Below are 41,899 nucleotides of genomic sequence, written 5' to 3' on the forward strand. Positions count from 1 at the left end.
GATGCGTGGACTTGTCCGATACATCCAGCCCGACATAGACTTCAACCATGGCCCATCCTCCTTCGTGAAGCGCTGCGATCACCTCGCTCCAACTTCGTATTCCAAGGCTTGGATGGACCTACCTCAATTACCCGATGTCACCGAAACTTGGAAACTGGGACGGTGGCTAAGGCGCCTGGCGGAGCGCGTGCACGGCCGCGCGCAACAGGGTGACGGTCTCGACCGTGGCGGCGATGTCCTGGGGTCTGCGCCACGCGCTCTGGATGGCCACGACCACCTGCGCACCGGGGTTGACGTAGATGAACTGGCCGAAGATCCCGATCGCCGCGAAGACCCCGGCGTGGATGCCCGGGGCGGGCGGCGTCGCCCACCAGTGATAGCCGTACCCGCCGGGGTCGCCCGGCGCCAGGCGGCCGAAGGCGGTCGCCTCGCAATCCGGCCGGCCCGCGAGATCGCGCCAGCCGCGCGGCAACACGCGGGTCCCGTCGCGAGCTTCGCCGTCCTCCAGCATCAACAGCCCGAAGCGGCCCATGTCGCGCAGGCGGGCGCTGACGCCAAACCCGCCCAGCTCCAGGCCGTCCTCCGACTCGAGTTGCCAGTGCCCGTCGGCCTCCATCCCGCCGGGGCCCCAGACCCGCGCGGCCAGATAGTCGGCCAATGGACGGCCGGTCGCGGCGGCGACCACCGCGCCCAGCACGCAGCTGTCGCCGGTCGAATAGTTGAACACGGCCCCCTGGGGATGGACGCGCGGCAGTGCGCAGAGCAGGTCCAGGACGGCCCCTGGCCGTCGACGGGCCATGGCCCGGCCCAGGCGATGGAGTTCGGAGCGCGCGTCGGCGTCATAGTCGTCGCGCCACGCCACGCCCGAGCCCATCCGCAGGAGATTGCGGATCGTCACCCCCTCGTAGGCCGAGCCTCGCAGTCGCGGCAGATAGCGGTCGCAGGGATCGTCGAGGCTCCCGATCGCGCCGTCGTGGAGCGCGGCGCCGGCCAGCGTCCCGGTGATGGACTTCGCGGTCGAGAAGCTCGTCCAAAGGCGCTCCGGGCCGCTGCCCATGCCGTAGCGCTCGAGCGCGATGTCACCGCCCTTCAGGATCAGCAGCCCGGCGGTGCGACGCCGCGCCATGTACTCGCCGACACTGAGGTGGAGGTCGCCCAGCCGATAGGTCAGCTCCGCAAGCGACCGCGCGTGGGGCGGAAGGGCGCGCACGGCGTCACCACGCGGGATCGCGCGCACCGGCCAGACCTGGTCCTGGTTGCGGAAGGTGGCCGCCTGGTTCCCAGGCGTCGTGTCCATGACGTTCGGAGCCGCGCGCTCGGTTGCCGTGATTCTGGTCAACACAATCTCCCTGTCGAGACCGCACGGAATCACCTCGGGCGGGGAGGCTCGCAAGGCAACTTAAGTTGCCTTGCCACGCTCGGATCGGCTTGGCATGGTCGAGCTCGCGATCGACCGTCATGGGTCGTTTCGCAAGGACGGCGCTGGCGCGCCGCCGCCGGCCGATCCTTGATCAAGCGCCAGAGCCCGACAGGGGCTGGGCCGCTTTCCACGTCCGCAGGATGAAGCGCCCATCGATCGCCAAACGCATCACGACGCCAGGGGACGCACCGACTCCGGAACCGTCCGAAAGCTGATCGCGATGCGGTTGTAGGTGTTGATGAGCCCGATCGCGATGGTCAGGTCCGCGAGCGCCTTCTCGCCAAACACCGCAACCGCGGCTTCATAGTCCGCATCGGGCACATGGGTCTTGGCCACCCGGGTCACGACTTCCGCCCAGGCCAGCGCGGCGCGTTCGCGGTCGCAGAAATAGGCGCCCGCCTCCCGCCAGGCCGAGAGCAGCGCGATCTGCTCGATCGAAACGCATTCCTTCAAGAGATCATGGGTGTGGGCGTCGATACAGTAGGCGCAGCCGTTGATCTGAGAGACGCGCAGATAGACGAGATCCACGAGCGTCTTTTCCAGCCCGCACCCGGCGACGTACGCATGCACGCCGCCCAGCGCCTTCATGCCGCCGGCCGCGAGCGTCTCGTAGGCAGCTCTCTGGCGCATGGTCAGTGCGCACCGGCGGGGGTTGCCGATGGCGGCGCCGCGCCCTGGCGATGGGCGAACGAGAGTGGATAGGCGGCCTGGCGAACGCCGAGCATCGGGTCCGCCGGGGCAATGCCGACCGGCACGCTGAGCGGCCGGAACATCGTGGCCTTTTCGGTCGCGATCGGATCGGGCGCGAGATGGTCGACGCGGACGGTCCCCAGCTTCACCAGCCGCCGGCTTTCGGGCCAGGCGATCGAGGGATTGTCGATGACGTCGCCGGGCTCGGCGACCTGAGCGTACCAGTCGAAGACGATGGGCCCCCTCGCCAGGCGCTGAGGCAGCTCGTCCTGCAGGTAGTTCGGGCCCTTGCCCGGCAGCTCGGCCGCCGGGACGAAGGCTTCGCCAGCCTGCGGTGTGAAGCGATACCGGACGAACGCCTTTCGCCCGTTGGCGGCTGTGTATTCGAAGGCGTTGACCCCGAAATAGCTGAGGGTCGCGTAGCTGGCCGGCGGGGGCTTCTGGGTGGTCAGGAAGGTCTTGGCGATCGGATGTCCGCCCAGGAAGCTGTCGAGCGCCGTCGGCTTGGCGACGCCCGCGCCGCTGGCGCCGATCGCCAAGAGCAGCTGGCGGAATTCCTCCGTGGTGGCCGTCGGAAAACCATTGAAGCTGTGGGTGACGACATCGGCGTTCGAGCCATTAGGAAGCGTGAATTTCAGCGCGAAGCCCCGCGGATTGGCCTCGCCGATGTTGTCAGGAATGTTGGGAATGCCGGTGAAGTCCGAGAACCGCACCAGCACCGGCAGCGACTTGCCGGCGAAGAGGCTGGCCTTGGTCAACTTGGCGGCGTCCGGGCTGGGCGCGAACGTCCCGACCGCCATGATGCCCTTGGCGTGGACGGCGCGGGCGTGGTTGTCGCCAAAAGCGCTGTAGAGCGCATCGACCATCTTTTGCGAGGCCGGCTGACTGATGGCGGCCGGAGGGGTGGGTGGCGCGGCGAGCGTAGGCATGGCGTGACGTTCCTTTGCGGGTTCGGCGGTCTTCAGCGGATCGCCGGTGTTGGAGATGAAGACGACGAGCAGGCGCGCGCGCGCGGAGCGGCTGAGATTTTGGGTGACCAGGTGGTCGGCGCCGGGGGGCTCGAACCAGCTTTGACCGGCGCGATAGGTCTGTGGAGGCTGCCCGCTGAGCTGGCTGCGGACGGTTCCCTGCAGCACATAGGCGTAGACGAATGCCTGGCCGTGCCTGTGGGGATCGGCCCGGGAGCCGGGCGCGAAGTCGACCTCGACGGCCGTGAAGGTCTTGCCCTCGATGTTTGGCAGCGTCTGCTGAAACAGCGGCTTGAGCGCTTCGGCGCAGGCGGGTCCGCCCACCAGCGGGGCGAGGACGGCGGCAATCAGCCACGTGCGCGTATTGCTCAGGCTCCGCGCCTCAGCGGGTCCTCGGTTTACCGCGCGGGCCGTGACCGGTTGTGATTGCGGCATCGCGACGTCCCTCCTGTCCTTTGCGGGGGATCACGCTCAGCTCGACGCCTGCGTGGTCCGTGAGGGCAAAGATCACGGCCAGCCGCTGTCGCGTCTTTTCTCAAACTGCTAAGTTTCGCCGGGCTGCCGAGCTTCGTCGCATCTGCGGACCGATTTTATCCTGTCTTGCCCAATACTCCTGATCAGGCGTGCGACCCTTGCGGCCGGTTATGTCGGCGTCCATGATTGCGGCCGCAACGCGGCGGCCCGAGGGGGCTCTCATGGATGGCCACGGCTTAGAGAAGTTCAGGGACGCGGCGCTTCTCGCAACGTCGGCCAACCGGGCCTGGTCGCTGCTGTCGGCCGAGCTTCGGAATCACCAGGAGGGCGAGATCGGGGCGTTTACGCCGCACAACGCCGAGATCACCCAGACGATCCGAGACACAAACTCCGCCTACTCGGTGCGAGGGTCGGGCGGCGTGCGCCAAGAGGTCGTCGCAACGCCTGGAACGATCTGGCTGTGCCCGGCCGGCATCTGCGAGGAGGCCACCCGGCTCTCCGGCGATATGCCCGAAGTTCTGCACGTGTATCTGCCGCCGCACAGCTTCCTGGGACTTATCGACGAAGGTCACCCGGATTTTCGCGCCCAGGATCTGCGCTATCAGTGCCAGGTGACGAACCCGGCCGTCTTGAGACTGACCAGCAACATTGTCCGCGAGCTGAACGAGGAGACCTCCTCCGGCGGTCTGAAGATGGATGCGCTGGCGGTCGAACTGATCGGAACCCTGGCGAAGGACCATGCGGAAACCGCCCCCTCGGGCGCCCCGGTGGCCTTGGCGAAGGGCGTCCTCGATCGCCGGCGCCTCGATCGAGTTCTGGACTATATCGATGCCAATCTCGACGGCGACATCAGCATAAGCGACCTCGCGGGCGCTGCCTGCTTCAGCGTCTTCCACTTCGTCAGGGCGTTTCATCTCGCCATGGGACGTCCACCCCACGCCTACCTCAGCGAGCGACGGCTCGACCGGGCGAAGCAGCTGCTGGCCTATTCGGGGACGTCGCTGGTCGACATTTCCCTGACCTGCCGTTTTTCCGGCCAGGCCAATTTCACCAAGGCCTTTACCAGGGCTGTGGGCCTGAGCCCCGGGCGCTACCGGAACGCAACGCGCAACCGAGCCTAGCGGCAGAGCTGTCGCCAAGTCGCGCCAGAAGATCGCGGCGAACCGCCGTTCTTGGTTTTTTGGACGCCTACCTTCGCGTCAGGCGCGGGCGGCTCGCGCGGCCGTGACCAGTCCGTAGGTCAGCAGCACGGCGTTGCCGAAGATCACCACGGCGGCGAAGGGGCCGGCGGTGGTGGGCTTCAGGCCGGTGAGCGCGCTGAAGTTGAGGATATAGACCACATCGCAGAACAGGCCGGGCAGGCCCATGATCGTGGCGACCGCCAGGGCCTGGGCGGCCGGCGCCTTGCGCCAGCTCATGGTGGTGCGCAGCAGCAGGCAGACGCTGATGGCGATGCCGACCCCGCTGGCCAGCAGGATCGGCAGGCCGCTCTCAAACAGCAGCGCCCCGCCGAAGCGGAAGGTGATGACGCCGGACACCCAGATGCCGAAGCCCATCAGCGCCAGGATGGTGGTTTCCTTGGTCGTCACAGCCATTCCCCGTTGCCCTGGCCCGACCCTGACAGACATCGCCGCCGGCCGAAACAGCCAGCCTGGGACCTGGGCCCCGGATGGGCGGCTGCGACAATCCGCCCAGGCCCGGTTATCGCGCGATTAACCACGGCCTCCGAAGCGTGGAGGCCCTCGTCGCCGATCGGAGCCGCGCCTTGAATTACCCCTTCCGAGCCGGCCCGGTGTTCGCGCGGAACCAGTGGTACATCGCGGCCTGGGCGGACGAGATCGGCGAGCGGCCGCTGGGGCGGACCATCCTGGGCGAGGACATCGTCGTCTACCGCACCAAGGCCGGCGAGGCCGTCGCATTGGCGGGGATGTGCCCGCACCGCTGGATGCCGCTGGCCGGGGCGCCGGTGATCGACGACACCATCGTCTGCCCCTATCACGGGGCGCGGTTCGACCGCATCGGACGCTGCGCCCGCGCGCCCCTGGACCAGCGGGCCCCGCCCAGCTTCGCGCTGAAGGCCTATCCGCTGGTCGAGCGCGGGCCGGGCCTGTGGATCTGGATGGGCGACGCCGCCGCACCTGGCGCGGCTGCCGGACCTGGCGTCGGTGGGGCTGGAGGGGCCCGGCTGGCGGGTCGACGTGGCGCCGCCGCGCCGCCTGGCCGCCCGCGCCCAGCTGCTGATCGAGAACCTGTTCGACCAGTCGCACATCGAGTTCGTTCACCCCTCGACCCTGGGCAACGCCGCCGCCCGGCCCGACCCGATCGCCACCGAGATGGTCGAGACCGAGACCCGCTTCAGCGTCTGGCGCACGGTGCCGCCGATGGCCGCCGACGACAGCTCCCGCGCGGTGTTCGACGGCCTGGGCGACTATCTGATGGCCCGCATCCGGGTGGAGCTGCTGGGCGTGTCGCTGGTCAATTCGGTGGGCTCGCAGACCTTCAACGCCACCGCCGACGGCCAGATGCTGGACCTGCTGGGCGAGATGAACTTCCTGCACGGGGTGACGCCGGAGACCGCGACCAGCACCCACTACTTCACCGCCGCGGCCCGCAACTTCGCCCGCGACGCCGACGGCATCTCGGCTGCCCTGATGGCCCGCAACGACGGGGTTGTGGACCAGGATATCGCCGTGCTCGAAGCCGTCGAGCGCCACCTGGACGCTCTGGGCGACGTGCGCGCCGAGGTGACCTTCGCCTCCGACGCCGGGGCGATGCAGGTGCGCCGGCGGATGGAACGGATCCTCACCCAGGACGGGCTGGTCCGGGCGGCCTAAGCGCTTCACGCCCGGAGGCTTGCCATCCGCCGCCCGGCGGCCTTGTCTGATCGCCTCGACGGGAGGGCGGACGATGAACGCAGTGTTGGGCCATGGGTCGGCGGAGTCGGGCGGCCTGTCGGCGGCGGGGCTGGCGCGGGTGGATGCGGCGCTGGGCGAGCTGATCGGGGCCGGGGCGTTGGCCGGGGCGGTGACCCTGGTGGCCCGGCGCGGCCAGGTGGTGCATCGCTCGGCGCAGGGGCTGAAGGACCTGGCGAGCGGCGAAGCCCTGGCCCACGACACCATATTCCGGATCTATTCGATGACCAAGCCGGTCACCGCCGTGGCGATGATGATCCTGCACGACCAGGGCCTGTGGTCGCCGGACGACCCGGTGGCGAAATACCTGCCCGAGTTCGCCGACGTGAAGCTGTTGGGCGGCGGCGCCCCGGCCCATCCGCCGACCCTGCGTGAGGTGATGACCCACACGGCGGGGCTGGGCTACGGCTTCGATCCCAGCGAAGCGGTGGACGCGGCCTATATTGCCGCCGGCGTCTGGCAGGCCGACAACCTGGGCGAGATGATGCGCCGGCTGGCGTCGGCGCCGCTGGCCTACGAGCCCGGGCGCAAGTGGCGCTATTCCATCGGCATGGACGTGCAGGGGGCGATCGTCGAGACCCTGTCCGGCCAGAGCCTGCCGGACTTCATGCGCGAGCGGATGTTCCAGCCGCTGGGGATGGTCGACACCGACTTCTATGTGCCGGCCGACAAGTTGCCGCGGCTGGCGACCCTCTACCGGAAGAGCAAGACCCGCGGCCTGGTGGTGGTGGAGCGGCCGCTGTTCGGCCCCGACGCCGGGCGCATCCCGAAGATCGCCTCGGGCGGCGGCGGGCTGTTCTCCACGGCCGACGACTACGCCCGCTTCGCGCAGATGCTGCTGAACAAGGGCGAGCTGGACGGAGTGCGGATCCTGACGCCGCAGGCCGTGGCGCTGATGACCGCCAACCACCTGTCGCCGCAGATCATGGCCGGCGGCTACGGGGTCGGCCACCAGGCGATCCGGCCGGGCTTCGGCTATGGCTTCAACGGCGCGGTGTTCACCGATCCCGTCCTGGCGGGATCGAAGGTGGGGCGCGGGACCTATCAGTGGGACGGCGCGGCCGGCACCTGGTTCTGGATCGACCCGGAGAACGAGCTGCTGTTCGTGGGCCTGATCCAGCGCATGGACGAGACCGCGCCCCCCGCCCAGCGGATCACCCAGCAGCTGATCGCCGAGGCGCTGGGGCAGGGGTGATCGGCATTTTAGAGGGGGCGAGCGCCCTACTTCGACAGGCGCCGCGCGTTGGCGCGGACACGCTTGCGGTAGTGGGCGATGGCGCGGTTGGGGGCCAGGTGGCCGGAGCCGCTGAGCGCGCTGGTCCAGAACTGGGTCTGGACCTCGGCGGCGGCCTTCAGCTTCTCGGCGACCATCAGCTCGGCCTCGGCGGCGGCCGCGGTCCCGCCGGCGGCCATCTTCAGGGTTCGCAGGGCGATCACCCCGCTGGCCTCCGCGCTCAGCCGGATCATGTCGTGGGTCAGGCGGAGCCAGGGGTTGGAATATCTCATGACGACCTAACGCCCCGCGGGCCGAAGCGATGCCGCCAATCGGCGTGGCGGCGCGCGCCTACCAGCCGCCATGGATCTGGGTCCAGGCGAGGGGCACGAAATAGGCGGCCAGCAGCAGGCCGAAGGCGACGATGATGGCCCGGCCGATCAGCTTGGAACGGCGGATCTCGGCGGCGTCGGCCTCAGGGCGGGGCAGGGGATCGGACATGGGGGTTGTTTAGCAGAGGTCGGTTGGAAGGGACATCGACGGCCTCAGCGCTTCTTGCCGAGTTCCGTGGCGATGTCCTTGGTGAGGCGGCCGACCTTGCGGTGGGCGGCGGTGAGCTGGTCCCGGGTCACGCCCCAGCGCTTCATCCAGTACTCCATCGCCTTGCGCTCGGTGAGGTCGAGACGCTCCTTGTCGATGAAGCCGCGCTTGTCCTTCAGACCCGCCATGCGTCCCTCCTGGTTCGCGCGCAGGCTAGAGCGCGTCAGGCGAAAGTGGATACCGGTTTCGCCGCCCGACGCGCTCTAACTCAAACAGTTAGAGCGTTTTTAGCTGGTTCAAGTGCGTCCACTTGAACCAGATAAGCTCTAGCCGGGAGGGCGTGCGTTGCACGGGCGCGCCGCCCCTCTCCGCGGGCCCGACGGAGAGGCGGCGCGGTGGCAAGGCTAGCCTAGCGCGGCCATTACGGCCTTGTGCTTGCCGGCGTCGAGGTAGGGGGCCAGCCCGCGAATCACACTGGTGGCGGCGAGGGCGGCCTTGGCGGCGGAAATATCCGGCGCCGGGTCGCCGTCGTGGATCGCGTGGTAGAGCGCGATGATCCACGCCAGGTCGTTCTTGTGGATCGCGACGAGGGGCTTGTGGGCGGCGAGTGACATAGGGGCATCCGTGGGTGACGGCGTGGCGGTTCCACGCTGTCCAGTTGTACGGATGCAACCGCGGCTCATATGCCGCGCTCACCAACCCGTGATCTTCGGGGCCGGGTCGGGCGTCAGGTCGGCGGCGTGACCGTGACCGCCTCGGCGTACATCGGCGAGGAGCGGAAGATCGAGACCTCCTCGGGCGTCATCTCGGCCGGAACGTCGGCGAACAGCGGGGTGGAGAGGTAGCGCTCCCCGGTATCGGGCAGCATGCAGACGATCGTGGAGCCTGGGGCGGCGGTCTCGGCCACCTTCAGCGCACCGGCCAGAGTGGCGCCGGCGGTGATGCCGACGAAGATCCCCTCCTGCTGCGCCAGCGCCCGGCTGAGCCGCAGGGCGTCGGGGCCGGTAACGGGGATCACCTGATCGTAGAGATGGGCCTCGACGGCGTCGCCGGTGAGCTTGGGGATGAAGTCAGGCGTCCAGCCCTGCATCGGGTGGGGCGCCCAGGCCGGGTGCCCGGCGGCCGGGCCGCCGTCCGCCAGACGCTGCTGTGGCTGGCCGGAGCCGAGCAGCTGGGCGTCGATGGGCTCGCAGACCACGATCTTGGTCTCCGGACGCTCCTCGCGCAGGACGCGCGCGACGCCCTTCAGGGTGCCGCCGGTGCCGTAGCCGGTCACCCAGTAGTCGAACCGCTCGCCCTTCAGGTCGGCCAGCAACTCGCGCGCAGTGGTGCGCGAGTGCATGTCGGGGTTGGCCTCGTTCTCGAACTGGCGGGTCAGGAACCAGCCGTTGGCCTTGGCCAGGTCGATGGCCTTGTTGACCATGCCCGTGCCGCGCAGGGCGGCGGGGGTCAGGACCACCTTGGCGCCCAGGAACCGCATCAGCCGACGTCGCTCAATGGAGAAGCTCTCGGCCATCACCACCACCAGGGGATAGCCCTTCTGCGCGCAGACCATGGCCAGGCCGATGCCGGTGTTGCCGCTGGTGGCCTCGATCACAGTCTGGCCGGGCTTGAGCGCGCCGCTCTGCTCGGCCGCCTCGATGACGCCCAGCGCCAGGCGGTCCTTGACCGAGCCCAGCGGGTTGAACGCCTCGATCTTGGCGTAGAGGGTGACGTGGTCGGGGGCGAGCTTGTTGATGCGGACCAGCGGGGTATTGCCAATGGTCTGCAGGATGTTGTCGAACTTGGCCATGGGGGCGGGGCCTCGGCGAATGAGCGGGGCCGCATAGCGCCCAGCCCGGCGAGGCCTGTCAATCCGCGGCGCGGAACTGGAGGCCAAGATGACCGAACCGGACCGGGGACCTATGGCGACGGCCTCCCGACCGGATCGTTCGCGCGCTCAGCGGGTTATTGGCGCAAGGTCCCGCTTGTCTCGCGCGCGGTTTGGATTTGGCGAGAGGGCGGCGGCGTGAGATAGAGCGCGCGCTCACCGGGGTTCCGCCCCGGCGGGCGTGAAACCACAATCGAAAGACAGTCTGCATGGCGAAGGAAGATCTTGTTGAGTTCGAGGGGCAGATCACGGAGCTCCTGCCCGAAGGCCGGTTCCGCGTGCGCCTGGAGAACGACCACGAGATCCTGGCCTACACCGCCGGCAAGATGAAGAAGAACCGCATCCGCTCCATGGTGGGCGACAAGGTGACGGTCGAGATGACCCCCTACGACATGGACCGCGGCCGGATCACCTTCCGCCACCGCGACGCCGCGCCCCGGGTGGGCGGCGGCCAACGGCCGGTGTACCGCAAGCGTTAGGAATCCGATCTCTGCATCGTTTCTGCGCCGGATGCGTGCGGAAATGCAGACCGGTCCGGCGAACTCGCTGATCATTGGGTAACCGAAGCGGTGCTACTTAGGGGTTGTCCAGACGGACGGCCCCGCTCCCCACGGGGTTCCCCAGAGCAGCCCCTCGGTGTGACATGACCTTCGCCACCCTCGCTCGCCGGTTCGAACGGATCGCCCCCACGATCCTGACCATGGCGATGCTGGTCCTGGTGGTCGGTTTCGCCGCGGCGGGCTTGAGCGCTTAGTCGGTCTCCCCCGTCCGACTTTCCCGCATCCTTAAAAGGGCCCCTCCCCAGGGCCCTTTTTTGGTGTCCGAACAGCGACCTCCTCGGCGGGAGAGATTCGTAACGCGTTCTCGGCTAGGATTCGCGGGTCGGGAGTAAGTCTGCGATGTCGGAACCATTCAGCGCCAAGCTGGCGCTGACTCTGAAAGCCTTGTCGTTGAGCCGGGGGCGGCTGGCGGCGGACCTGGAAGTGGACAAGTCGGTGGTGGGGCGTTGGGTGACCGGCGCCGCGGCGCCGTCGGGTCACAACCTGTCGCGCCTGACCGGGCTGATCGCGGCGCGGATCGAGGGCTTCACCGCGCTCGACTGGGATCGCGGCCTGGCCGATTTCGCCGAGCGGCTGGGGGCCGACCCCGGATCGGTGCCGGGGCTGTCGGCGGCCGGCGTCATGGTGCAGGGCCTGCCGCTGCCGCTGCTGGACCAGATGCGGGCGACCACGGCGTTGCGCGGCCCCTCCTACGAAGGCTTCTTTCGCTCGACGCGGCCCTATCAGCAACAGCCGGGACGGTTCCTCCACGACCATGGGATGCTGCGGCTGGACGCCCAGGGGCTGCTGGCGCTGCGCATGGGCACGGGCGGCCAGGCGGTGGAGGGCTGGATGCTGCCGCTGCAGAACCAGCTGTTCTGCGTGGCCACCGACCTGACCAGTGGGGCGCTGATCTTCGGCATTTTCAACGGCGTACCGGCCGCCAAGGCCCAGGTGGTGGACGGCCTGATCCTGGGCGCGGCCCTGGATCCGGGGCGCACGCCGACCGCCTCGGTGATGGTGTTCGAGCGGATCGGCGAACTAAGCGGCGATGTCGCGGCCGACGACGCCCGCTTCGCCGCGCTGGCGGCCAGCAATCCCGTGGCGCCCGAGGGCTCGGTGCCCGAAGCGCTGGCGGCGCACCTGGTCCCCGAGACCGGGCCGTCGCAGCTGGCGCTGGGCGGCGACTGGCTGCTACGCATGCCGCTGGCGCGGTCGCTGGCCCGCGGACCGGCCTATGGCGAGGACGGCTGAGCGGGGGGCAACTCGCCTCTCAGGGGAAAACCTGCATCGCGGCGCACGTTGGCGCACGCCGTCGCACCTTCCCGCTCCCGGGCGAACAGCGTCTTCTGAGGCTGCAATCCAGGCCACACACGCGGTCTGGGGGTCGCCGCTGGATCCGCCTTACCCGACCGGATCATTGCGACGACGGCCGCCTGCTTGTGCGAGCAGGCGCCTCCCCCGAGGGGCGGGATCCTCCCATTGCGCAGACGGGAGGATCCTGTCGCTCCGGTGAACGCGGGCCACGGCCTGGGTTCAGGGCGACAGGACTAGGTTGGCTTCAAGGTCGCCGCAGAGGCCCCGGTTTCCGGGGTCGCGGTCGAGCCAAGGAGTTGCGCCATGACCAGCACAGTCACCAAGATCGCCATCGCGGTGGCCACGGCGGGCGCGATCGCCCTGCCGGCCAGCGGCGCCCTGGCCGCCAGCCAGACCCAGAACGCCTTGCTGGGCGCCCTGCTGGGCGGGGTGGCTGGCGCGGCCGTCTCCCACGGCCGGACCGAGGGCGTGGCCATCGGCGCGGTGGCCGGCGCAGCCCTGGGCGCGGTGGCGACCTCGCATCACGACCGCGATTATCGCAGCCGCTACGGCTATCGCGACGAACGGCCCTACCACCAGGATGCGCGCTACGGCGGCTACGATCAGCGCCGCTACTATCGCGACAATGCCTGGAGCCAGGACCGCTACGGGTCTGAGACGAGTTACCGCTACGACGGCCGTGGCTACGATGGCCGCGGCTACGACGATCGTCGCTAGTTGAACACCTCTCCTCTCCCCCGGCGGAGCCGAGAGGGAGAGGGTAGGGAGAGGGTCGGCTGGGCTTCGAAGGCTCTCCCGTTGGTGATGCAAGGGCCCGCGGCGGCGGCGTGACGGAGTCATGGCTGGACCCACGGCGGATCACGGTCTCACGCGCCGGCCCTCTCCCTACCCTCTCCCTCTCGCTTCGCGGGGGAGAGGAGGGGGCTCATGCACAAACGCATAGTGGGTCTGTGAAATTGCTGATCTGTGCAGTGTTCAGATGATGCTATCTAAACGGTGTCCAGACGGACAGCCCCGCTCCCCCGGGGTTCCCTCATAAAGACCTCAAGGTGTGTGTCATGACCTTCACCAGCTTCGAACGCGCGATCGACCGGATCGCCCCGACCTTCCTGCTGTTCCTCGGCCTGATCGCCGCCGTCGGCTCGTTCGGCCTGGGCGCCTGATACCCCCGGACCCGCGCCCAGCTTCGGATGAGGGCCCCTTGCGGGCCCTTTTTCGTGTCCGGGCTATTTCTTCTTCTTCGGCGGGGCCCAGCCCGCGCCGGCTGCCAGGGGCGCGTTGCGCATCACCACCTCGATGTCCTGGATCTGGCCGGCGTCGATCTTGAACAGCTCGCCGATCAGGATGCTGCGCGGCTCCCGCACCAGCTTGCGGACCTGGCCGTCCACCTTGACCTCATAGGGGCCGCCGGGAATGTCGAACACCACCAGCGCCCACACCAGGCCGCGCGCCTCGTCAGCCAGCGGGAAGCGCCGGTCGCGGACGCGCTGGATATAGCCGAAGCCGGAGAGACCCTTGCAGCCGTCCTGCGGGCCGCCGGGCCGGTTGGTGGTCCTGGCGCCGTTCTCATAGCGGTTGCAGCCCGGCGCGGCGGCCACGGCCGCGCCGTCCGCCGCCTGGATCCCGTCGAAATAGGCGTTGGCCGCGGCGATCATCGTCTCGCGCGGCGTGCGGCGGGGGGGCGGCAGTTCCTGGTCCCACTCGGGTTTCCCGGCCATGGTCTGGGGCGCGAAGATCGAGGCCTCGGTTCGGCGGGTGACCACCGTCTCGACCTCGTCCACCCGGTCGCCCTTCAGCTTCAGCCGCAGGGAAAACACCTCGGGCCCGCCGGCCGCCTCGGCCGCGCCATTGACCCCGGCGGCCCCGGCGGCGGGCTCGGCGAAGTCGTGGCGGTAGAGGATCTTGCCGATGGCGTGCAGCTGGCTGTCGGCCAGGCGGATGTCGCGGCCGTTCTCGGTGATCCGCACGCCACGCGGCAGCACCTTGCCCGGGTCTCCGGACCGCAGGGCGGCCAGCACCGCGTCGGTGACCCCCGCCACGCAGGCGCGGTCGCAGTCCCTGGCCGCGGCGGGCGCGCCGGTCAGGACGCCAAGCGTCAGGAGCAGGGCGGCGGGAAGGATCGATCGCATCGCGTCCTCGTCATGGATCGCCGCGAGGTTAGCAGACCCGGCGGCCCACGCGAGCCGACGTGCGGCGCCGCGCCGCACCCGCGGGCGGCGTCTGGGCCTAGGTCGGCGACGTAACTGAGCATGGCGGCAAGGGCGTTGGGTACGTCCAAGCCGGTTGGGATAGAGCGAATTGGGGCTCACGGACCGCAGGGCGGCGAGAGCGCGGCCATGGCGAGCGGCCGGCGCCGAACGGGCGCCGGCAAAGCCATGCCCGACGGCTCCGAGCCTGTCGTTGGACTGCGCCCGGCGCCACCTCAGGTGGGGCCCCGGCGCGCGGATATCGCGCGTCAGGCTCCTGGCCCTCGCCTGGCGAGGGTCTTGCATTGCAACGTGGAAATGCGGGCGCCAAGGTCAGGCTGACACAGGGGCTCGCAGCTTTTTCGGCGCGTGGACGCCGGCCATGCGAGGAGCGACGACGATGCGGGCGCAGCTTGAAAAGCTCGCCATTTCCAGGGGTTCCGGCGATCGCTGGCCCGTGGGCGCCGCGGACCGGCTACGGGCGCGCGGCGAGGCTGGTCAAGCGAGGCAAAGCGTCGCGTGTCGCGCTGGCTTAACGACTTCTGGACCAAAATGCGGCACCTTGAGCATGGGCCAAGGTTCCGCGGAATCGACGCCCGGTTGTGACCATAGAGCAGACACGCCGTTGACCTTTCAGACGATCAGTTGGGCCGATCCAGACTGCCATGCGGCGCAACGCCCATGAGCATGAACTCGATCAAGGACGCCCGGCGGGGGCGGCTGCACCGCGCCCTGGCCTGGGTGTGGCCCGCCGCGGACGAGCGTGAGCGCACCGGGCTGCGGGCGACCGTGGCCGCCTGGCTGTGGCCGGCGGCGCGCGGCGTCGACGAGTCCGGCCTGGGCTTCCTGTGGCTAAGCGCGCTGATCGCCTGGATGTGGCCCAGCGCGGTCCACGACGTGAAGTTCGGCAAGCGCCACTGGGGTCCGATCGGCGCGCTGCTGGCCTGGATCTGGCCCAGCGTGGTCGACCTGGGCCTGGCGCGCTGGTGGCGCGCGAGCTGGCTGTGGAGCTGGATGTGGCCCGGCCGCGTTATGGGACCGGACGGCGAGATCTGCGCCCTGGCGCCCTGGCATGCGGCGGTGCGCCCCGAGGTTTGTCCAGGCGAGCCCTGGCATCGCAAGGCCAGCCGCCACGGCGGCGCGGTCTTCATGATGTTCGCGGCTGCCGCCATGGCGTCGCCGACCCTCATGGAAGGCGTTGGCGACCTCTCGGGCGGGCGCCTGAACCTGTTCCAGGGCGGCACGCCGTCTCCCGACAGCCCGGCGCCGGGCGGCGACCACGGCGGCAGGCCCGGTACGGGCGGCGGCGGCGGCGGCGGCGATCCTGGCGCGGGTGGCGGCAGTGACGACGGCGGCGGCGGCGGTGCGGGCGGCGGTGGCGGTCCGACGGGCAATCCCACCGACCAGGGCCCCGATTCAAGCACGCCTGCGGGCGCCGGCGGCGACTCCGGCCCGACCGCGACCGCCGGAGGCGACCCGGCCACGCCCCCGACCGGCGGCGACCCGGCCGGCGGCACGACCTTCCTCGATCCTGGCCCCGGCGGCGGTGAGGATCTCGCCCCGCCCTCCGGCCTGTTCCCCGGCGGCGGCACGGGCGGCGGTGGCGGCGGTGGCGGCGGCGCCGGTCCGACGACCCCAACCACGCCGACGACCCCAACCACGCCGACGACTCCGACCGGCGGCCCGACTCCGGTCCCGCCCATCGGCGGCACGGACCCCTTCACGCCCCCGGCTCCGCCGAGTCCGCCGGTCAACCCGCCCTTCCCGACCGGCCCGGCCGGCGGCGGGGGTACGACTCCGGTGGATGTGTTCGACGGCGGTGGCGGTGGCGGCGGCGGTGGCGGCGCAGGCGGCACGGGCGGCGGTGGTTCGGGCGGCGGCGGAGGCGGCCCCGGGTCCGGCGCTGTGCCCGAGCCCGGCGCCTGGGGCCTGATGATCCTCGGCTTCGGCGTGGTGGGCTATACGCTACGCCGCCGCCGCGGCCTTCCGGCCACCCTCTAGAACGACGCGCTCAGTACCGCTCGTCGCGGTAGCGGGGCGGCGGATAATAGGGCGGCGGCGCCCAGCGCGGATCATCATCCTGATCCTGCGGCGGGTAGACGCGCCGGCGCTCCGCCTCGTCATAGGCCCGCTGACGCGCTTCGCGATAGGCGCGGTCCTGCGCCGCCTGGGCCTCGGCCTGGATGGCCGCGTCGGCCCGGCGCTGGCGTTCTGCGGCCTCCTCGGCGTCGGCGCGGCGCTGGCGCTCGGCGACGTCCTCGACCTGGCGGCGCTGGGCCTCGGCGGCGGCGACCTGGGCCTGGACGGCGGCCAGCTGGGCGTCGTTGAGGGCCTTGGCGCGGGCCTCCGTCTCGGTCCGTTCGCGAACGGCGAGCTCGGTGGTCACCCGCTCGCGGTGGCGCGAGGCGGTCTGCGCGCCGCAGATCCGCAGGTCCGCCAGCCCCTGTTCCGACCCGCCCAGGGCGGCCGAAAGCGGCTCCTCGGTCAGCCAGGCGATGCCCAGGGTCCCGCCCTTGCGCAGCGCCGCCTCCGACTCCTCGGACAGGACCAGTTCGCCGGACCCGTCGGCGCCGCGCAGCATCAGGTTGGAGAACCGCGCCTTGTCGATGCGGATCGGCAGGAAGGCGCGGGCCGGCAGGTCCTCCTTGAAGAACCGCAGGCTGACCAGCTGGCCGTCCGAGATCAGGCTGACCGGGGTGATGGCGCCGGAGTGGCTGGTCAGCTCCAGGTCGGCGCGGCAGCCGGTCTCGGTGGGCGTGACCACCCAGGCCAGCGCGCCGCCCGCCGCGGGCGCGCGGGCGGCCTTGGGCGCGGGGGTGTGGGCGGAGGTGTGGGCGGGCGCGGCATGGCCCGGCCCGGACAGAAGCGCAGCCGCCGCCACGCCCCCGACGATCGACTTGATCACGACGGCTCCTGACTGACACGCCCGGCCAGGATAAGGCGGTTCCTCGCCGCTCGCCAGAGCCAGGCTGCCGCGGCGACCCCGGTGGGAAGGTTTGCGGCTCAGGCGCCCGGCTTCAGCTTCCGGTCGAAGAAGTCGACGGTCATCATGGTGCGGTGCATGCGGTTCTTGGGCGTCCAGCCGCCGCGGTGACGCAGGCCGGGGTAGACCATGGTCTCGAACGGCGTGCCGGCCGCCTGCAAGGCGAACAGCACGCGGGTTGAGTGGTCGAAGGTGACGTTGTCGTCGGCCATGCCGTGCATCAGCAGCAGGGCGCCGGGCTTGAGGCGCGGCAGGCGGGCGACCACCTCGGTGGCGGCATAGCCTGAGACATTGTCGGCCGGCGTGCCCATGAAGCGCTCGGTGTAGTGGGTGTCGTAGAGCCGCCAGTCGGTGACCGGCGCCCCGGCGACCCCGGCCCGGAACGGGCTGTCGGGGGTGGTCAGCAGCAGCAGGGTCATGTAGCCGCCGTAGGACCAGCCGGTGACGCCCAGGCGGTCCTTGTCCACGTAGGGCAGGGACTGAAGATAGCGGGCGCCGGCGATCTGGTCGTCGACCTCCATCTGGCCCATCCGCCGGTCGATGGCGGTCTTGAAGGCCAGGGCGCGGTTGGGCGTGCCGCGGTTGTCCAGCTTGAACAGGATGTAGCCGGCGTCGAGCAGGATCTGGTCCTCAGGCGTGGCCCAGCTGCGCGAGACCAGGGCGCTGCCGGGGCCGCCGTAGACCTGGACGATCGCCGGGTATCGCTTCGTGGCGTCGAAGTCCGGCGGGGTGCGCAGCGACCAGTACAGGTCCTGGCCGTCGGCGGCCTTGACGGTCCCGAAGGCCGGCTCGCGCAGGCGCTCCACGTAGGGCCAGAACGGGTGGCTGGCGATCAGCGCATTCTGCTCGATCCAGCGCACCCGGCTGCCGTCGGCGCGGTAGAGGGCGGTCTGCGGCGGGGTCGTGGGGTCGTTGTAGGTTCCGACGAAGGCGCCGCCCTGCTCGGCCACGGTGACCGTCCACTGGCCTCCGGGCGGGGTCAGCGCCCTGGGCGGGCCGGGGGTGGCGTAGGAGACAGAATAGATCCGCCGCTCCAGCGGGGTGTCCTTGTGGGCCGAGAAGATGACGCTGGCCGTGGCCTCGTCCACGCCCTCGACCTGGTCCACCGGCCAGTCGCCGGAGGTCACCGCGCGGATCAGCTTGCCGTCGGCGCCGTGCAGATAGAGGTGGCGGTAGCCGGAGGTCTCCGACGACCACAGGAAGGTCCCGTCGGCCAGCGGGCGGAAGTCTTCGGTGAGGTCGACCCAGTGCGGGCTGGTCTCGCTCAGGATCACCTTGCCCTTGCCGGTGGCGGCGTCGATGGCCAGCAGGTCCAGGCGGCGCTGGTCGCGGGCCTCGCGCTGGACGTAGAGGGTCCGGCCGTCCTTCGACCAGTCGACGCGGGCCAGGTAGACGTCGGGGTTGCCGCCCAGGTCGACCTTCAGGCGCGGGCCGGCCAGCGGCTGGATGTAGAGGTCGACCCTGGCGTTGGGGCGGCCGGGGCGGGGATAGCGCTGCGCCACCACCCTGGCGCCGGTGGCGTTCACCTCCGGACGCTCGACAATGTCGATCGGGGTCTGGTCGACGAAGGCCACCGCCAGGCGGCTGTCGTCGGGGCTCCACCAGTAGCCGGTGTGACGGTCCATCTCCTCCTGGGCGATGAACTCGGCGGTGGCCCAGCTCTTCAGCTCCGTGCCGCCCCTGGTCAGCGCCCGCTCGGCGCCGCCGGTGGTGGGGACGATGTAGAGGTTGTCGTCGCGGACGAAGGAGACGAAGGCCCCCTTGGGCGAGACCTTGGCGTCGATCTCGTCGCTGGCGGTGTGGGTCAGCTGGCGCGCGGCTCCGGCGGCCACGTCATAGACCCACAGGTCGCCCTCGACCGGCGCCAGGATGACCCGGCCCTGGCGGTCCCACTCGTAATCGACGATCCCGCGGGTGGCGACGCCGGCCCGCTCGCGCCGGGCCTTCTCGGCCTCGGAGAGGTCGCGGGCCTCCGGGGCCAGTGACTTGCCGTCGAGCAGCAGGCGCGGCTCGCCGCCGGCCACGTCGGCAATCCACAGGTCGGTGACCGTGAGGTCGTCGGCGCGGGTCTTGATGTAGGTCACTGCCTTGCCGTCGGGCGACAGCTTGACCCCCCGGGCGCGCGGGCCGGAGAGCTCGGGGCTGTCGAAGACGCGTTGCGGCGGGAGCTTTTCGGCCATGGCGGGAAGGGCGACCAGGAAGGCCGCAAGCGCGGCGACGGCGAGTTTCATGAAGCCCGTTTGAACAGGGTTGCGGCGATCTTGGCAACGGGGGCCGAGCCTCTGCGCCCGGCCTCAGCGCCCCCTCCACCGCTTCGCGGTCCCCCTTCCCCGAAGTGTTCCCTTCGGGGGAGGACCTGAAGCGCTTCGAGTTCCTCACCCGCTTGCGGGAAAGGGGACCCCGAAGGGGTGGAAGGGGTGCTTAACCGGGCGCCTTGAACGGGAGCGCCGGGCGTGCGAGGTCCCGGCGCATGAGCGAAGACACCATCCCGACCCTCCCGGACCGCCTCTCGGTGGACCCGAACAGCCCCTTCTATGACGAGGCCGTCCTGCAGCGGAACGTCGGCGTGCGGTTCAAGGGCCAGGACAAGACCAACGTCGAGGAATACTGCGTCAGCGAGGGCTGGGTGCGGCTCTCGGTGGGCAATTCCAAGGACCGCCACGGCAACGCCCTGACCATGAAGCTGCAAGGCCCCGTGGAGCCCTACTTCCGCGAGGGGTAGGGGCGCCTATTCCTCGTCCGGGAGCGCGGGCAGGGGTTCGATCCGCAGCGAGGTGACCCGCGCGCCCTTGCGGGCTTCGACGCGCCAGCGGTGGCGGTGGAAGGTGTAGGCCTGGCCGACCTCGGGGATCGCCTGGGCCTCGTGGATCAGCAGGCCGGCGACGGTGACGGCCTCGGCGTCGGGCAGGTCCCAGTCCATGGCGCGGTTCAGGTCGCGGATGGTCACCGAGCCCTCGACGATGACCGAGCCGTCCGCGTTGGGCTTGACGCCGGCGGCGACGGTGTCGTGCTCGTCCTCGATCTCGCCGACGATCTCCTCGAGGATGTCCTCCAGGGTCACCAGCCCCTGCAGGGCGCCGTATTCGTCGACCACCAGGGCGAAGTGGACCTGGCGTTTTAGGAAGGCGGCCAGCTGGTCCTTCAGGCTGGTGGTTTCGGGGATGAACCAGGGCTCGCGCAGGATCGGCGCGATATCGAGGTCGTCGATCCGGCCGTCGGTGTTGGCCAGGGCCTGAAGCAGGTCCTTGACGTGCAGCACGCCGACCACGTTCTCCGGGTCGTCGTGGTAGATCGGCACCCGGCTGTGCTGGCTGGCCAGGGTGGCGGCGACGATCTCGCGCGCGCTGAGACCGCCGTCGACGGTGCCCATGGAGCGGCGGTGGACCATCACCTCGGAGACGTCCATCTCGCCCAGGTCCAGCACGCCCCCCAGCATGTAGCGGTCGCCGCTCTCCACCAGGCCCTCGGAGTGGTGGTACTCGACCGCGCCGCGGATCTCCTCGTGGGCGGCCAGCACGTCGGTCTCCATGCCCAGGCGCATGCCGAACAGGCCCAGGGTCTTGCGGATCACATACTGGATCCCGAAGATGATCGGCCCGGCGACGCGGACCACCACCAGGGTCGGGGCCGACAGCAGGCGGGCCACGTCGTCCGAGCGGACGATGGCCACGGTCTTGGGCAGCACCTCGGCGAACACCAGCACCAGCACGGTCATCAGCGCGGTGGCGGCGGCCACGCCCCAGCCGCCGGGGATGGCGCGGGTGATCACCTGGGTCGCCAGCGCCGAGGCCAGGATGTTGATCAGGTTGTTGCCCAGCAGGACCGAGCCGATCATCGTCTCCTGGTCGGCCAGCAGCTTGTTGACGCGCCGCGCGGCGCGATCGCCCTCGCGCTCCAGCTGGTGCATCCGGCCGCGGCTGGCGCCCGTCAGCGCGGTCTCCGCCGCTGAGAACACCGCGGAGATGGCCAGCAGGGTGAAGACGAGGGGGGCGAGCGCCAGGAGGGCGGCCACTAGCGGGCTCCTTCGCGAATGAGGAAGTGATGGACGGCGGCGGCGTCGACGTCGCGGGCGACAAAGGCGTCGCCCAGGGCGCGGGCCAGGATGAAGGTCAGCCGGCCGCCCTCAGCCTTCTTGTCCTGGCCCATGTGGGCGACCAGGCGGGCAGCGTCGAACGGGTGGCCGGGGACGTGTTGCATCGTGGTGGGCAGGCCGGAGGCGGCGATGGCGCGGGCAGCGCGGCCGGCGTCCTGGCCGCTCATCAACCCCTGGGCGGCCGAGAACCGGAGGGCCAGCGCCATGCCGACGCCGACCGCCTCGCCGTGCAGCAGGGCGTCGCCGTAGCCGGTCTCGGCCTCCAGGGCGTGGGCGAAGGTATGGCCCAGGTTCAGCAGCGCGCGGCGGCCCTGTTCGCGTTCATCCTCGGCGACGATCTCGGCTTTCATCTCGACAGAACGCGCGACGGCGGCGGCCAGGGCAGCCGGCTCGCGGGCCAGCACGCCGGCGACGTTGATTTCCAGCCACTCGAAGAAGGCGAGATCGCCCAGCAGGCCGTACTTTATCACCTCGGCATAGCCGGCGCGCATCTCGCGCTCGGGCAGGGTGGCGAGCACGCCCAGGTCGGCCAGCACCAGCTTCGGCTGATGGAAGGCGCCGACCAGGTTCTTGCCGCGCGGGGTGTCGATGGCGGTCTTGCCGCCGACTGAGGAATCCACCTGGGCCAGCAGGGTGGTGGGGATCTGCACGAAGTCGATGCCGCGCTTGTAGATCGCCGCCGCGAAGCCCGCGAGGTCGCCGACCACGCCGCCGCCGAACGCGGTGACCAGGTCGCCGCGGTCCAGCTCCAGGGCCAGCAGGCGGTCGGAGACGTCGGCCAGGCCCGCGAAGCTCTTGGTCTGCTCGCCCGGCGCGACGATCACCGGCAGGGCGGTGATGCCGGCCTGGGCCAAGGCGGCGGTCAGCCGGGCGCCGTGCAGGGCCCAGACGGTCTCGTCGCTGACCACGGCGGTGCGGCCGCGGCTCTGGAACGGGGCGATCAGCCGGCCGGCCACGTCCAGCAGGCCGTCGCCGACCACGACGTCATAGGCGCGGTCGCCGAGACCGACGGGCAGGGTGCGGCTCATTGGGTGGGTTCGCCGACGTGGGCGGCCAGCGCCTCGATCACCTGGCCCACGGTGATGTGGTGCGCCGAATCGCCGGTCTCCACGGTGAGGTCGGCCTCGGCGTAGGCCGGATAGCGGGCCTCGGCCTGGGCGCGCAGCACCTCCAGCGGTTCCTTGCCGGCGATCAGCGGGCGGCTGTCCTTGCGGCCGATGCGGCGCGCCAGCACCTCCAGGTCGGTCTTCAGCCAGATCGAGACGGCGCGACCCTTGATCAGCTCGCGGGTCTCGGGGTGCATGAAGGCGCCGCCGCCCGTGGCCAGCACGTGGGCGGGGCCCTCGAGCAGGCGGGCGATAACCCGGCGCTCGCCGTCGCGGAACGCCGGCTCGCCCAGTTCGGCGAAGATCTCGGAGATCGAACGCCCAGCCGCGGTCTCGACCTCGGAATCGGCGTCACGGAACGGCAGGCCCAGCACACTGGCCAAGCGGCGGCCGACACTCGACTTGCCGACCCCCATCAGGCCCACAAGCGCAATGGTGCGGCGGCGTAGCGGTTCGTAGCGGTCCATCAACGCAGCGACGCTTAGCATGACGCGGCGGCCTCGCGCCAACCGCGGGGCATGGGGTATGATATTGGCATGTTGCGTATCGCTCTTATCGCCGGCCTGCTGGGGCTGGCGGCGGCGCCTGCCGGCGCGCAGGTGCAGGTGACGGCGCTGGCGGCGCCCGACGCCTTCTCGGCATCGGGGCGCGACACCGGCCTGCCGGCCGAACTGTGGCGTGGGACGCCGATCGAGCTGGCGCGGACGGTGCTGCCGGTGCTGGCGGCCAGGCCCCTGTCGCCGGCCGCGGCGGCCCTGGCCCGGCGCGTGCTGGCCACCGGCGCGCCGGGACCGGAGGGGTCGGGCGCCGACCCCGCCCTGGTCGGCATGCGGGCCAACGCCCTGATCGCGCTGGGCGACCTGACCGCGGCCGGGGCGATCCTGGAGCGGCAGGCGGGGCTGGACCGCGCCCCGGAGCTGGCCCGGCCGGTGGCCGAGCGCGCACTGCTGTCGGGGGACAACGCCAAGGCCTGCGCGACCGCCGAGGACCTCAGCGTCGGACGGGCCGAGGTCTACTGGCTGCGCCTGCGCGCCTTCTGCGAGGCCGAGGCGGGCAAGAAGGACCAGGCGCAGCTGACGTTGGACCTGGCCCAGGGGCAAGCGCGCGATCCGATCTACGGCCGGCTGATGGCGGCGAAGCTGACCGGCGCTGCGCCCGGCGCGGCCTCGCTGCGCAACGGGCTGGACTATGCGCTGTCTAACAGCCTGGGCCTGGACCTGGGCGCGGCCAAGCCGGCCCCGGCGGTCGAGGCGGCGTCGCGGCCCGATCCGACCCCGCCGACGTTCGACGTCAGCGCCATCGACGGGGCGATCGGCGGGCTGGGCGCGGCCCTGCAGGCCGGCCCGCCGCCGGCGGCCGGGGTGTCGGCGCTGATCGCCGCGGCGGCCGAGGCGGACGCCAGAACCCGGGCGCGGCTGCAGGGCGCGACCCTGCTGGTGGCGGCGCTGCTGCCGGAGCTGACCGGACCGGACCGGACCCGGATCGCGGGGTTCGCCGTGCCGGAGGGCAAGGGGCCGGCCGGACGCAGTCTGTCGCTGGCGGCGGCAGGCGAGGGCAAACGCATGGGCGAGGCGGCGCTGCTGGTGCTCTGGACCAGCGCCGAGGCCGGGCCGGCGGGCCTGGCGCTGGGCGACCGGGTGCGGATCGTCCACGCCCTGGCCCAGGTCGGGCTGGACGCCGATGCGCGGGCCTTCGCGCTCGAGGGCCTGGAGGCGCTGAAGTGAGCGCCAAGGGGGCGGAGTGGGCCGAGGCGTTCCTGGAGATGATGGCCGTCGAGCGGGCGGCGGCGCACAACACGCTGGCGGCCTATTCGCGCGACCTGACCGACGCCGGCGGCTACCTGGCGACCCGCGGGACCGGGCTGGCCGAGGCCAGCGCCGAAGAGATCGAGGCCTATTTCGTCAGCCTGGGCGCGCGCGGCCTGTCGCCGGCCACGGCGGCGAGGCGGCGCGCGGCGGTGCGGCAGTTCTACCGGTTCGTGCTGGGCGAGGGCTGGCGGGACGACGACCCCTCCCGCCGGGTAGAGGCGCCGAAGCAGGGCCGGCCGCTGCCCAAGGTGCTGTCGCGCGACGAGATGGACCGGCTGATCGCCGCGGCCTCGGCCCGCGACGGCGCCCAGGGCCTGAGGTTCGGCTGCATGATCGAACTGGCCTATGCGTCCGGCCTGCGGATTTCCGAGCTGACGGCCCTGCCGCTGGCGGCGCTGGCGCGCGATCCGGCCTATCTGATCGTCAAGGGCAAGGGCGGCAAGGAGCGGCTGGCGCCCCTGAACGACACGGCGCGGACGGCGGTGAAGGCCTATCTCAACGCACGGCCGAAGTTCCTGTCCAAGGGCGAGAAGGCCAATCCGTGGCTGTTCCCCTCACGCGGCAAGGCGGGGCGCCTGACGCCGCGCCGGTTCGCCCAGGTTCTGGACGAGGCCGCCGCCGGGGCCGGCATCGACCCGGCCCGGGTCAGCCCCCACGTGCTGCGCCACGCCTTCGCCACCCACCTGCTGGAAGGCGGCGCCGACCTGCGCGTGGTGCAGAAGCTGCTGGGCCACGCCGATATCGCCACGACGCAGATCTACACCCACGTGGCGTCCGACCGGCTGCGCGAGGTGATGGCGACCAAGCACCCGCTGGGGCGCAAGCGGTGAGCTAATCCCTCCTCTTCAGGGGAGGGACAGGTCGCGCAGCGACCAGGGTGGGGAACTCGCGGCCAAGCTCGGCGCTTGAACATGCGTTCCCCACTCCGCTCGACTTCATCGAGTCGGCCCTCCACTAAAGAGGAGGGATGGGCTCGCAGCTATCCCGTGATCCTGTAACGGCCGTCACCATCCGGGCAGACGCGGACGTAGCGGTAGTCTTCGCCATAGGAGTCGACCGGCGCGGCGGCCAGGCGGCAGTGCTGGCGGTTGTAGTAGCTGTAGTTGTAGGTGCTGGAATACCGCTGGCGGCCCTCGCGGTAGGGCACGGTCTCATCGTAAGCGAAGTAGGGGCCGCGGGCGTCGCACTTGTACTGGTCATGGGCGTGGCCCACCCCGGCGCCGACCGCCGCGCCCAGCACGCCTCCCAGCAGCGCGCCCTCGGTGCGGACACCGTGGCCGGCCACGTTCGAGCCCAGCACCGCCCCGGCGATGGCGCCGATCACGCCCGCGCCGACGGCGGAGTTGTTGTTGCAGGCCACGGCGCCCGACGAGGCGTTGCGGCTGTAGTCGCGGGCGTCCGGAGCGCGGCCGGCCCAGTCGTGCTCGTCCCAGGTCGGCCGGGCGTAGTAGCGCGCGTAGGCGCCGTAACCATAGCGGGCGTCATAGGCCGCGCGGGCGTTCTCCCAGTCGGCCAGCCGGCGGTCGTAGTCCCGCCGGGCGTCGGCATAGTTCATCCGCGCGTCGTGATAGCGGTCGCGGCTGTCGCGGTACTGCTGCTGCTGGGCGTCGTACTGGTCCTTCTGGTCCTCGTACTGTGAACGCTGGGCGTCGTAGTCCTGCCGCGCGGCGGCCGACTCGGGCGTTTCGCGATATTGGGGCGTTTCGCGATATTGCGGCGCGTCAGGATACGGTTGCGCGTAGGCGGGCAGCGCGGTCGCAAGCGCGAGCGCCGAAGCCATGCCGGCCTTGGCCAGGCTGTTCATTTCTGTTCTCCAGGTGTCCTCGAATGCCCCAAACGGCTGGCCGGCTTGAGCGTTCCTCGTCAGGGGAACGCTGCGTCAGGTTCGCCGCTTGTGAGCGGGACGGTTCGCGCCTAATTTCCGCCGCTTGCTGGGGCGGCAGCCTCTTTGGACGGATCGCCGATGGCCCCGCATTACCTCGAGTTCGAGCGACCGATCGCCGACCTCGAAGCCAAGATCGAGGAGCTGTCCAAGCTTTCCGACACCGCGGGGCCAGGCGCCCTGGACGAGGAGCTGGAGGCGCTGCGGGCGCGGGCCCAGGCGCTTCGGATCGAGGCCTATTCCAACCTGGACGCCTGGCAGAAGACCCTGGTCTCGCGCCATCCGGAACGGCCGCACTTCGTCGACTACGTCGGCGCTCTGATCGCCGAATTCCAGGAACTGCGCGGCGACCGCAAGTTCGCCGACGACCAGGCGATCATGGGCGGCATCGGACGCTTCCGGGGCCGCTCGGTGGTGGTCATGGGCCATGAGAAGGGCCGCGACACCGCCAGCCGGGTGAAGCACAACTTCGGCTATGCGCGGCCGGAGGGCTACCGCAAGGCGGTGCGGCTGTTCGAGCTGGCCGAACGGTTCAAGCTGCCGGTGATCAGCTTCGTGGACACCACCGCGGCCTATCCCGGCGTCTCGTCCGAGGAGCGCGGGGTGGCCGAGGCGATCGCGCGCTCGACCGAGAAGGCTCTGATGCTGGACGTGCCGATGGTGGCGGTGGTCACCGGCGAGGGCGGCTCGGGCGGGGCGCTGGGCATCGCCTGCGGCTCGCGGGTGCTGATCCTGGAGCACGCGGTCTATTCGGTGATCCCGCCGGAGGGGGCCAACTCGATCCTGTGGCGTGGCTCGCGAACGCCGGCCGAGGCGGCCCGGGCGATGAAGATCAGCGCCCAGGACCTGCTGAAGATGAAGATCGTCGACCGGATCATCCCGGAGCCGGCCGGCGGGGCGCACGCCGATCCGCGGGCCGCGATGACCGCGGTGGGCGATGCGGTTGAGGCGGAGCTGAAGGCCCTGGAAGGCTTCTCGGCCGTGGAACTGCGGGCCAAGCGCGCCGAACGCTTCTATGCCATCGGCCGCAGCGGGCTCTCCTAGGCGCTCGTCCGCTCGGGCCGGCCACGCGCTTGCCTGACGCAGCGTCTGGCGGTTCAACTGTTCCGAACAATCGTTTGGGAGGACGTCCGATGGCGCTGAAGACCCGGTTTACGGAGATGTTCGGGATCGAGCATCCGGTCGTGCAGGGCGGCATGCAGTGGGTGGGCCGCGCCGAGCTGGTGGCCGCCGTGGCCAACGCCGGCGGCCTGGGCTTCATCACCGCGCTGACCCAGCCGACGCCGGACAAGCTGCGCGAGGAGATCGCGCGCTGCCGCAGCCTGACCGACAAGCCGTTCGGGGTGAACCTGACCATCCTGCCGGCGATCACCCCGCCGCCCTACGCGGAGTACCGCCAGGCGATCATCGACGGCGGCGTCAAGATCGTCGAGACCGCCGGCTACAAGCCGCAGGAGCACGTCGACCACTTCAAGGCCCACGGGATCAAGGTGATCCACAAGTGCACCGCCGTGCGCCACGCGCTGTCGGCCGAGCGGATGGGCGTCGACGCCATCTCCATCGACGGCCTGGAATGCGCCGGCCACCCGGGCGAGGACGACGTCGGCGGCCTGATCCTGATCCCGGCCGCGGCCGACAAGATCAAGATCCCGATGATCGCCTCCGGCGGCTTCGGCGATGCGCGCGGCCTGGTCGCGGCCCTGGCGCTGGGCGCCGAGGGCATCAACATGGGCACCCGCTTCATGGCCACGGTCGAGAGCCCGATCCACCAGAAGATCAAGGAGCAGATCGTCGCCAACGACGAGCGCGCCACCGACCTGATCTTCCGCACCATGCACAACACCGCCCGGGTGGCGAGGAACGCCGTCAGCCAGCAGGTGGTGGCGATGGAGAAGCAGGGCGCGAAGTTCGAGGACGTCCGCGAACTGGTGGCCGGCACGCGGGGCCGCGGCGTCTATGAGATCGGCGACAACGACGCCGGCATCTGGTCGGCCGGCCAGATCCAGGGCCTGATCCACGACATCCCCACCTGCGCCGAACTGATCCACCGCATCGTCCGCGAGGCCGAGGCGATCATCAACGCCCGCCTGGGCGGCATGGTCGTGCAGCGGGCGATGGCGGCCGCGGAGTAGGGGCCTCTCCCGCCCTTCCTCCCCCGCGTGCCGCGGGAGAGGAAGGGCCGGCAGGCTTGGCGGGTCGAAGCTCACACCAGGCGGTGGGCCGCCTCTGCGATCTCGTCGATGGCGGATTCGGTCGTCGCCCACGAGCACATGAAGCGGACCGAACCGTCGAGGAATCGGTAGACGAACCAGCCCGCGGCGTGGAGCGCGGCCAGCCGCGCGGCGTCCATCTCGACGAAGACGGCGTTGGCCTCTACGGCGTGGGTGACGCGCAACGGCAGACGCTCGGCCAGCCGGCGGGCCATGGCGTTGGCGTGGGTGGCGTGGCGCAAGAGGGCGCCGTCTTGCAGCATGCCGATGAACGGTGCGGCGTAGAACCGGCCCTTGGACGGCAACTGGCCGCCCTGCTTCAGGCGCGCATCGAACCGGCGCGCGATGGCGCGGTCGAAGATCACCACCGCCTCGGTGGGCGGCATGCCGGCCTTGGTGCCGCCGACCACCAGGATATCGACGCCCAGGCCGGCGATAGCCTTGAGGTCGAAGCCGGCGGCCGCGGCGTTGGCCAACCGGGCGCCGTCCAGATGGACGCCATAGCCTTTGGCCTTCACCGGGGCGATCAAGGCGGCGAGCTCGGAGGCCGCATAGACCGTGCCGTATTCGGTGGCGTTGGTCAGCGAGAGGGCGGCGATGGGCTGGCGATGGGAGACGTCCGGCGCGGCCAGGGGGGCGGCCAGTCCGGCCGGGTCGATCTTACCGGACGCGCCGGGCAGGCCGACCAGGCCCAGGCCGTGGCCGAACAGGCCGGGCGCGCCGGTCTCGTCCGTACAGACGTGGGCGTGCTCGTGGGCCAGTACGGATTCAAACGGGCGGCACAGCGCTGCCAGCGAGATGGCGTTGGCGGCGGTGCCGGAGGCCACGAACCGCACCTCGGCGTCGGCGTCCAGCATCTGGCGCACCAGGTCGGCGGCCCGGGCGGTGACCGTGTCCGTACCGTAGCCGGAGGTGAAGCCGCTGTTGGCGGCGACCAGCGCGGCCATCGCCTCGGGCGTGGCGGGGGCGGTATTGTCGGACGCGAAGTCGTAACGGGCCATGGCTGGGCTATTAGCTGGCGGCTTCGCTCATCGCCAGCGCAGGCCCACAAAACCCGGCAAGCCAGCCGCTTGTCTCCTCACCCGCAAGGTGGCCCCGATGGCGCGATCAGGTCTCCCGGCCCCACGCCCGCACGTCGTCGACGTAGAGGTCAGGTTCCTCCATGGCGGCGAAGTGGCCGCCGCTGGGCATGTCGGTCCAGCGGACGATGTTGTAGGCGCGCTCCGCGAACGAGCGGGGCGGGGCCTGGTACAGCGGCTCGCCGGGGAAGTTGGCGAACGCGGTGGGGACCTCCAGGCGCTGGCCGGGCTCGAAGGCCAGGCCGCCTTCCTCGACGAGGCCGCGGTAGTACCAGGCGCCGGGCGTGAAGCTGCCGGTCATCACGTAGAGCATGATGCTGGTGAGCAGCCGGTCCTTTGGGTAGGCCTCGTCTATCGACTTCTTCGACAGGTCCGACCAGTCGTGGAAGCGCTCGGCGATCCAGGCGGCCTGGCCGACCGGGTTGCCGGCCCCCATCCAGGCGATCGACTGCGGCTTGGAGACCTGCAGGCGGAAGTAGGCGCCCATCACGTCCATGGCCCCGGCCTGGCGCGCGGCCCAGGCAACTTCTGCCTCGCCCTCGGGGCCGCCCGGCGGACGGAAGCCCAGCATGTTGAGGTGGATGCCGCGGGCGTGGGCGCCGTGGTCGCGGCCCAGCCAGGAGGTCACCAGCGCGCCCCAGTCGCCGCCCTGGGCCAGGTAGGTGGAATACCCCAGCACCTGGGTCATCAGGGTGTTGAACAGCCGCGCGGTGGTGCGCTGGCCGATGGGCCGGGTGGGCTTGGACGAGAACCCGAAACCGGGGAGGGAGGGGATCACCAGGTCGAAGGCGTCGGCCGGGTTGCCGCCGAAGCGGGACGGGAACGCCAGCTTCTCGATCGCCTGCCAGAACTCATAGTGCGAGCCCGGCCAGCCGTGGGTGACGATCAGCGGGCGCTGGCCGCCGGCCTCGCCCACCACGTGCAGGAAGTGGAGGTCGAAGTCCTCGACCCGCGCGGTGAACTGCGGGAAGCGGTTGAGGTCGGCCATGGCCGCGCGCCAGTCGTAGGCCCCGGTCCAGTGATCGCAGAGCGCCTTCAGGTACGGGCCATCGCAACCATAGGCCCAGCCGTCGGGAACCTCCGGCGCCGGCGGCCAGGGATAGGCGCGGACCCGGTCCAGCACCGCTGCGACCTCGGCGTCCGTCCAAGCCACTTCGAAGGGTTTGATCTCGGCCATGGTTCGCCTCCCGTTGCAGGACAGGTCACCGCCTTGCCGCGACGTGCGTCAAGCGTCGGGTCGCAAGCCTCTGGCGAGGGTGGTGTTCAGCGCAAGGTAGAGGTCGCGCGCCCGGCCCGGCGGCAGCATGCCGGCCAGCTGCAGCACCACCACCCCGTGCACCGCCGCCCAGAACATCATCCCGATCTGGTCCGGATCGCCCTGGTAGAGGCCGGCGGCGATGGAGTCCTGCACGTGGTCGGTCATGGTCGCCCGCGCCCGCAGGCCGGCGGCGATCAGCTCGGGGTATTTCCCGACGTTCGGCTGGTTGAGATCGAACATCAGCTTGTAGGAATGTGGATGATCGAGAGCGAAGCGGACATAGGCCTCGCCCACCGCCTCGCCCCGCGAATGGGCGTCCGGGGCGTCGGCGCGCGCGGTCTCCAGCGCCTGGGCGAAGCGGGTGAAGCCGTTGGTGCGCACGGCGGCCAGGATGTCGTCCTTGTCCTGGAAATAGCGATAGGGCGTCATCGGCGAGACGCCCAGGTCGGCGGCCAGCTGGCGCATGGTCACCGAGCCCGCCCCCTTTTCGGCGAACAGCCGCTCGGCGGCTTCGCACAGGCGCTCGCGGAAGTCGGCGACGTCGGTCTCGGTCAGGACGCGCGGCATTCGACTCGCTCACGAAAAAGGTACTTGCCAACGGCTAAGGGGTTGATCATAAATTTACAACGTAAGTTACATAACGCTATCCGGAGGATCGGCCATGGACGGTGATGTGCGCATCAATCCCTATCTCGCGGGCAATTTTGCGCCGGTGCGATCTGAGGACGACTTCGACCTGAAGGTCCAGGGAGAGATTCCGGCCGGCCTGCGCGGCGCCCTGTTCCGCGTCGGCCCGAACCCGCAGTTCGAACCGCGCGACCCGGCCAGCCACCACTGGTTCGGCGGCGACGGCATGGTGCACGGCTTCTATGTGGCCGATGGCAAGGTCAGCTATCGCAACCGCTACGTTCGCACGCCGAAGTGGGAGCTGGAGCACGAGCATGGCCGCGCCCTGTTCGGCTCGATGGGCAACCCGATGACCACCGACCCGATCGCGCTCGGCAACGAGGGCGGGGTCGCCAACACCAACATCATCTGGCACGCCGGCAAGCTGATGGCGCTGGAAGAGGCGCACCACCCCTTCGAGATGGATCCGAACACCCTGGAGAGCCGCGGCTATGTGCGGCCCTATGGCGGACGGGTGACTGCGCACCCGAAGATCGACCCGGTGACCGGGGTGATGACCTGGTTCGGCTATGGGGTCGGCGAGATGCCGCTGTCGGCGGGCATGAGCTACGGGATCACCGCCGCCGACGGGACGGTGACGCGCCGCCAGGACTTCCAGGCGCCCTATTCCTCGATGGTCCACGACTTCATGGTCACGGAAAACCACGTCCTGTTCCCGGTGCTGCCGCTGACCGGCAGCCTGGAGCGGGCGATAGGCGGGCGGCCGCCGTTCGCCTGGGAGCCACAGAAGGGGTCCTATGTCGGCGTCATGCGCCGCGACGCGGATGTCACGACGATCCGCTGGTTCAACACCGAGGCCTGCTACGTCTTCCACCCGCTGAACAGCTGGGAAGAGGGCGGCAAGATCTTCTGCGACGTGATGCGCTACGACGTGGCGCCGCTGTTCCCCAACGCCGACGGCACGGCGGGCGACAAGGCGGCGGCCCGGCTGGTGCGCTGGACCTTCGACCTGGACGCCGCGTCGGATGCGATCCTGGAGACCCCGCTGGACGACCTGGACGGCGAGTTCCCTCGCGTCGACCCGCGGGTCGAGACCCGCAAGCACCGCCACGCCTGGTACGCCGCCGATCCCACGGCCAGCGGCACGATCCGCCAGTGCGCGATCGCCCATCTGGACCTCGCGACCGGCCAGCGCCAGGTCTATGAGCTGACGGGCGGCGACCTGACCTCGGAGCCGGTGTTCGTGCCGCGGTCGGCCGACGCTCCGGAAGGCGACGGCTGGCTGACCGCGGTGGTCTGGCGCGCGGCCGAGAACCGCTCGGACCTGCTGATCCTTGAGGCCCAGGACGTGGCCAAAGGCCCGATCGCGGTAGCGCAGATGCCACGCCGGATGCCGTTCGGCTTCCACGGCAACTGGGCGAATATCTGAGTGACCGGCTGGGACCTTCTCGTCGACCGGAGCGACCTGCGGCGCACCACCCTCGCGCCCGCCGATCCAGGCATAGCCCTGGACGACGGGGAGGCCCTTTTCGCGATCGAGAGTTTCGCGCTCACCGCCAACAACATCACCTATGGCGCGGCCGGCGACATGATCGGTTACTGGAAGTTCTTCCCGGCGCCGGAGGGCCAGGGGCGGATTCCGGTCTGGGGCTTTGCCCGGGTGACACGCTCCAGAGCCGCCGACGCCCCGGTCGGCCTTCGGCTGTTCGGCTACTGGCCGATGTCCAGCCATACCGTCCTGTGTCTCAAAGCGCGGGCATCGGGCTTCGTTGAGACGTCGCCTCACCGCGCCGAACTGCCGGGCGCTTACAACGCCTATCAGGCCGCAGAGCCTGGGCCCGACGACGACTGGCGCGCACTGTTGCGGCCGCTGTTCATGACCTCGTTCGTGCTCGACGATCAGATCGCCGACACCGCACCGGGCGCACTGGTGCTCTCCAGCGCGTCCAGCAAGACAGCGATGGGCCTGGCCTGGCTGGCGCGCCGGCGCGGCATCCCGGTGGCGGGGCTGACCTCCCCGGCCCACCTGGAGCTACTGCGCGGCACCGGCCTCTATGACGCGCTTCACGCCTACGACGACATCGCCGCCGTCAGCGTCGCAGAGCCGACCACCTATGTGGATTTCGCGGGCCGCAGCGCCGTTACGCATCAGGTCCACGACCGGCTTGGCCCGGCCCTGACCAGCATCATCGGCGTCGGCCTCACACACTGGGATGCCGAGCGCGGCGCTCCGCCCGATTCTGGCCCCACGCCTTCCTTCTTCTTTGCCCCCGACCGCATACGTCAGCGGATGCAGGATTGGGGTCCGGAGGAGCTGGATCGCCGCTTCAACGCCGAACTGACGGATTTCATCACCGGGAACCCCTGGCTGGCCCTGAAACATCACGTCGGCCCCGACGCGCTTCAGGCGATCTACGCCGACGTCGTGGCGGGCGCTGTCCGGCCCGACGAGGGCCATATCGTCCGGCCGGGATAGGGTTTGGGGCGGCGGAAACGGCCCCGCCGATTCCGCGTCGATTGCCAAGCCCGCCGCCCTGGCGCCAGGGTTGGCGCGGGAGGCGCGACATGAAGAGATCCATCCTTGGGGCCGCATGCGGCCTGATGCTGGCCGCGGGGCCGATGGCGCGCGGCGCGCCCGCGGCCGGCCCGGACTTCACCGATCGCCAGGACTTCGCGTTCGCCGAGCGGGGCTTCGTGGGCACGCGGGCGGACCCGAAGATCCTGGGCGCCGACGGCCATGTGGTCTGGGACCTGACCGCCTACGACTTCCTGCAGGGCCCGGCCCCGGCCAGCGTGAACCCCAGCCTGTGGCGCCAGTCGCAGCTGCTGGCTAAGAGCGGCCTGTTCCAGGTCACCAAGGGTGTGTGGCAGGTGCGCGGCTTCGACCTGGCCAACGCCACCTTCATCGCCGGCAAGACCGGCTGGATCGTCATCGACACCCTGACCTCCACCGAGGCGGCCAAGGCGGCCCTGGACCTGGCCAACGAGAAGCTGGGCGCGCGGCCGGTGGTCGCCATTGTCTACACTCACAGCCACACCGACCACTTCGGCGGGGCGCGCGGCCTGGTCGCCCAGGCGGACGTGGACTCCGGCAGGGTCAAGGTGATCGCCCCGGCCGGGTTCCTGGAGGCCGCGGTCAGCGAGAACGTCATCGCCGGCGCGGCCATGTCGAGGCGCGCCACCTATCAGTTCGGAACCTTCCTGCCGAAGGGGCCGGACGGCCAGGTCAACGCCGGCATCGGCCCCGCGCTGAGCGCCGGGACCCAAAGCTTGGTCCCGCCCAACGTCGAGATCACCCGTACCGGCCAGGAGCTGGTGGTCGATGGCATGCGGCTGCAGTTCCAGATCACGCCGGGGACCGAGGCGCCGGCCGAGATGAACATCTACTTGCCGGACCTGAAGGTGCTGGACCTCGCGGAGAACGCCAACGCCACGATGCACAACATCCTGACGCCGCGCGGGGCCCTGGTGCGCGATGCGAAGGCGTGGGCGGACTACCTCTCGGAATCGCTGCGGCTGTATGGCGATAAATCGGACATCATGATCACCAGCCATGCCTGGCCGCGGTTCGGGCAGGCGGTGGTGGTCGACTTCCTGGAGAAGCACCGCGACGCCTACAAATACCTGCACGACCAGACCGTGCGGCTGATGAACGACGGCCTGACCGGGCCGGAGATCGCCAACCGGATCGCCCTGCCGCCGGTGCTGGCCGACGAGTGGTACAACCGCGGCTACTACGGGACGATGAGCTTCAACAGCCGCGCGGTCTATCAGCGCTACATGGGCTGGTACGACGCCAACCCGGCGCACCTGGCGCCGCTGGAGCCGGCCGACGAGGCGGGGCGCTATGTGGCGATGATGGGCGGGCCGGCCACCGTGCTGGCCGCCGCCCAGGCCGCCTACGACAAGGGCGACGACCGCTGGGCCGGCGAGCTGGCCAACCGGTTGGTCATGGCCGATGCGGCGAACACGGCGGCGCGGAGCCTGCTGGCCAGGGTCTACGACCGCCAGGCGGTGGGGGCGGAGAGCGCGATCTGGCGCAACATCTACCTCTCGGGCGCCCTGGAGCTGCGCGGCGGGGTGCGGCCGGGGGCCGGGAAGGCGGCCTCGCTGGACCTGATCCGCAACACCCCGACCCCAATGCTGCTGGACCTGATGTCGGTGCGGCTGGATCCGGCCAAGGCCCGGGACGGCCAGGTGGTCGTCGACCTGGTGTTCCCCGACCGCAGGGAGCGCTTCCGGGTGCAGGTGAAGCACGACGTCCTGACCTATGAGGCCGATCCGAAGGCCGGGGCGGTCGACGCCACCCTCACCCTGCCGCGCTCGGCCTTCCTGGCCGCGGCGCTGACCGGCACGCCGGCGGCGGGGGCGCAGGTGACCGGCGATCCCCAGGCGCTGGCCCGCCTGCTGAGCTGGCTGACCCCGCCCCGCCCGAATTTCCCGATCGTGACGCGATAGCCTTTTCCCTCCCCCTTCATGGGCCCCCCTGGGGGAGGTGTCGGCGAATGCCGACGGGGGGTCCTCAACAGCGTGGCCGCTACAGGCTTGTCGGCGCCTCCGAGGCGCCCGGTCGGACGATCGTGGAGGATCCCCTCAGCCAGCGTTCGCCGACAGCTCGCCCAACGCCGGAGCAACTGAAAGAACTGTACGCCACACAGTATGTGGTAGACACCATGTGTCACACAGTGTATGCCACACAGCAAGATGCCCAACGACACCGACATTTTCGAGACGCTGCGCCAGGAGCTGCGCCGTGGATCGCTGATCCTGGCGGTGCTGGGCCAGCTTAAGGCCGAGCACTACGGCTACACCCTGCGCAAGGCGCTGGCCGAGGCCGGGGTCGAGATCGATGAGGGCGCGCTCTACCCGATGCTGCGGCGGCTGGAGTCCCAGGGGCTTCTGACCAGCGAATGGCGCGAGGAGGAGCGGCGCAACAAACGCTTCTACACGCTGTCGACCGAGGGCCGCGCCGTGCTGGATCGCCTGATTGCGGAGTGGACCGGCCTCAACGCCTCGGTCGACGCCATCCTGAGGAACAAGTCATGAAGGACCTGCTGGACCGCTACCTGGCGGCCGTGGCGCGGGAGCTGCCCGCTCGTCAGCGCGCCGACATCGCCGCCGAGCTGCGCGACGAGCTGCTGACCAAGATCGAACTGCGGGAGGCGGCGCGGGGCCGGCCGCTGGACCGCGGCGAGCTCGAAGCCCTGCTGATCGAGGTCGGCAATCCGCTGATCGTGGCCGGCCGCTACCGCAAGGTGCAGCACCTGGTGGGGCCGGAGATCTTCCCCCTGTGGTGGTCGGGGCTGAAGGTTACGCTGGGGGTCATCGCGGCGGTCTACCTGGTGATCGTCATCGTCCGCGCGGCCTTTACCGGGACGGCGACCCATGCCGAGGACGCGGTCCCCAGCCTACTGACATCGATGATCTTCGCCTTCGGGATCGTCACTCTGGTCGCCGTGGCGGTCGAGCGGCTGAACCTGCAGCGGTTCGTCTATCGTTGGCGTCCGCGCCAGCTGCCGCCGGTCGGGGCCCGGGCCAAGTCGCCGTTCGAACGGGTGGTCGAGATCGGGATGGGGGCGGTGTTCCTGCTGTGGTGGACCGGCGCGATCCAGCTGCGGGGCTGGTTGCCCGCCATGGGCGTCCTGGTGGTCGACCTGGCCCCGGTGTTCGCGGTCTACTTCTGGCCGGTCCTGGCCTATTCGGCCTTCGAGCTGGTCATCAACCTGACGGCGCTGCTGCGGCCGGGCTGGGTGCGGCTGAACGCGGCGGTGACCGTGGTCAGGTCGCTGGCCGGCGCGGGTCTGACCGCGTCGCTGCTGCAGGCGGGCCACTGGCTGGAGATCAGCTCAGGGCGCCTGCCGGCCCTGGTCGTGGAGCGCGCGCAGACCCAGTTCGACCTGGGCCTGAACGTGGCCCTGGTGGCCACGGTGGCCGGCTTCGCCATCGCGGCCGCCCTGGACGCGCGACGGCTGTGGCTCGTGATCCAGGACGCCCGGGCCTATCCGTACGCCCGCTAGCGCCTTTCACTTGAACCAGATAAAAAGGCTCTACCTCTTTGAGTTAGAGCGCGTCGGGCGGCGAAACCGGGATCCACTTTCGCCTGACACGCTCTAGAAGCCGTGCGCGGCGTTCGCCGCGACCAGCAGGACGCCGGCCAGGGTGGCCAGGGCCAGGAAGAGATTGCGCATCCTGCGCTTCCCCGTTGTTGCTCGACGAGTCTTACGCAGCAAGACGGGCGCCAGATGCGGCCGCCCGCCGCAAGCACAGGCCGCAAGATTCGCCACAGTTCGCCTCAGGCGCGAATGAGGTAAACGAACGTGGTTGCAGAAGACTTGCGCGTCCATCGAAGACTAGATGCAGATACCCGGGAACTTTCCGGAATTCCCGTGGGTTGTCAGGGTTCTGCGGGGGCAGGTCGTGCTGGCGCAGCCCCGGCTGAGCCGGCGACGTTAATGCTGCGGCGCAAAAAAGTGTTGCCAGAGACCGGTGCGGCATTCATAAACCCTTCATCAATTGCCGTCGCCTGACCCACGGATCTCCGGTCAGGCCTGCCGGCGGACGCTACCAGCACGAGCAGGGGCGGCCGCGGCGACAATGAGTTGGGGGGCAGTTCGCCCTCGCCACTGAGGACCGCTCAATTTTGAAATCTGGAACGCAGGCGCGCGCCGAATGGCGCGTGCCGATGAGCGCCGCTTTGTGGGGTGCAGGCATCGGCCTGGCCCTTGGCGCAACCTATCTCGCCGCCGGAATGGGCGAGCGCGCCGCGGACCATGCCCGCGCCGAACGGATGGCCGCGGCCGCCCAGGGCGGCTACGGCGACGCCCATGGCGCCAGCCTGCAACGATACGGCCGTGCCGCCCGGGCAGATGCGCGGGCGCTCGCCGCCCAGCATCGCGCCGATCTCGAATGCCTGACCGACGCGGTCTATTACGAGGCGCGCAGCGAGAGCCCCCGCGGCCAGGCCGCCGTGGCCCAGGTGGTGCTGAACCGGGTCAAGCACCCGGCCTTCCCGAAGTCCGTCTGCGGCGTTGTCTTCCAGGGTGCCCGTCACGCCGGCTGCCAGTTCAGCTTCGCCTGCGACGGCTCGATGCGACGAGGCCGCGAGGCCCTGGCCTGGGACCGTGCTCACGCCGTGGCCGCCCGCGTCCTGGCCGGCGCGGTGGCCAGCAGCATCGGCGCCGCTACCCACTACCACACCACCGCCGTCTCGCCGTTCTGGGCGCCGCAGATGCTGCGGGTCGCCACGGTGGGCGCGCATGTGTTCTACAAGTTCTCGCCCTATCGGATCCACGCGCCGGCCGATGAGCCCCTGGTCGAGACGGCGGTGCTGATCTCCAGTCCGGCGGCCCAGGTCCCCGAACTGCGGGTATCGGCCTCGATGGAGAAGGCGATCGAGACCTCGTTGCAGCCGGTGTCCCCGGCGACGGCGACGGCGAAGGCCGCGCCGCCGCCGGTCGCGCCGCCCGCCAAGCCGGCCGAGGCGGCGATGCTCACAGCGCCTCAGTCCGTTTCCGCAGGCGTGTCCTGACGCGCTCCGGCGCGATCCGGTTCAACAGCGTGATGCCGCCGGCCGCCCCGGTGACGAAGATCGCGCGGCGGCCACTCGCCTGCGCCTTGCCGCTTGCCGCCATGGCCGAGTCCCGCTGAACCTGCGAACTACACCGCTTACGCCTCGAGGGGGTAAATCGGATGACCGTGGACGCGCGACAACAGCTGGCTCAGGACCTGCTCAACTGTCCCTACGACGACCTGACGCCGGTGCAGCGCAGCGTCATCGACCTGATCGCCACCGAGGCGCCCACCGGCCTGCATCCCGACCTGGTGCATGACGAGCGGCGGCGGGGCGAGCGGCTGGCCGACCGGGTCGCGGAGATCGGCGGCTCCTGGGGCTTCATCATCGCGTTCGGGGCGGTCCTGGCGCTGTGGATCGGCTGGAACGTCCTGACCAAGGTCTTCCACCTAGACTTCGACCCCTACCCCTTCATCTTCCTGAATCTGGTGCTGTCGATGCTGGCGGCCATCCAGGCGCCGATCATCATGATGAGCCAGAACCGCGCCGCCGCCCGCGACCGGAAGTCGGCGGAGCACGACTATGTGGTCAACCTGCGCGCCGAGCTGGAGATCATGCACCTGCACGACAAGCTGGACGGGGTGCGCAAGCGCGAGCTGATCGGCATCATCAAGCGACAGAACGAGAGCCTGCGGATCCTGCGCGAACAGGGGCCCCAGGTCAGGCCCGGGCCGAGCGCCTGAGCGCCTGGGGCGGCTGGCCGAAGGCGCGCAGGAAGGCGCGGCGCATCCGTTCCGGGTCGCCGAACCCGGCGCGCTCCGCCACCCGGTCGATGGGCGCGTGGCCGGTCTCCAGCTCGGTGCGCGCGGCCTCCAGGCGCAGGCGCTCGACCGCCTTGGCCGGGGTCGTGCCGGTCTCGGCGGCGAAGGCGCGGGCGAAGTTGCGGGGGCTCATGGCGGCTTCCTCGGCCAGCCGTTCGACCGTCAGCGGCTGGGCCAGGTGGGCGCGCATCCAGTCCATCAGCTCGGCGAACCGGCCGCTGCGACCGCCCAGCTCCACCAGGGCCGAGAACTGCGACTGCCCGCCCGGCCGGCGCTGGTGGACCACCAGCTGCTGGGCCACGCCGCGGGCGACGTCGCTGCCCAGGTCCTGCTCGATCAGCGCCAGCGACAGGTCGATGCCGGCGGTGATGCCCGCCGAGGTCCAGACGTCGCCGTCGCGGATGAAGATGCGGTCGGCGTCGACCCGCACCTTCGGGTAGCGCCGGGCGAAGCGTTCGGTGCTGGCCCAGTGGGTGGTGGCGCGCCGCGCATCCAGCAGGCCCGCCTCGGCCAGCAGGAAGGCGCCGGTGCAGACGCTGGCATGGCGCCGCGCCGGCGCGCGCCGCAGCCAGTCCGTGATCTCCGACAGGGCGTCCATGTGGCGCGTGCCATTGCCGCCGGCCACCATCACCGTGTCGAACGGCCCGTCGCCCAGCGGCTCGGCGGTGAGGGCGACGCCGGCCGAACTGCGCACCGGCCCGCCGCCGGGCGCCTGGACGCGCAGGTCATAGGCCCCCGGCCGATACCGCTCGGCGATCTCGAAGGCGCTGATCGGACCGGCCGCGTCCAGCAGCTGGAAGTCGGGGAAGATCACCAGGGCGATGTGGTGTGGCATGGCAGGTTCCGTGGGAACAATGAAATTGCAGCCAGACGGATGCGCTTCTAGGGTCGCGGCGTCAACCCTAAGGAGGCCGCCGATGTCCGAGCTGCAGATCGTCTTCGAGCTCTATCCCGGCGTGACCCACCTGGACTTCATCGGCCCGCACCAGGTGCTGGTGCGCACGCCGAACGCCGACGTCACGGTCGCCTCGCTGGGCGGGCGGGACAGCGAGGCCGAGGGGCTGGTCTTCACCCGCCTGGCCGACCTGGCGAAGGCGAACGCTGCGACGTGCTGTGCGTGCCGGGCGGGCTCGGCGCGGCCGAGGCGATGCTGGACGCGGGGTTCATGGCGCAGATCCGCCGGCTGGGGGCCGGCGCCCGTCTAGTTGCTGACCGCGTCGAGGCCGATGTCCAGCACGCGGGCCGAGTGGGTGAGGGCGCCGACGCTGATGACGTCCACCCCGGTCTCGGCGATGGCGCGGACGGTGTCGAGCGTGACGCCGCCCGAGGCCTCCAGGGTCACCCGGCCGCCGACGATGCTGACCGCCTCGCGCATGTCGATCAGGTTGAAGTTGTCCAGCATGATCACGTCGGGATCGTGCGCCAGAGCTTCCTGCAGCTGGACCAGGCTGTCGACCTCGACCTCGACCTTCACCAGGTGGCCGGCGTAGGCCTTGGCGCGGCGCACCGCCTCGCCCACCGAGCCGCAGGCCGCGACATGGTTGTCCTTGATCAGGATGGCGTCATCCAGGCCGAAGCGGTGGTTGATCCCGCCGCCACAGCGCACGGCGTACTTCTCCAGGGCGCGCAGGCCCGGCGTGGTCTTGCGGGTGTCGGTGATCCGGGCGCGGGTCCCGGCCACCGCCTCCACGAAGTCCTGGGTCAGGGTGGCGATGCCACACAGCCGGCCCAGCAGGTTGAGCGCCGTGCGCTCGGCGCTGAGGATCGCCCGTGCGTTGCCGTGCACCCGGGCCAGAGTGGTCCCGGCCGGGACCGCCTGGCCATCCTCCGCCATCGGCTCATAGACCACGGTGGGGTCCAGTTGGGCGATGGCCAGGCGCACGCAGGCCAGGCCCGCCACCACCCCGCCGCGGCGGGTGGAGAAGGCGGCGCTGAGCGTGGTCGTAGCGGGAACACAGGCCGCGGCGGTGATATCGCCAGCGCGACCGAGGTCTTCTGCCAGCGCCGCGCGGACGACGGGCGCCAGCAACAGATCCGGGATCGGGTCGATCATTCGGCGGCGAACCTGAAGGCGAGGGGCTGGATCTGGTCCAGCGTGACCCGCGTACGGGCCGCGGCCTGGGCGCCCGTGAAGTCGGCGCGGAAGTGGCCGCCACGGCTCTCCTGGCGGGCGAGGCCGGCGGCGGCGATCAGGCGCGCGGCCACCAGCGGCGCGCTGCGTCCATGGGCGTGTTCCAGGGCGTCGATCAGGTCCAGCAGTCGGGCCAGGCCCGCCGCGTCGCGGATCACCCCGGCGTCGCGGCTCATGGCCTGGCGCAGGGCGGCGAGGCCGACGGCGGGCAGGCCGGGCGCGCTCACCGCCCGGCTGGCGGCCGGCGCGGGCTGTTCCGCCG

The 41,899-nt window shown here is 70.6% G+C and carries 41 protein-coding genes and 2 pseudogenes; 21 read left to right on the forward strand and 22 right to left on the reverse strand.

Going from position 1 to position 41,899, the window contains the following annotated elements; all coding sequences use genetic code 11:
- Nucleotides 1-166: 166 nt before the first annotated feature.
- The 3 genes from Q0R13_RS10865 to Q0R13_RS10875 form a co-directional block, all read right to left on the reverse strand.
- Nucleotides 167-1,339, reverse strand: coding sequence for a serine hydrolase domain-containing protein (locus tag Q0R13_RS10865; protein WP_293903705.1), 1,173 nt, complete (start codon nucleotides 1,337-1,339; stop codon nucleotides 167-169).
- 249 nt (nucleotides 1,340-1,588) lie between these two features.
- Nucleotides 1,589-2,050, reverse strand: a complete 462-nt coding sequence (locus tag Q0R13_RS10870) for a carboxymuconolactone decarboxylase family protein (RefSeq protein WP_293903708.1) — start codon at nucleotides 2,048-2,050, stop codon at nucleotides 1,589-1,591.
- Nucleotides 2,051-2,052: 2 nt separating this feature from the next.
- Nucleotides 2,053-3,513, reverse strand: a complete 1,461-nt coding sequence (locus tag Q0R13_RS10875; protein WP_293903711.1) for a catalase — start codon at nucleotides 3,511-3,513, stop codon at nucleotides 2,053-2,055.
- A gap of 260 nt (nucleotides 3,514-3,773) precedes the next feature.
- On the opposite strand from Q0R13_RS10875, the gene Q0R13_RS10880 reads away from it, so the two are divergent.
- Entirely contained in the window at nucleotides 3,774-4,673 is a 900-nt protein-coding gene (locus tag Q0R13_RS10880; RefSeq protein WP_293903714.1) for an AraC family transcriptional regulator, read from the forward strand.
- 78 nt (nucleotides 4,674-4,751) lie between these two features.
- On the opposite strand, the gene Q0R13_RS10885 is transcribed toward Q0R13_RS10880, so the two are convergent.
- The gene (locus Q0R13_RS10885; RefSeq protein ID WP_293903717.1) at nucleotides 4,752-5,147 is read right to left on the reverse strand and encodes a DUF5367 family protein; all 396 of its coding nucleotides are present in this window, start codon (nucleotides 5,145-5,147) and stop codon (nucleotides 4,752-4,754) included.
- Between the two features lie 74 nt (nucleotides 5,148-5,221).
- On the opposite strand from Q0R13_RS10885, the pseudogene Q0R13_RS22625 reads away from it, so the two are divergent.
- From Q0R13_RS22625 to Q0R13_RS10895, 3 genes and pseudogenes are all read left to right on the forward strand, one after another.
- Nucleotides 5,222-5,545: pseudogene (locus Q0R13_RS22625) on the forward strand (Rieske 2Fe-2S domain-containing protein); the annotation flags it as partial.
- 172 nt (nucleotides 5,546-5,717) lie between these two features.
- On the forward strand, nucleotides 5,718-6,386 hold the full coding sequence (locus tag Q0R13_RS10890) for a hypothetical protein (protein WP_293903720.1): 669 nt from the start codon (nucleotides 5,718-5,720) through the stop codon (nucleotides 6,384-6,386).
- Nucleotides 6,387-6,459: 73 nt separating this feature from the next.
- Nucleotides 6,460-7,659 (forward strand): serine hydrolase domain-containing protein, encoded by a 1,200-nt coding sequence (locus Q0R13_RS10895; RefSeq protein WP_293903723.1) that lies wholly within the window; start codon nucleotides 6,460-6,462, stop codon nucleotides 7,657-7,659.
- Between the two features lie 26 nt (nucleotides 7,660-7,685).
- Here Q0R13_RS10895 and Q0R13_RS10900 read toward each other — a convergent pair whose 3' ends face one another.
- The 5 genes from Q0R13_RS10900 to cysK all read right to left on the reverse strand — a co-directional run bounded on the left by Q0R13_RS10900 (nucleotide 7,686) and on the right by cysK (nucleotide 10,009).
- Nucleotides 7,686-7,970 (reverse strand): hypothetical protein, encoded by a 285-nt coding sequence (locus tag Q0R13_RS10900; protein WP_293903726.1) that lies wholly within the window; start codon nucleotides 7,968-7,970, stop codon nucleotides 7,686-7,688.
- 58 nt (nucleotides 7,971-8,028) lie between these two features.
- On the reverse strand, nucleotides 8,029-8,178 hold the full coding sequence (locus tag Q0R13_RS10905) for a hypothetical protein (protein WP_293903729.1): 150 nt from the start codon (nucleotides 8,176-8,178) through the stop codon (nucleotides 8,029-8,031).
- Between the two features lie 44 nt (nucleotides 8,179-8,222).
- The gene (locus Q0R13_RS10910) at nucleotides 8,223-8,405 is read right to left on the reverse strand and encodes a DUF3606 domain-containing protein (protein ID WP_293903732.1); all 183 of its coding nucleotides are present in this window, start codon (nucleotides 8,403-8,405) and stop codon (nucleotides 8,223-8,225) included.
- A 216-nt stretch (nucleotides 8,406-8,621) separates the two neighbouring features.
- The gene (locus Q0R13_RS10915) at nucleotides 8,622-8,831 is read right to left on the reverse strand and encodes a hypothetical protein (RefSeq protein ID WP_293903735.1); all 210 of its coding nucleotides are present in this window, start codon (nucleotides 8,829-8,831) and stop codon (nucleotides 8,622-8,624) included.
- Nucleotides 8,832-8,944: 113 nt separating this feature from the next.
- Entirely contained in the window at nucleotides 8,945-10,009 is a 1,065-nt protein-coding gene (cysK, locus tag Q0R13_RS10920; RefSeq protein WP_293903738.1) for a cysteine synthase A, read from the reverse strand.
- Between the two features lie 287 nt (nucleotides 10,010-10,296).
- Between cysK and infA the strand changes: the two genes are divergently transcribed.
- The 3 genes from infA (at nucleotide 10,297) to Q0R13_RS10935 (ending at nucleotide 12,660) form a co-directional block, all read left to right on the forward strand.
- Nucleotides 10,297-10,566: a translation initiation factor IF-1 gene (gene infA, locus Q0R13_RS10925; protein ID WP_293903741.1), complete on the forward strand. Its 270-nt coding sequence runs from the start codon at nucleotides 10,297-10,299 to the stop codon at nucleotides 10,564-10,566.
- Nucleotides 10,567-10,986: 420 nt separating this feature from the next.
- Nucleotides 10,987-11,880 carry a hypothetical protein gene (locus tag Q0R13_RS10930; protein ID WP_293903746.1) on the forward strand — a complete coding sequence of 298 codons (894 nt, stop codon included), beginning with the start codon at nucleotides 10,987-10,989 and terminating at the stop codon, nucleotides 11,878-11,880.
- Between the two features lie 366 nt (nucleotides 11,881-12,246).
- A complete protein-coding gene (locus Q0R13_RS10935; RefSeq protein ID WP_293903749.1) occupies nucleotides 12,247-12,660 on the forward strand; it encodes a glycine zipper 2TM domain-containing protein in 414 nt (137 codons plus the stop codon).
- Between the two features lie 509 nt (nucleotides 12,661-13,169).
- Here the strand turns inward: Q0R13_RS10935 and Q0R13_RS10940 are convergent.
- Nucleotides 13,170-14,072 (reverse strand): hypothetical protein, encoded by a 903-nt coding sequence (locus Q0R13_RS10940; RefSeq protein ID WP_293903752.1) that lies wholly within the window; start codon nucleotides 14,070-14,072, stop codon nucleotides 13,170-13,172.
- A 738-nt stretch (nucleotides 14,073-14,810) separates the two neighbouring features.
- On the opposite strand from Q0R13_RS10940, the gene Q0R13_RS10945 reads away from it, so the two are divergent.
- Nucleotides 14,811-16,130 (forward strand): PEPxxWA-CTERM sorting domain-containing protein, encoded by a 1,320-nt coding sequence (locus Q0R13_RS10945; protein WP_293903755.1) that lies wholly within the window; start codon nucleotides 14,811-14,813, stop codon nucleotides 16,128-16,130.
- A gap of 10 nt (nucleotides 16,131-16,140) precedes the next feature.
- Here the strand turns inward: Q0R13_RS10945 and Q0R13_RS10950 are convergent, their stop codons facing one another.
- Both Q0R13_RS10950 and Q0R13_RS10955 read right to left on the reverse strand, forming a co-directional pair.
- The gene (locus Q0R13_RS10950) at nucleotides 16,141-17,034 is read right to left on the reverse strand and encodes a hypothetical protein (protein WP_293903758.1); all 894 of its coding nucleotides are present in this window, start codon (nucleotides 17,032-17,034) and stop codon (nucleotides 16,141-16,143) included.
- A gap of 98 nt (nucleotides 17,035-17,132) precedes the next feature.
- The gene (locus Q0R13_RS10955; protein WP_293903761.1) at nucleotides 17,133-19,343 is read right to left on the reverse strand and encodes a S9 family peptidase; all 2,211 of its coding nucleotides are present in this window, start codon (nucleotides 19,341-19,343) and stop codon (nucleotides 17,133-17,135) included.
- Between the two features lie 239 nt (nucleotides 19,344-19,582).
- On the opposite strand from Q0R13_RS10955, the gene Q0R13_RS10960 reads away from it, so the two are divergent.
- The gene (locus Q0R13_RS10960) at nucleotides 19,583-19,834 is read left to right on the forward strand and encodes a DUF3297 family protein (RefSeq protein WP_293903764.1); all 252 of its coding nucleotides are present in this window, start codon (nucleotides 19,583-19,585) and stop codon (nucleotides 19,832-19,834) included.
- Between the two features lie 6 nt (nucleotides 19,835-19,840).
- On the opposite strand, the gene Q0R13_RS10965 is transcribed toward Q0R13_RS10960, so the two are convergent.
- From Q0R13_RS10965 to Q0R13_RS10975, 3 genes are read right to left on the reverse strand one after another with little or no spacing between them, the layout of a single operon-like run.
- A complete protein-coding gene (locus Q0R13_RS10965) occupies nucleotides 19,841-21,124 on the reverse strand; it encodes an HlyC/CorC family transporter (RefSeq protein WP_293903767.1) in 1,284 nt (427 codons plus the stop codon).
- Entirely contained in the window at nucleotides 21,124-22,233 is a 1,110-nt protein-coding gene (gene aroB / locus Q0R13_RS10970) for a 3-dehydroquinate synthase (protein WP_293903770.1), read from the reverse strand. The genes Q0R13_RS10965 and aroB overlap by 1 nt, the downstream gene beginning before the upstream one ends.
- Complete coding sequence (locus tag Q0R13_RS10975) at nucleotides 22,230-22,778, reverse strand: shikimate kinase (protein ID WP_293903773.1); 549 nt, start codon at nucleotides 22,776-22,778, stop codon at nucleotides 22,230-22,232. The genes aroB and Q0R13_RS10975 overlap by 4 nt, the downstream gene beginning before the upstream one ends.
- Nucleotides 22,779-22,847: 69 nt before the next feature.
- On the opposite strand from Q0R13_RS10975, the gene Q0R13_RS10980 reads away from it, so the two are divergent.
- Together Q0R13_RS10980 and Q0R13_RS10985 are read left to right on the forward strand one after the other, a co-directional pair.
- Nucleotides 22,848-24,035 carry a hypothetical protein gene (locus Q0R13_RS10980; protein ID WP_293903776.1) on the forward strand — a complete coding sequence of 396 codons (1,188 nt, stop codon included), beginning with the start codon at nucleotides 22,848-22,850 and terminating at the stop codon, nucleotides 24,033-24,035.
- Nucleotides 24,032-24,949 carry a tyrosine recombinase gene (locus Q0R13_RS10985; protein WP_293903779.1) on the forward strand — a complete coding sequence of 306 codons (918 nt, stop codon included), beginning with the start codon at nucleotides 24,032-24,034 and terminating at the stop codon, nucleotides 24,947-24,949. The genes Q0R13_RS10980 and Q0R13_RS10985 overlap by 4 nt, the downstream gene beginning before the upstream one ends.
- 149 nt (nucleotides 24,950-25,098) lie before the next feature.
- On the opposite strand, the gene Q0R13_RS10990 is transcribed toward Q0R13_RS10985, so the two are convergent.
- Nucleotides 25,099-25,923, reverse strand: a complete 825-nt coding sequence (locus Q0R13_RS10990) for a hypothetical protein (RefSeq protein WP_293903782.1) — start codon at nucleotides 25,921-25,923, stop codon at nucleotides 25,099-25,101.
- Between the two features lie 159 nt (nucleotides 25,924-26,082).
- Between Q0R13_RS10990 and Q0R13_RS10995 the strand changes: the two genes are divergently transcribed.
- Both Q0R13_RS10995 and Q0R13_RS11000 read left to right on the forward strand, forming a co-directional pair.
- Nucleotides 26,083-27,045 (forward strand): acetyl-CoA carboxylase carboxyltransferase subunit alpha, encoded by a 963-nt coding sequence (locus Q0R13_RS10995; protein ID WP_293903784.1) that lies wholly within the window; start codon nucleotides 26,083-26,085, stop codon nucleotides 27,043-27,045.
- 89 nt (nucleotides 27,046-27,134) lie between these two features.
- Complete coding sequence (locus Q0R13_RS11000; protein ID WP_293903786.1) at nucleotides 27,135-28,133, forward strand: nitronate monooxygenase family protein; 999 nt, start codon at nucleotides 27,135-27,137, stop codon at nucleotides 28,131-28,133.
- Between the two features lie 71 nt (nucleotides 28,134-28,204).
- On the opposite strand, the gene Q0R13_RS11005 is transcribed toward Q0R13_RS11000, so the two are convergent.
- The 3 genes from Q0R13_RS11005 to Q0R13_RS11015 form a co-directional block, all read right to left on the reverse strand.
- Nucleotides 28,205-29,212 carry a beta-eliminating lyase-related protein gene (locus Q0R13_RS11005; protein ID WP_293903788.1) on the reverse strand — a complete coding sequence of 336 codons (1,008 nt, stop codon included), beginning with the start codon at nucleotides 29,210-29,212 and terminating at the stop codon, nucleotides 28,205-28,207.
- A gap of 106 nt (nucleotides 29,213-29,318) precedes the next feature.
- Entirely contained in the window at nucleotides 29,319-30,467 is a 1,149-nt protein-coding gene (locus Q0R13_RS11010) for an epoxide hydrolase family protein (protein WP_293903791.1), read from the reverse strand.
- Nucleotides 30,468-30,515: 48 nt separating this feature from the next.
- Nucleotides 30,516-31,115 carry a TetR/AcrR family transcriptional regulator gene (locus tag Q0R13_RS11015; RefSeq protein ID WP_293903794.1) on the reverse strand — a complete coding sequence of 200 codons (600 nt, stop codon included), beginning with the start codon at nucleotides 31,113-31,115 and terminating at the stop codon, nucleotides 30,516-30,518.
- A gap of 94 nt (nucleotides 31,116-31,209) precedes the next feature.
- Between Q0R13_RS11015 and Q0R13_RS11020 the strand changes: the two genes are divergently transcribed.
- From Q0R13_RS11020 to Q0R13_RS11050, 7 genes are all read left to right on the forward strand, one after another.
- Nucleotides 31,210-32,604 (forward strand): carotenoid oxygenase family protein, encoded by a 1,395-nt coding sequence (locus tag Q0R13_RS11020; RefSeq protein WP_293903797.1) that lies wholly within the window; start codon nucleotides 31,210-31,212, stop codon nucleotides 32,602-32,604.
- Nucleotides 32,605-33,651 (forward strand): DUF2855 family protein, encoded by a 1,047-nt coding sequence (locus Q0R13_RS11025; RefSeq protein ID WP_293903800.1) that lies wholly within the window; start codon nucleotides 32,605-32,607, stop codon nucleotides 33,649-33,651.
- Between the two features lie 89 nt (nucleotides 33,652-33,740).
- Nucleotides 33,741-35,633, forward strand: coding sequence for an alkyl sulfatase dimerization domain-containing protein (locus Q0R13_RS11030; RefSeq protein WP_293903802.1), 1,893 nt, complete (start codon nucleotides 33,741-33,743; stop codon nucleotides 35,631-35,633).
- 246 nt (nucleotides 35,634-35,879) lie between these two features.
- On the forward strand, nucleotides 35,880-36,221 hold the full coding sequence (locus tag Q0R13_RS11035; protein ID WP_293903816.1) for a PadR family transcriptional regulator: 342 nt from the start codon (nucleotides 35,880-35,882) through the stop codon (nucleotides 36,219-36,221).
- Entirely contained in the window at nucleotides 36,218-37,192 is a 975-nt protein-coding gene (locus Q0R13_RS11040; protein ID WP_293903804.1) for a hypothetical protein, read from the forward strand. Before Q0R13_RS11035 ends, Q0R13_RS11040 begins: the two co-directional genes overlap by 4 nt.
- 665 nt (nucleotides 37,193-37,857) lie before the next feature.
- Nucleotides 37,858-38,703 (forward strand): cell wall hydrolase, encoded by an 846-nt coding sequence (locus Q0R13_RS11045; protein ID WP_293903806.1) that lies wholly within the window; start codon nucleotides 37,858-37,860, stop codon nucleotides 38,701-38,703.
- 161 nt (nucleotides 38,704-38,864) lie between these two features.
- Nucleotides 38,865-39,428: a DUF1003 domain-containing protein gene (locus tag Q0R13_RS11050; protein ID WP_293903808.1), complete on the forward strand. Its 564-nt coding sequence runs from the start codon at nucleotides 38,865-38,867 to the stop codon at nucleotides 39,426-39,428.
- On the opposite strand, the gene Q0R13_RS11055 is transcribed toward Q0R13_RS11050, so the two are convergent.
- Nucleotides 39,406-40,341 carry a GlxA family transcriptional regulator gene (locus Q0R13_RS11055; RefSeq protein ID WP_293903810.1) on the reverse strand — a complete coding sequence of 312 codons (936 nt, stop codon included), beginning with the start codon at nucleotides 40,339-40,341 and terminating at the stop codon, nucleotides 39,406-39,408. The genes Q0R13_RS11050 and Q0R13_RS11055 overlap by 23 nt on opposite strands.
- A gap of 82 nt (nucleotides 40,342-40,423) precedes the next feature.
- Here Q0R13_RS11055 and Q0R13_RS11060 point away from each other — a divergent pair, with 82 nt between their 5' ends.
- Nucleotides 40,424-40,711 carry a hypothetical protein gene (locus tag Q0R13_RS11060; RefSeq protein WP_293903812.1) on the forward strand — a complete coding sequence of 96 codons (288 nt, stop codon included), beginning with the start codon at nucleotides 40,424-40,426 and terminating at the stop codon, nucleotides 40,709-40,711.
- On the opposite strand, the gene nadC is transcribed toward Q0R13_RS11060, so the two are convergent.
- Nucleotides 40,708-41,559 carry a carboxylating nicotinate-nucleotide diphosphorylase gene (gene nadC / locus Q0R13_RS11065; protein WP_293903814.1) on the reverse strand — a complete coding sequence of 284 codons (852 nt, stop codon included), beginning with the start codon at nucleotides 41,557-41,559 and terminating at the stop codon, nucleotides 40,708-40,710. The two genes, Q0R13_RS11060 and nadC, sit on opposite strands and share 4 nt — an antisense overlap.
- Nucleotides 41,556-41,899, reverse strand: a pseudogene (locus tag Q0R13_RS11070) (L-aspartate oxidase); the annotation flags it as partial. The pseudogene Q0R13_RS11070 and the gene nadC, both read right to left, overlap by 4 nt.

The organism is Phenylobacterium sp. (assembly GCF_025351295.1).
Lineage (GTDB): Bacteria > Pseudomonadota > Alphaproteobacteria > Caulobacterales > Caulobacteraceae > Phenylobacterium.

What these genes read in the sequence shown, in the direction of transcription:
- Q0R13_RS10870 (WP_293903708.1), bottom strand. Translation starts at nt 2,050, where the DNA reads ATGCGCCAGAGAGCTGCCTACGAGACGCTCGCGGCCGGCGGCATGAAG.
- Q0R13_RS10875 (WP_293903711.1), bottom strand. Translation starts at nt 3,513, where the DNA reads ATGCCGCAATCACAACCGGTCACGGCCCGCGCGGTAAACCGAGGACCC.
- Q0R13_RS10880 (WP_293903714.1), top strand. Translation starts at nt 3,774, where the DNA reads ATGGATGGCCACGGCTTAGAGAAGTTCAGGGACGCGGCGCTTCTCGCA.
- Q0R13_RS10885 (WP_293903717.1), bottom strand. Translation starts at nt 5,147, where the DNA reads ATGGCTGTGACGACCAAGGAAACCACCATCCTGGCGCTGATGGGCTTC.
- Q0R13_RS10895 (WP_293903723.1), top strand. Translation starts at nt 6,460, where the DNA reads ATGAACGCAGTGTTGGGCCATGGGTCGGCGGAGTCGGGCGGCCTGTCG.
- Q0R13_RS10900 (WP_293903726.1), bottom strand. Translation starts at nt 7,970, where the DNA reads ATGAGATATTCCAACCCCTGGCTCCGCCTGACCCACGACATGATCCGG.
- Q0R13_RS10905 (WP_293903729.1), bottom strand. Translation starts at nt 8,178, where the DNA reads ATGTCCGATCCCCTGCCCCGCCCTGAGGCCGACGCCGCCGAGATCCGC.
- Q0R13_RS10910 (WP_293903732.1), bottom strand. Translation starts at nt 8,405, where the DNA reads ATGGCGGGTCTGAAGGACAAGCGCGGCTTCATCGACAAGGAGCGTCTC.
- Q0R13_RS10915 (WP_293903735.1), bottom strand. Translation starts at nt 8,831, where the DNA reads ATGTCACTCGCCGCCCACAAGCCCCTCGTCGCGATCCACAAGAACGAC.
- cysK (WP_293903738.1), bottom strand. Translation starts at nt 10,009, where the DNA reads ATGGCCAAGTTCGACAACATCCTGCAGACCATTGGCAATACCCCGCTG.
- infA (WP_293903741.1), top strand. Translation starts at nt 10,297, where the DNA reads ATGGCGAAGGAAGATCTTGTTGAGTTCGAGGGGCAGATCACGGAGCTC.
- Q0R13_RS10930 (WP_293903746.1), top strand. Translation starts at nt 10,987, where the DNA reads ATGTCGGAACCATTCAGCGCCAAGCTGGCGCTGACTCTGAAAGCCTTG.
- Q0R13_RS10935 (WP_293903749.1), top strand. Translation starts at nt 12,247, where the DNA reads ATGACCAGCACAGTCACCAAGATCGCCATCGCGGTGGCCACGGCGGGC.
- Q0R13_RS10940 (WP_293903752.1), bottom strand. Translation starts at nt 14,072, where the DNA reads ATGCGATCGATCCTTCCCGCCGCCCTGCTCCTGACGCTTGGCGTCCTG.
- Q0R13_RS10945 (WP_293903755.1), top strand. Translation starts at nt 14,811, where the DNA reads ATGAGCATGAACTCGATCAAGGACGCCCGGCGGGGGCGGCTGCACCGC.
- Q0R13_RS10955 (WP_293903761.1), bottom strand. Translation starts at nt 19,343, where the DNA reads ATGAAACTCGCCGTCGCCGCGCTTGCGGCCTTCCTGGTCGCCCTTCCC.
- Q0R13_RS10960 (WP_293903764.1), top strand. Translation starts at nt 19,583, where the DNA reads ATGAGCGAAGACACCATCCCGACCCTCCCGGACCGCCTCTCGGTGGAC.
- aroB (WP_293903770.1), bottom strand. Translation starts at nt 22,233, where the DNA reads ATGAGCCGCACCCTGCCCGTCGGTCTCGGCGACCGCGCCTATGACGTC.
- Q0R13_RS10975 (WP_293903773.1), bottom strand. Translation starts at nt 22,778, where the DNA reads ATGGACCGCTACGAACCGCTACGCCGCCGCACCATTGCGCTTGTGGGC.
- Q0R13_RS10980 (WP_293903776.1), top strand. Translation starts at nt 22,848, where the DNA reads ATGTTGCGTATCGCTCTTATCGCCGGCCTGCTGGGGCTGGCGGCGGCG.
- Q0R13_RS10990 (WP_293903782.1), bottom strand. Translation starts at nt 25,923, where the DNA reads ATGAACAGCCTGGCCAAGGCCGGCATGGCTTCGGCGCTCGCGCTTGCG.
- Q0R13_RS10995 (WP_293903784.1), top strand. Translation starts at nt 26,083, where the DNA reads ATGGCCCCGCATTACCTCGAGTTCGAGCGACCGATCGCCGACCTCGAA.
- Q0R13_RS11000 (WP_293903786.1), top strand. Translation starts at nt 27,135, where the DNA reads ATGGCGCTGAAGACCCGGTTTACGGAGATGTTCGGGATCGAGCATCCG.
- Q0R13_RS11005 (WP_293903788.1), bottom strand. Translation starts at nt 29,212, where the DNA reads ATGGCCCGTTACGACTTCGCGTCCGACAATACCGCCCCCGCCACGCCC.
- Q0R13_RS11010 (WP_293903791.1), bottom strand. Translation starts at nt 30,467, where the DNA reads ATGGCCGAGATCAAACCCTTCGAAGTGGCTTGGACGGACGCCGAGGTC.
- Q0R13_RS11015 (WP_293903794.1), bottom strand. Translation starts at nt 31,115, where the DNA reads ATGCCGCGCGTCCTGACCGAGACCGACGTCGCCGACTTCCGCGAGCGC.
- Q0R13_RS11020 (WP_293903797.1), top strand. Translation starts at nt 31,210, where the DNA reads ATGGACGGTGATGTGCGCATCAATCCCTATCTCGCGGGCAATTTTGCG.
- Q0R13_RS11030 (WP_293903802.1), top strand. Translation starts at nt 33,741, where the DNA reads ATGAAGAGATCCATCCTTGGGGCCGCATGCGGCCTGATGCTGGCCGCG.
- Q0R13_RS11035 (WP_293903816.1), top strand. Translation starts at nt 35,880, where the DNA reads ATGCCCAACGACACCGACATTTTCGAGACGCTGCGCCAGGAGCTGCGC.
- Q0R13_RS11040 (WP_293903804.1), top strand. Translation starts at nt 36,218, where the DNA reads ATGAAGGACCTGCTGGACCGCTACCTGGCGGCCGTGGCGCGGGAGCTG.
- Q0R13_RS11045 (WP_293903806.1), top strand. Translation starts at nt 37,858, where the DNA reads ATGAGCGCCGCTTTGTGGGGTGCAGGCATCGGCCTGGCCCTTGGCGCA.
- Q0R13_RS11050 (WP_293903808.1), top strand. Translation starts at nt 38,865, where the DNA reads ATGACCGTGGACGCGCGACAACAGCTGGCTCAGGACCTGCTCAACTGT.
- Q0R13_RS11055 (WP_293903810.1), bottom strand. Translation starts at nt 40,341, where the DNA reads ATGCCACACCACATCGCCCTGGTGATCTTCCCCGACTTCCAGCTGCTG.
- Q0R13_RS11060 (WP_293903812.1), top strand. Translation starts at nt 40,424, where the DNA reads ATGTCCGAGCTGCAGATCGTCTTCGAGCTCTATCCCGGCGTGACCCAC.
- nadC (WP_293903814.1), bottom strand. Translation starts at nt 41,559, where the DNA reads ATGATCGACCCGATCCCGGATCTGTTGCTGGCGCCCGTCGTCCGCGCG.